The sequence below is a fragment of the Rhizobium sp. 05L429 genome, assembly GCF_056397645.1.
In genome coordinates, this window is record NZ_JBFTNV010000010.1 from 115,344 (window position 1) to 171,994 (window position 56,651).

The 56,651-nt window shown below is 61.6% G+C and carries 57 protein-coding genes and 1 pseudogene (2 of these 58 cut by a window edge); 25 read left to right on the forward strand and 33 right to left on the reverse strand.

Annotated elements, in window-relative coordinates; translation table 11 throughout:
* The 6 genes in view from trbJ to trbI are tightly spaced (at most 16 nt apart) and all read left to right on the forward strand, a layout consistent with a single transcriptional unit that may run on beyond the window.
* Positions 1 to 594, forward strand: the 3' portion of a protein-coding gene (gene trbJ, locus AC1DNW_RS13010) for a P-type conjugative transfer protein TrbJ (RefSeq protein WP_477853148.1). The gene continues 180 nt to the left of window position 1, outside the view; only the last 594 of its 774 coding nucleotides appear in the window; the start codon falls outside the window, past its left edge; the stop codon is at positions 592 to 594.
* On the forward strand, positions 588 to 1,790 hold the full coding sequence (gene trbL, locus AC1DNW_RS13015) for a P-type conjugative transfer protein TrbL (protein WP_477852994.1): 1,203 nt from the start codon (positions 588 to 590) through the stop codon (positions 1,788 to 1,790). The genes trbJ and trbL overlap by 7 nt, the downstream gene beginning before the upstream one ends.
* A 16-nt stretch (positions 1,791 to 1,806) precedes the next feature.
* Positions 1,807 to 2,466, forward strand: a complete 660-nt coding sequence (gene trbF, locus AC1DNW_RS13020) for a conjugal transfer protein TrbF (RefSeq protein ID WP_477852995.1) — start codon at positions 1,807 to 1,809, stop codon at positions 2,464 to 2,466.
* 13 nt (positions 2,467 to 2,479) lie between these two features.
* Positions 2,480 to 3,307 carry a P-type conjugative transfer protein TrbG gene (gene trbG, locus AC1DNW_RS13025; protein ID WP_477852997.1) on the forward strand — a complete coding sequence of 276 codons (828 nt, stop codon included), beginning with the start codon at positions 2,480 to 2,482 and terminating at the stop codon, positions 3,305 to 3,307.
* Between the two features lies 1 nt (position 3,308).
* Entirely contained in the window at positions 3,309 to 3,734 is a 426-nt protein-coding gene (locus AC1DNW_RS13030) for a conjugal transfer protein TrbH (RefSeq protein WP_477852999.1), read from the forward strand.
* A gap of 9 nt (positions 3,735 to 3,743) precedes the next feature.
* Positions 3,744 to 5,033 carry an IncP-type conjugal transfer protein TrbI gene (gene trbI, locus AC1DNW_RS13035; RefSeq protein WP_477853001.1) on the forward strand — a complete coding sequence of 430 codons (1,290 nt, stop codon included), beginning with the start codon at positions 3,744 to 3,746 and terminating at the stop codon, positions 5,031 to 5,033.
* A gap of 273 nt (positions 5,034 to 5,306) precedes the next feature.
* Here trbI and AC1DNW_RS13040 read toward each other — a convergent pair whose 3' ends face one another.
* The 3 genes from AC1DNW_RS13040 to AC1DNW_RS13050 all read right to left on the reverse strand — a co-directional run bounded on the left by AC1DNW_RS13040 (position 5,307) and on the right by AC1DNW_RS13050 (position 7,230).
* The gene (locus AC1DNW_RS13040) at positions 5,307 to 6,011 is read right to left on the reverse strand and encodes an autoinducer binding domain-containing protein (protein ID WP_477853003.1); all 705 of its coding nucleotides are present in this window, start codon (positions 6,009 to 6,011) and stop codon (positions 5,307 to 5,309) included.
* 127 nt (positions 6,012 to 6,138) lie between these two features.
* A complete protein-coding gene (locus tag AC1DNW_RS13045; protein WP_477853004.1) occupies positions 6,139 to 6,846 on the reverse strand; it encodes a winged helix-turn-helix domain-containing protein in 708 nt (235 codons plus the stop codon).
* Positions 6,847 to 6,972: 126 nt separating this feature from the next.
* Positions 6,973 to 7,230, reverse strand: coding sequence for an ATP-dependent DNA ligase (locus AC1DNW_RS13050; RefSeq protein ID WP_477853006.1), 258 nt, complete (start codon positions 7,228 to 7,230; stop codon positions 6,973 to 6,975).
* A 138-nt stretch (positions 7,231 to 7,368) separates the two neighbouring features.
* Here AC1DNW_RS13050 and AC1DNW_RS13055 point away from each other — a divergent pair, with 138 nt between their 5' ends.
* Together AC1DNW_RS13055 and AC1DNW_RS13060 are read left to right on the forward strand one after the other, a co-directional pair.
* A complete protein-coding gene (locus AC1DNW_RS13055; protein ID WP_477853008.1) occupies positions 7,369 to 8,067 on the forward strand; it encodes a winged helix-turn-helix transcriptional regulator in 699 nt (232 codons plus the stop codon).
* 15 nt (positions 8,068 to 8,082) lie between these two features.
* Positions 8,083 to 9,480 carry an amidohydrolase family protein gene (locus tag AC1DNW_RS13060; RefSeq protein ID WP_477853010.1) on the forward strand — a complete coding sequence of 466 codons (1,398 nt, stop codon included), beginning with the start codon at positions 8,083 to 8,085 and terminating at the stop codon, positions 9,478 to 9,480.
* 24 nt (positions 9,481 to 9,504) lie between these two features.
* Here the strand turns inward: AC1DNW_RS13060 and AC1DNW_RS13065 are convergent, their stop codons facing one another.
* The 3 genes from AC1DNW_RS13065 to AC1DNW_RS13075 are packed head-to-tail and all read right to left on the reverse strand — an operon-like array spanning position 9,505 to position 11,917.
* Complete coding sequence (locus AC1DNW_RS13065; RefSeq protein WP_477853011.1) at positions 9,505 to 10,851, reverse strand: MmgE/PrpD family protein; 1,347 nt, start codon at positions 10,849 to 10,851, stop codon at positions 9,505 to 9,507.
* Entirely contained in the window at positions 10,839 to 11,129 is a 291-nt protein-coding gene (locus tag AC1DNW_RS13070) for a hypothetical protein (RefSeq protein ID WP_477853013.1), read from the reverse strand. The genes AC1DNW_RS13065 and AC1DNW_RS13070 overlap by 13 nt, the downstream gene beginning before the upstream one ends.
* On the reverse strand, positions 11,120 to 11,917 hold the full coding sequence (locus AC1DNW_RS13075) for an ornithine cyclodeaminase (RefSeq protein ID WP_477853015.1): 798 nt from the start codon (positions 11,915 to 11,917) through the stop codon (positions 11,120 to 11,122). Before AC1DNW_RS13075 ends, AC1DNW_RS13070 begins: the two co-directional genes overlap by 10 nt.
* Positions 11,918 to 12,277: 360 nt before the next feature.
* On the opposite strand from AC1DNW_RS13075, the gene AC1DNW_RS13080 reads away from it, so the two are divergent.
* Entirely contained in the window at positions 12,278 to 13,822 is a 1,545-nt protein-coding gene (locus AC1DNW_RS13080; protein ID WP_477853016.1) for a right-handed parallel beta-helix repeat-containing protein, read from the forward strand.
* 15 nt (positions 13,823 to 13,837) lie between these two features.
* On the opposite strand, the gene dinB is transcribed toward AC1DNW_RS13080, so the two are convergent.
* From dinB to AC1DNW_RS13095, 3 genes are read right to left on the reverse strand one after another with little or no spacing between them, the layout of a single operon-like run.
* On the reverse strand, positions 13,838 to 14,935 hold the full coding sequence (gene dinB, locus AC1DNW_RS13085) for a DNA polymerase IV (RefSeq protein ID WP_477853018.1): 1,098 nt from the start codon (positions 14,933 to 14,935) through the stop codon (positions 13,838 to 13,840).
* A gap of 14 nt (positions 14,936 to 14,949) precedes the next feature.
* A complete protein-coding gene (locus tag AC1DNW_RS13090; RefSeq protein WP_477853020.1) occupies positions 14,950 to 15,279 on the reverse strand; it encodes a hypothetical protein in 330 nt (109 codons plus the stop codon).
* Positions 15,276 to 15,560 carry a hypothetical protein gene (locus AC1DNW_RS13095; protein ID WP_477853021.1) on the reverse strand — a complete coding sequence of 95 codons (285 nt, stop codon included), beginning with the start codon at positions 15,558 to 15,560 and terminating at the stop codon, positions 15,276 to 15,278. Before AC1DNW_RS13095 ends, AC1DNW_RS13090 begins: the two co-directional genes overlap by 4 nt.
* A gap of 195 nt (positions 15,561 to 15,755) precedes the next feature.
* Between AC1DNW_RS13095 and AC1DNW_RS13100 the strand changes: the two genes are divergently transcribed.
* The 4 genes from AC1DNW_RS13100 (at position 15,756) to AC1DNW_RS13115 (ending at position 21,717) form a co-directional block, all read left to right on the forward strand.
* Positions 15,756 to 16,511 (forward strand): ImuA family protein, encoded by a 756-nt coding sequence (locus AC1DNW_RS13100; protein WP_477853022.1) that lies wholly within the window; start codon positions 15,756 to 15,758, stop codon positions 16,509 to 16,511.
* Positions 16,432 to 17,946 carry a Y-family DNA polymerase gene (locus AC1DNW_RS13105; protein ID WP_477853023.1) on the forward strand — a complete coding sequence of 505 codons (1,515 nt, stop codon included), beginning with the start codon at positions 16,432 to 16,434 and terminating at the stop codon, positions 17,944 to 17,946. The genes AC1DNW_RS13100 and AC1DNW_RS13105 overlap by 80 nt, the downstream gene beginning before the upstream one ends.
* 15 nt (positions 17,947 to 17,961) lie before the next feature.
* Positions 17,962 to 21,225: an error-prone DNA polymerase gene (locus tag AC1DNW_RS13110; protein ID WP_477853025.1), complete on the forward strand. Its 3,264-nt coding sequence runs from the start codon at positions 17,962 to 17,964 to the stop codon at positions 21,223 to 21,225.
* Positions 21,226 to 21,468: 243 nt separating this feature from the next.
* Complete coding sequence (locus tag AC1DNW_RS13115) at positions 21,469 to 21,717, forward strand: CrpP-related protein (RefSeq protein ID WP_477853027.1); 249 nt, start codon at positions 21,469 to 21,471, stop codon at positions 21,715 to 21,717.
* Positions 21,718 to 21,795: 78 nt separating this feature from the next.
* On the opposite strand, the gene AC1DNW_RS13120 is transcribed toward AC1DNW_RS13115, so the two are convergent.
* Positions 21,796 to 22,170 carry a thermonuclease family protein gene (locus AC1DNW_RS13120; protein ID WP_477853149.1) on the reverse strand — a complete coding sequence of 125 codons (375 nt, stop codon included), beginning with the start codon at positions 22,168 to 22,170 and terminating at the stop codon, positions 21,796 to 21,798.
* A gap of 210 nt (positions 22,171 to 22,380) precedes the next feature.
* Complete coding sequence (locus tag AC1DNW_RS13125; RefSeq protein ID WP_477853029.1) at positions 22,381 to 22,833, reverse strand: hypothetical protein; 453 nt, start codon at positions 22,831 to 22,833, stop codon at positions 22,381 to 22,383.
* 240 nt (positions 22,834 to 23,073) lie between these two features.
* On the opposite strand from AC1DNW_RS13125, the gene AC1DNW_RS13130 reads away from it, so the two are divergent.
* On the forward strand, positions 23,074 to 23,484 hold the full coding sequence (locus AC1DNW_RS13130; RefSeq protein WP_477853031.1) for a hypothetical protein: 411 nt from the start codon (positions 23,074 to 23,076) through the stop codon (positions 23,482 to 23,484).
* A 30-nt stretch (positions 23,485 to 23,514) separates the two neighbouring features.
* Here AC1DNW_RS13130 and AC1DNW_RS13135 read toward each other — a convergent pair whose 3' ends face one another.
* From AC1DNW_RS13135 to AC1DNW_RS13180, 10 genes are all read right to left on the reverse strand, one after another.
* Positions 23,515 to 23,811, reverse strand: coding sequence for a hypothetical protein (locus AC1DNW_RS13135; RefSeq protein ID WP_477853033.1), 297 nt, complete (start codon positions 23,809 to 23,811; stop codon positions 23,515 to 23,517).
* Between the two features lie 70 nt (positions 23,812 to 23,881).
* Positions 23,882 to 24,454: a hypothetical protein gene (locus AC1DNW_RS13140; protein ID WP_477853035.1), complete on the reverse strand. Its 573-nt coding sequence runs from the start codon at positions 24,452 to 24,454 to the stop codon at positions 23,882 to 23,884.
* Between the two features lie 18 nt (positions 24,455 to 24,472).
* Positions 24,473 to 25,360, reverse strand: coding sequence for a carbon-nitrogen hydrolase family protein (locus AC1DNW_RS13145; RefSeq protein ID WP_477853037.1), 888 nt, complete (start codon positions 25,358 to 25,360; stop codon positions 24,473 to 24,475).
* The gene (locus AC1DNW_RS13150) at positions 25,357 to 26,010 is read right to left on the reverse strand and encodes an RraA family protein (RefSeq protein ID WP_477853038.1); all 654 of its coding nucleotides are present in this window, start codon (positions 26,008 to 26,010) and stop codon (positions 25,357 to 25,359) included. Before AC1DNW_RS13150 ends, AC1DNW_RS13145 begins: the two co-directional genes overlap by 4 nt.
* A gap of 24 nt (positions 26,011 to 26,034) precedes the next feature.
* Entirely contained in the window at positions 26,035 to 26,898 is an 864-nt protein-coding gene (locus AC1DNW_RS13155) for a TauD/TfdA dioxygenase family protein (protein WP_477853039.1), read from the reverse strand.
* Positions 26,899 to 27,012: 114 nt separating this feature from the next.
* Complete coding sequence (locus AC1DNW_RS13160; RefSeq protein ID WP_477853040.1) at positions 27,013 to 28,095, reverse strand: ABC transporter ATP-binding protein; 1,083 nt, start codon at positions 28,093 to 28,095, stop codon at positions 27,013 to 27,015.
* Complete coding sequence (locus AC1DNW_RS13165; RefSeq protein WP_477853042.1) at positions 28,092 to 28,895, reverse strand: ABC transporter permease; 804 nt, start codon at positions 28,893 to 28,895, stop codon at positions 28,092 to 28,094. The genes AC1DNW_RS13160 and AC1DNW_RS13165 overlap by 4 nt, the downstream gene beginning before the upstream one ends.
* Positions 28,892 to 29,791: an ABC transporter permease gene (locus AC1DNW_RS13170; protein WP_477853044.1), complete on the reverse strand. Its 900-nt coding sequence runs from the start codon at positions 29,789 to 29,791 to the stop codon at positions 28,892 to 28,894. The genes AC1DNW_RS13165 and AC1DNW_RS13170 overlap by 4 nt, the downstream gene beginning before the upstream one ends.
* Positions 29,792 to 29,800: 9 nt before the next feature.
* Positions 29,801 to 30,817 carry an ABC transporter substrate-binding protein gene (locus AC1DNW_RS13175; protein WP_477853150.1) on the reverse strand — a complete coding sequence of 339 codons (1,017 nt, stop codon included), beginning with the start codon at positions 30,815 to 30,817 and terminating at the stop codon, positions 29,801 to 29,803.
* Between the two features lie 265 nt (positions 30,818 to 31,082).
* Entirely contained in the window at positions 31,083 to 32,705 is a 1,623-nt protein-coding gene (locus tag AC1DNW_RS13180) for a KAP family P-loop NTPase fold protein (protein WP_477853046.1), read from the reverse strand.
* A 44-nt stretch (positions 32,706 to 32,749) separates the two neighbouring features.
* Here AC1DNW_RS13180 and AC1DNW_RS13185 point away from each other — a divergent pair, with 44 nt between their 5' ends.
* From AC1DNW_RS13185 to AC1DNW_RS13195, 3 genes are read left to right on the forward strand one after another with little or no spacing between them, the layout of a single operon-like run.
* Positions 32,750 to 33,877 (forward strand): hypothetical protein, encoded by a 1,128-nt coding sequence (locus AC1DNW_RS13185; protein WP_477853047.1) that lies wholly within the window; start codon positions 32,750 to 32,752, stop codon positions 33,875 to 33,877.
* An 8-nt stretch (positions 33,878 to 33,885) separates the two neighbouring features.
* Complete coding sequence (locus AC1DNW_RS13190; RefSeq protein ID WP_477853048.1) at positions 33,886 to 34,809, forward strand: AAA family ATPase; 924 nt, start codon at positions 33,886 to 33,888, stop codon at positions 34,807 to 34,809.
* A gap of 10 nt (positions 34,810 to 34,819) precedes the next feature.
* Positions 34,820 to 39,769, forward strand: a complete 4,950-nt coding sequence (locus AC1DNW_RS13195; protein ID WP_477853050.1) for an ankyrin repeat domain-containing protein — start codon at positions 34,820 to 34,822, stop codon at positions 39,767 to 39,769.
* Positions 39,770 to 39,899: 130 nt separating this feature from the next.
* Here the strand turns inward: AC1DNW_RS13195 and AC1DNW_RS13200 are convergent, their stop codons facing one another.
* Genes AC1DNW_RS13200 through traA form a run of 4 tightly spaced genes read right to left on the reverse strand, consistent with a single transcriptional unit; the run spans position 39,900 to position 45,545 of the window.
* A complete protein-coding gene (locus AC1DNW_RS13200) occupies positions 39,900 to 40,493 on the reverse strand; it encodes a lysozyme family protein (protein WP_477853052.1) in 594 nt (197 codons plus the stop codon).
* Positions 40,494 to 40,511: 18 nt separating this feature from the next.
* Entirely contained in the window at positions 40,512 to 41,678 is a 1,167-nt protein-coding gene (locus AC1DNW_RS13205; RefSeq protein WP_477853053.1) for a conjugal transfer protein TraB, read from the reverse strand.
* Positions 41,668 to 42,192 carry a conjugative transfer signal peptidase TraF gene (traF, locus tag AC1DNW_RS13210; protein ID WP_477853152.1) on the reverse strand — a complete coding sequence of 175 codons (525 nt, stop codon included), beginning with the start codon at positions 42,190 to 42,192 and terminating at the stop codon, positions 41,668 to 41,670. The genes AC1DNW_RS13205 and traF overlap by 11 nt, the downstream gene beginning before the upstream one ends.
* 47 nt (positions 42,193 to 42,239) lie before the next feature.
* Positions 42,240 to 45,545, reverse strand: coding sequence for a Ti-type conjugative transfer relaxase TraA (traA, locus tag AC1DNW_RS13215; protein WP_477853153.1), 3,306 nt, complete (start codon positions 45,543 to 45,545; stop codon positions 42,240 to 42,242).
* Between the two features lie 246 nt (positions 45,546 to 45,791).
* Between traA and traC the strand changes: the two genes are divergently transcribed.
* The 3 genes from traC to traG are packed head-to-tail and all read left to right on the forward strand — an operon-like array spanning position 45,792 to position 48,214.
* Entirely contained in the window at positions 45,792 to 46,085 is a 294-nt protein-coding gene (gene traC, locus AC1DNW_RS13220; RefSeq protein ID WP_477853054.1) for a conjugal transfer protein TraC, read from the forward strand.
* Positions 46,086 to 46,089: 4 nt separating this feature from the next.
* Positions 46,090 to 46,305, forward strand: coding sequence for a conjugal transfer protein TraD (traD, locus tag AC1DNW_RS13225; protein ID WP_477853056.1), 216 nt, complete (start codon positions 46,090 to 46,092; stop codon positions 46,303 to 46,305).
* Positions 46,292 to 48,214 carry a Ti-type conjugative transfer system protein TraG gene (traG, locus tag AC1DNW_RS13230; protein WP_477853058.1) on the forward strand — a complete coding sequence of 641 codons (1,923 nt, stop codon included), beginning with the start codon at positions 46,292 to 46,294 and terminating at the stop codon, positions 48,212 to 48,214. Before traD ends, traG begins: the two co-directional genes overlap by 14 nt.
* A gap of 58 nt (positions 48,215 to 48,272) precedes the next feature.
* Here traG and AC1DNW_RS13235 read toward each other — a convergent pair whose 3' ends face one another.
* Both AC1DNW_RS13235 and AC1DNW_RS13240 read right to left on the reverse strand, forming a co-directional pair.
* Positions 48,273 to 48,443 (reverse strand): hypothetical protein, encoded by a 171-nt coding sequence (locus AC1DNW_RS13235; RefSeq protein ID WP_477853060.1) that lies wholly within the window; start codon positions 48,441 to 48,443, stop codon positions 48,273 to 48,275.
* A 351-nt stretch (positions 48,444 to 48,794) separates the two neighbouring features.
* The gene (locus AC1DNW_RS13240) at positions 48,795 to 49,106 is read right to left on the reverse strand and encodes a DUF736 domain-containing protein (protein ID WP_477853062.1); all 312 of its coding nucleotides are present in this window, start codon (positions 49,104 to 49,106) and stop codon (positions 48,795 to 48,797) included.
* Between the two features lie 445 nt (positions 49,107 to 49,551).
* Between AC1DNW_RS13240 and AC1DNW_RS13245 the strand changes: the two genes are divergently transcribed.
* Positions 49,552 to 49,722, forward strand: coding sequence for a hypothetical protein (locus AC1DNW_RS13245; protein ID WP_477853063.1), 171 nt, complete (start codon positions 49,552 to 49,554; stop codon positions 49,720 to 49,722).
* A gap of 55 nt (positions 49,723 to 49,777) precedes the next feature.
* Here AC1DNW_RS13245 and AC1DNW_RS13250 read toward each other — a convergent pair whose 3' ends face one another.
* From AC1DNW_RS13250 to AC1DNW_RS13260, 3 genes and pseudogenes are all read right to left on the reverse strand, one after another.
* A complete protein-coding gene (locus AC1DNW_RS13250) occupies positions 49,778 to 50,038 on the reverse strand; it encodes a WGR domain-containing protein (protein ID WP_477853065.1) in 261 nt (86 codons plus the stop codon).
* A gap of 103 nt (positions 50,039 to 50,141) precedes the next feature.
* A pseudogene (locus AC1DNW_RS13255) lies at positions 50,142 to 50,670 on the reverse strand (DUF2493 domain-containing protein); the annotation flags it as partial.
* Positions 50,642 to 51,094 (reverse strand): hypothetical protein, encoded by a 453-nt coding sequence (locus AC1DNW_RS13260; protein WP_477853066.1) that lies wholly within the window; start codon positions 51,092 to 51,094, stop codon positions 50,642 to 50,644. The pseudogene AC1DNW_RS13255 and the gene AC1DNW_RS13260, both read right to left, overlap by 29 nt.
* A 262-nt stretch (positions 51,095 to 51,356) precedes the next feature.
* On the opposite strand from AC1DNW_RS13260, the gene AC1DNW_RS13265 reads away from it, so the two are divergent.
* Complete coding sequence (locus AC1DNW_RS13265; RefSeq protein ID WP_477853068.1) at positions 51,357 to 51,785, forward strand: response regulator; 429 nt, start codon at positions 51,357 to 51,359, stop codon at positions 51,783 to 51,785.
* On the opposite strand, the gene AC1DNW_RS13270 is transcribed toward AC1DNW_RS13265, so the two are convergent.
* Positions 51,779 to 52,081 carry a BA14K family protein gene (locus AC1DNW_RS13270; RefSeq protein ID WP_477853069.1) on the reverse strand — a complete coding sequence of 101 codons (303 nt, stop codon included), beginning with the start codon at positions 52,079 to 52,081 and terminating at the stop codon, positions 51,779 to 51,781. The two genes, AC1DNW_RS13265 and AC1DNW_RS13270, sit on opposite strands and share 7 nt — an antisense overlap.
* Positions 52,082 to 52,399: 318 nt before the next feature.
* Between AC1DNW_RS13270 and AC1DNW_RS13275 the strand changes: the two genes are divergently transcribed.
* The 3 genes from AC1DNW_RS13275 (at position 52,400) to AC1DNW_RS13285 (ending at position 54,670) form a co-directional block, all read left to right on the forward strand.
* Complete coding sequence (locus AC1DNW_RS13275; protein WP_477853071.1) at positions 52,400 to 52,717, forward strand: hypothetical protein; 318 nt, start codon at positions 52,400 to 52,402, stop codon at positions 52,715 to 52,717.
* Between the two features lie 287 nt (positions 52,718 to 53,004).
* Positions 53,005 to 53,979, forward strand: a complete 975-nt coding sequence (locus tag AC1DNW_RS13280) for a 3'-5' exonuclease (RefSeq protein ID WP_477853073.1) — start codon at positions 53,005 to 53,007, stop codon at positions 53,977 to 53,979.
* Between the two features lie 208 nt (positions 53,980 to 54,187).
* Positions 54,188 to 54,670 (forward strand): ProQ/FINO family protein, encoded by a 483-nt coding sequence (locus AC1DNW_RS13285; protein WP_477853154.1) that lies wholly within the window; start codon positions 54,188 to 54,190, stop codon positions 54,668 to 54,670.
* A 69-nt stretch (positions 54,671 to 54,739) separates the two neighbouring features.
* Here AC1DNW_RS13285 and AC1DNW_RS13290 read toward each other — a convergent pair whose 3' ends face one another.
* Together AC1DNW_RS13290 and AC1DNW_RS13295 are read right to left on the reverse strand one after the other, a co-directional pair.
* Positions 54,740 to 55,912 (reverse strand): aminotransferase class V-fold PLP-dependent enzyme, encoded by a 1,173-nt coding sequence (locus AC1DNW_RS13290; protein ID WP_477853074.1) that lies wholly within the window; start codon positions 55,910 to 55,912, stop codon positions 54,740 to 54,742.
* Between the two features lie 92 nt (positions 55,913 to 56,004).
* Positions 56,005 to 56,651 carry the 3' portion of an isocitrate lyase/phosphoenolpyruvate mutase family protein gene (locus AC1DNW_RS13295; protein WP_477853076.1) on the reverse strand. 196 nt of this gene lie beyond the right edge of the window, so only the last 647 of its 843 coding nucleotides appear in the window; its start codon lies beyond the right edge, outside the window; it ends in the stop codon at positions 56,005 to 56,007.

Genomic DNA, 56,651 nt, shown 5'->3' on the forward strand with positions numbered 1-56,651 from the left:
GCCGAGCAGATCGACAACCAGCTGAAGATCTATGCAAACATGCTGCAGAACACGGCCCAGCTGCCCGCCCATATCTGGGGAGAGGTCGAAGGCGATCTCAACCGGCTGCGATCGATCGTCTCCGACGGCCAGAGCATTGCCTTTGCCATGGCCAATGCCGACGACGTTCTGCGGCAACGGTTCAAAAGCTATGCCGATCTTCGCACCGACCTGCCGGATGCGGGAAGCTTCTCTGCGACCTACCAGACCTGGTCGGACACCAATCGCGACACGATCGCAGCCACACTGAGCGCGGCCAGTCTGACGGCCCGGCAGTTCGACAGCGAGGAGGCGACGATGGCTTCACTTCGATCGCTCTCTGACGGTGCAGACGGCCAGATGAAGGCGCTCCAGATCGGCCATGAGATCGCAGCCCAACAGGTTGCCCAGATGCAGAAACTGCGCGGCCTCGTCTCCCAGCAGATGACGATGATGGGAACGTGGCTGCAGGCCGACMAGACGGACAAGGACCTCGCACAGGCCCGCCGCGAGCAGTTTTTCAGCGCCACGCTTCCGCCGACATCAGGCGGCCGAACCATGGAGCCGCAATGGTGAGGTATTTTCACGGACCCGGTGCAGCAGCGGCGACACGCACGATCCTGCCGGTGCTTGCCATTCTTTTTCTCGGCGCCGCTCCCGTCCATTCCCAGGAGGGCTCGCTGATCACGTCGCTGCAGGACGAAATCAGCGCCGCTGCGCACGGCTGGGAACAGACCGTATCGAATGCGGCGCGCGCGCTCTTCTGGATCCTCGCCTCGATCGAGATCGGTCTCGCGGCGATCTGGCTTGCCCTGCAGGCGCCATCGCTGCAGGAATGGTTCGCAGAACTCGTGCGCCGCATCATGTTCGTCGGCTTTTTCGCGCTGGTTCTCGATCAGGGGCCGGGTTTTGCAAAAGCGGTGGTCGACAGCCTCTTTCAGATCGGCGCATCGGGCGGCAATGCCTCGCCGGCCGACATTTTCAACGCCGGCCTCGTCGTCGCCGGCAAGATGGCCGAGAAAATCCGCTTCGGCCTGTTCGAGGACAATGCGCTGGCGGTATCGGCTGCTTTCGCAACGATCGTGGTGGTGATCGCCTTTTCGCTCGTTGCCGCGATCTTCGTGGCAATCATGGCGGAGATGTATATCGGTCTTCTTGCCGGCATGATCATGCTCGGGCTCGGTGGCTCGTCCTTCACCAAGGACTTTGCCGTCAGATATCTGGTCTACGCCTTCAGCGTCGGCATGAAGCTGATGGCACTCGTCATGATCGCCCGCATCGGATCGCAGGTGCTGATCGGCCTCGCCAACCGTCCGGAGATCGGTGAACAGTTCCAGACGCTGCTGGCGATCGCCGGAATTGCCGTCGTGGTCTTCGTCATCGCGATCTATGTGCCAACTATCATTCAGGGCGTCGTCCAGGGCGCATCGGTCAGCAGCGGCATGGAGGCCATCCGGCATGGCGGCCAGGCGGCGTCCTTTGCCGCCGGCGCCGGCTTCMTGGTGGCCGGCGGTGGGTCGGCGGGCATGGCAGCGGCACGTTCGGCCCGAGCCGGCGGCGCGTCGATGGCGGATGCTGCCCTGCGCGGGACGGCCGAGGGGATCGGTGCAGCAGGCGTCGCCACCGCATCGGCCCTGAAGGACAAGGCGATCGGAGCGCCCGGCGCACATGCAGGCTCGCTGCTTGGCCTTGCCAACGCCAAGCTCGATCGCGGCGAACGTCAACCGGGCAAGGCATCGTCGAGGACGCCACAGCCAGGCCGGCAGATCTAGAAGAGGGCTTATGATCATGACCGCCAATAATCCGGACAATCCCTACCTTGCCGCCCGTCTCGAATGGAACGAACGCTACGGTTCCTATGTCCGGGCAGCGGCGGCCTGGCGCATCGTTGCCATTCTCGCTTTATCGATCGCAATCATCGGCTTCAGCTACGCCCTCTATCTCAGCACGACGGTCAAACTTGTCCCCTATATCGTCGAGGTCGACAGGCTGGGTACGCCGGCTTCTGCCGGCTTTCCCGAACATATCGAATATGCCGATGCCCGCGTCGTGCGTGCTACACTCGGAGGATTTGTGACCAGCTTCCGCTCAGTGACGCCCGATGCGGTGGTCCAGAAACAATATATCGACCGGACCTACGCCCTGCTCAGGACCGCCGATCCTTCGACGCAGAAGATCAACGCCTGGTTTCGCGGCAATTCTCCCTTCGAAAAGGCGAAGTCGGCGACGGTGGCGGTCGAGGTCAACAATATCGTCGCGCTCTCGAACCAGTCCTATCAGATCGACTGGACCGAGTTCGAGCGCGACCGGCGTGGCAAGGAGACAGGAACGCGGCGTTTCAGGGCAATCGCCACGGTGACGGTGACCACGCCGCAGGACGAGGCAACGATCCGGCTCAATCCAATCGGCCTTTATCTCAAGGATCTCGACTGGACCGCTCAGCTATAAGCGAGGACAAGCCATGCAAAACCGGACATGTCTATCGGTCGCCCTCTGCTGCACGATCGTATCCACACCGATCGGCATCAACCCCGCCGCCGCGCAGGCGATGAGCGCCAATGAGGAGAAAGGGGCAACACTTTCCTCCAAATGGCGGACCGGTGCCGGGATCGTCACGACAGGTCCGGACGGCAAGGTGATCTTCCTTTTCGGGGAGGCCCAGCCGTCGGTCATCTGTTCGCCGCTCCAGGTCTGCGACATCGAGCTCGAAGCCGGAGAAGTGGTTCGCGATGTCCTTGTCGGCGACACGGTCAGATGGAAGATCGAGCCCGCAACATCCGGAGCCGTCGGCGGCCAGGCGATCCACCTGATMGTCAAGCCCGCAGAGCCTGGACTTGTCACATCGATGGTCGTCACCACATCGCGGCGCACCTATCATATCCAGTTGAAGTCGCACCCCAGCCAATACATGGCCCGTGTCGGCTTTTCCTATCCCGAAGATACTTCCGACCGGCTCGCCGATGTGAATGCGCGCCTTGACGTGCGGGCAGCGGCGGGCGCAGGACCTGCGGCAGACCAGTTGAACTTTTCCTATTCGGTCACCGGAAACGCCCCCTGGAAACCGACCCGCGTCTATTCCGACGGCCAGAAGACCTACATCCAGTTTCCGCGCACACTCGTCGGGCAGGACGCTCCTGTGCTCTTCGTCGTTTCCGGCGGAAAGAACCGTATCGTCAACTACCGCCTGGCAAATGGAATGATGGTGGTCGACTACAATGTCGAGCGTGCCGTGCTCGTATCCGGGGTCGGCTGGCGCAGAGAGCAGATCACGATCMGGCGGAGCAGTTGAGATGCGCCGCCTCGTTCTTGTCGTGGGCTACTTTTTGGCTCTCGGTGGCTGCCAGGCTGTGGTGGAGGGCAGCGGATCGGGGACCGTGACCGAGACGGTCACGGCAGGTGTTGCAGCGGCAATTGCCGGCGATATGGCGGACCGGTTGTCCGAACGCCTGTCTCCGGCGGGCCAAGTCAGGCTTCTGGGAGCGGCAACGGAATTCGGCCAGGCGCTTGCAGTGTCACTCAAGGCGTCCGGCTATGCGGTCATCGACGGCGGGAGTGCTGGTGAGAAGGCGACCGAACTGTCCTTCACGCTCGACCGATCGGAGGTCGGCCTGCTGGCGAGCCTGTCGACGAAGGGGCTGCGGCTTGCACGGCTCTACGCGGTGACGGGTTCGGGAGCCGCGCCGGCAAGTCCTTTGTCCGTCATGACGTTCAACTAGGAGAACGCAATGGCCCAGTCGCTCCAGCTCGGCGGCACAAAAACCGGACAAGACCAGACGATGCGCCGTCTCAACCGGCTGCCGCTCTTCGTCGCGATCGCGCTCATCCTCGTCTTCTTTGCCGTCATCATCTTCGGTCTTTCCGCCAGAGGCTTTTACCCACGGCAGACAGAGCAGGAGGACAAAGCAGGCATGCCGGCACTCAGCTACGCCGATCAGCTGAAACGCGGTATTCAGGATGGCATTATCGGCGAGCCCGAACCGGCGCGCCCGGTCGGGCCAGACTCCCCTCCCGATGAAACACGCACGCAAGGGAAACCAGAGCCCTTGCCATCCCCGCCGACGGTCGCCCCCAGTGCGGCCCCGTCGCAGTCCGATGACGATCTCGAGGCACGCCTGGCGCGCGAAGGACGCGAGCGCTATCTGCGCGAGGTTCAGCGCCGGAGAATGGCGCGTCTGCAAGCAGCGGAGGCCGCATTCGATTCACCGCTTGCGGTCGATATCCGCCAGACGAGCGTCGGGGAGGCGCAGGCCGCTCGGTCCGACAAGCCGTTGGAGCAGATGCCAGCTGCGCCCGCCGATCTCTTTCAGGCGGCACTGCAAGGCGGCTTTTCAGCAGAGAACGTCGATGCCAACAAGCAGCTGTCGAAGGAGGATTTCTTCAACCAGGACATCAAGGAGCTCGGCTACCTGCCGAACAGGGTCGTTCCTCAGATGTCGCCCTTCGAGCTCAAGCGCGGCTCGGTCATCCCGGCAACGCTGATATCGGGGATCAATTCGGACCTGCCTGGTCGGATCAGTGCCCAGGTCAGCCAGAACGTCTACGACAGTGCGACAGGATCACGGCTTCTGGTTCCGCAAGGCGCAAAACTGTTCGGGCGCTACGATTCCAAGGTCGCCTTCGGTCAGGCCCGCGTCCTGGTGGTCTGGACCGACCTCATTTTCCCGAATGGCCAGACATTACAGATTGGTGGCATGGCGGGTACCGATGCCGAGGGCTATGGCGGCTTCGGCGACCGCGTCAACAACCACACTGTCAGGACCTTCGCCTCGGCGGCCCTGATCGCCCTGATCGGCACCGGCATCGACGCTTCAATGCCGGAAAGCTCGACGCGGGCGACGCAGGACACAGCCTCGGACGCCGCCAGGCGCAATTTTGCGGAAAGCTTCGGCCGTGTCGCGGAGCGGACAATCGACAAAAACCTCACCGTCCAGCCGACGCTGGAAATCCGGCCCGGCTACAGGTTCAATGTGCTCGTCGACCAGGACATCATCTTTCCCGGTGTCTTCGGCAAGTGAGCACCCGGGAAGGGGACGGCGTGATCCAATAGCGACACTGTCTTGCCGTGGCACCTGCCGTGTCCTGCGGTTCTGAAGCCGCCTGAACCGTTTGCAGTTGGCCTTTCCGATGCCCAATGCCTCATTGGAAAATCATCAGCATCCTTTTCTTGGAGCCGCCGATAGCGCGCTCAAGCCGGCGCAGTTCGCGGGCAGGTGTGACATGACCAAGGCGGCGCATACGGAAGGACATCAGTGCCTGCTCCACTGTGCGTTTCGCAAGCGGGCAGATTGCTAGATCAGCCCGAGGCGGGTCGCCAGATAGATCGCATTCGTCGTGCTGTCGGCACCGAGCTTGCGACGAGCAGCATCGAGATAGTAGCGGACGGTCACTTTCTTGATCCCGAGGATATCTGCCGTCAGCGCCATTGATTTACCAAGTGCGGCCCAGTTCAGGCATTCTTTTTCCCGCACGCTCAGGCTGACATAGGGTTTCGTCATGATCGAGGGGTCACCGACCTTAAGCGTTGCATGCACCAGAGCCGTCGCAGTCGCCGCACGAATGTCATCCATAAGCCCGTCACCCCTGTGATCCGGCAAATGCGAGGCGAGCGTCAGCACCGCTATTCGACCGAATTCGAGGCGGATCGGCATGGAGAGGCCCGACACGATGCCGAACTCACGGGCATGCTCGTAAAACTTCCGCTCCTCGGGCGAAGCAGCCCATCGAAGCGGGGTTGCCGACCAGTAGAATGGCTTCAGCATGCGCTTGGCGTTGGTAATGACGGGATCGACTCTTTGATACCAGTTTGCGAAATAGATCTCCTGCCATTCCTGCGGATAGGTGGTGAAGGCCTCGGTGTCGCCGGCGCGCACGTTCACATAGGCGAACTGCTCGAAGCCGCATTGCTGGGCGAACGACAAGAGGGCCAGGCGTGTCGAGCGTTCATCGTTCGAAAGGCTTAAAACATCGATCAGATTATCCAGTCTCTTCTTCAAGACACATCGCTCCCGTTGGCCGGCCGCGCGACGCTCGAAAACCAGTCGCCGACCGGGGAAAAATCGCAACTGACATATCCTTGCGGGACCGATTAAACACCTATGAGAGGTTTATTTCTATCCGTACTTATTCAGGGTTGATCCGCGCTACGAAGACGTAGCCACCAAGACGGACGGTCTGGATGAGCTCACCTCCCTTACCGGCCTCTTCAAGCTTGCGGCGAAGCCGGCAGATATGGACGTCGACGCTGCGCTCGAGTGGCCGGCCGATCCCGATATGGGTGGCATCCAGGAGCGATCGGCGCGACAGGACGGTTCCAGGATTTCGACAGAAGGCAACCAGGAGCTCGAACTCGGCAGCCAGAAGCGCCACATCCGACCCGTCCGGCGTCGACACCGTCCGGCCATGGGGATCGATACGCCAGCCATCGAATTTGAGGGGGCGCCGTCCTTTGCTCTCGTCCCGATCGAACCTGCGCAACAGCGCGCGCATATGCACCGTCAACTGCCGCGGGCTGATCTCGCTGGTCAGACACTGGTCGGCGCCGGCCTCAAGCCCCTCGATCTGCTTGTCTTCGGGAAGCAGGAGGATGATCGATATCGCGCTAAGCCTTCGGATTGTCCGACAGAGATCGAGAGCGATATCGGCCGCGCCAGCAATCGCGATGATCAGGACAGGCCAGCCATCGCCCGCCAGGAGATGGTCCAGGGCCTGCGCGGGCGCCACCACCGTGCTTGCCAGACCATCGGCTCCGAGCGCTCTGACGATAGGCTCAACTGCCGCAACATCGTCGGTGGCGATCAGAATTCCGGGCTGCTGTCGGTGTGTTTGCATCGGGCGAGGACAGCACAGTCTCCGCCCACTTCAAGTCGCAGATGTGAGGGGATGATTTGCAGCAACCGGCGGGCGAGATCGGCCACCAGGCTTTAAAGACCCGTGCTTGGATTGGAAGTCGTTTCATCACCAGCAGATAATCGACCCGTCCTCCGAAAGGGCAGCGGGTCGATAGGTGCCGTCAAGCTGCCTGGCAATGATATCTTCGAGGCCATGATCGCATGAAGCTCGGAGGATTTCGCCTCCACCTGCCTCGAAGGATTCCGAAAACCCGATCGCGGATTCTGGTCGGCCGGAGATCAGCTCTTCGAGGAGATGGTGGCGCATACGAAGCGCGGTCTTCGTGAGGTTGTGGCCGTCGAGGTAGAGCAGATCGAATGCCATGAACTGCGCGGCCGAAAACCATCTCCGGCCGGAAACAATACTTAATATCTTTGGCTTTGCAGGCCTTTACCGTTCATGCGATCCTTGCACTCCTGAGTTGTCGAATTCGAGTGTAAGTCGATTTCTCGTGGTCGCGTTGTGAAACCCAATGTCGTCATAAGCTCGCTCGACGCCGACTTCTCCCTGTCGGTTCGTCACATCCTGGACGTGGAGGGTTTTGCCACCGATCTCGCCACGGGACCGGTCGAAACGATCGCCGCCGTCAGGGAAAAACGCCATGTCGGGCTTATCGTCGATGGACGAAATGAATTCGCCATAGGCCTGTGCAAAGCGCTGAAGGCAGATGCTGCGACGGACCATGTTCGCATCCTCACGCTTGTTCCGATCGAGGCCGAGCATCGTTTCGAGGCGTTTCTGAAGGCCGGTGTGGACGAAGCCTTCATGCGCCCGATTGAGCCCGATCGGTATCTGCGCGCACTCAAACGACTGCTGGGCGGCGATGGCCGGCAATCGCAGGAGCAGGGCGGGCGGGAGGTCCTATGCCACGGGCTGCTGACCGTCGATGCACGCGCCCATCGCATCACCTATGACGAGCGCGACATCCATCTTGCTCCGATCGAATTTGCGCTGCTGCGCCAGATGTTGACCGAGCCTTCCCGCGTCTTTCGGCGCGACGAACTGGCGGCGGGTGCCTGGCCACACGGAATCTTCGTCGACCCAAAGACGGTCAACGTCCATATCGGCAGGCTCCGCAAGGCGCTCGCCCTGGTCACGAAGACAGACGTCATCCGCACCGTACGCGGTATCGGCTACGGCATCGAACTGAACAGAGATTGAAGAAAGGCTGTCTTCGTGAGCCAGATCCGTCCGATCGCAATCGTCAACGCGCGTATCATCACCGGCGATGGCGCAACAGTTCTTGAGAGAGCAGGCATTCTTCTTGCCGGCGGACGGATCGAGGCCGTCGTCCAGACCGATCGAACGCCGCTGTCGCCTGACCATTTTGTGATCGACGGCACGGGATGTACCGTGCTGCCGGGCATCATCAATGCGCATGCGCATGGCTGCATCTGCGGACCATCGATGCCGAGCGGATCGGCTGCCCTTGGCAGGGACGAGGTCGACTACCAGCGTAACCGCCATCTCCTGTCCGGGACGACGACAGTTCTGAACGTCTGTGGCCTTGCACTGCCCGACGAGATCGACCGGCAGACGGACGACAGTCATCCGCTCGACATCCATATCAGCACGGGCCATACACCGGCCAGCCTCGCGGCCGCCCAGGCAGCCGACGGCAGCGGACTTCAAGCGCGTCATCTGTCAGCAACGGTCGATGATGTGCTTGCCGGCGGCGCCAAGGCGCTTGGCGAGGCCGGCGGCGGGCAGACGCTTGGCGGCGGCGCGCAGGACTACCGTTTCCTTCCGGCCGCGATCGAGAAGGCTTGCGGCCTTGCCGTTCATCCGAATCTCGCACGAAGACTGAAGGACGTAACGCTCGGCCGCAGACTGGATGGGGAGGACGATCCGGACGGCAAATTGCTCGGACAGCTGATCGAAGACAATGGGCTCGGCTCTCATTTCACGACCGGGAGCCTCTCAAGGCTGATCCATGACACCGTCATGCCGCCCGTTGCCCTGGCACGGCAGGGCCTTGGCGAGATCGCCGCCGAAGCTGTACGCACCGGCATGCCGGCGATCTTTCACAATGCCGCACCGACCGCCCGCCAGCTCATCGACCTTGCAAAGATCCACCCGGGAGCCAGGATCGTCGCTGGACACAGCAACCATCCGTCGTTCACCCAGCTCGAAGCCCTGGAAACCGCCGCCGCGCTCCGCGATCTCGGTGCCAGCATCGATATCTCGACCCTCGACTGCATCTCAACCCGCTGGCGCAATGGTCCCGACAATCTCGACGCACTCATCGAGGCGGGTCTTGTCGACACGATTTCGACCGATTTCGCCGGCGGCGATTGGGACAGCATCCTCGAGGCGGCCCACAGGCTGATTCAAAGAGGGCTTCTGTCGCCGGCAGCGGCAATCGCCAAGGCGGCGGGAAACGTCGCGAGGATCTTCCCGGAGCTTGCCGGCGATCGCGGCCTGATCGCAAGCGGCAAACGCGCCGATATCGTCGTCAGCCAGTCCCATAATCTCGCCCGTGTCCGCCACGTCCTATGTGCCGGCAGGATCGCCGTCTTCAACGGGGCGCTCGTGTGCCAGACACCGATTGACGACAGGATGCGACCAGCATAGGCCTGACACAGTCCCGAAAGGCGCTCACGCCGGTTCGCCTGTGGTGTCCAGAGACCGGATGATGGCGGCTGGATCCCCCTCCGGCAGGGCTGCGACCGCATCGATGATCGCTTGCTGCTCCTTTTCCGTAAGCCGGTGGCGTGTCACGGTCTTGAACTTTCGCAGGATCGCTACCCAATCCATCGGTCTCGTCGGCTCGCCAACCGGCGTGTGGACGGCTGAGGACAGTTCGAGCGTTCTGGTGCGCACGATGACACGCGTCAGGGTCTCCTCCGGAAACGCCCGATCGATCTCCTGATCGACAGCCAGCCGGACTTTGCGCGCCAGTCTGGCCAGATCCGCTCGGCCGATCACGCCGCCTCGGATCGGCGCCAGGGCCTGGCCGCCATCGGCAGCGAGGATCGCCAGGCAATAGGGAAGACTGTATTGCACATCAATCAGGCTTTCCGGTTCGAGCCCGTTTGCAAGGCGCAGGGCCCATGCGAAGGTCCGGACCTCCACCTCGACGATATCTTCAGGGCCGATCGTGTCTGCCGCAGCGATTTCGCTATAGGCATCGAGTGCGGGGTGAATGTAGCGGCAACAGCCATAGGGCTTGAAATAGGTGCCGGCGATTTCCCAATTGTGCCCGAGCTCCCTGACGATCCGGCCGCCATCGTAATAATCGGAATGATCGAGAATATCTTCCGGCCCGGTAAAGCCGGCCTCGGCCAGATAGGCAGCGGTCATGCCGAGCACGCTCGCCCAGGCAATACCTTCCTTCACGTCATTGCCGGTCATCTGCGAATAGCCCGAGCTGCCGTTGGCAAGCTGGTTCGGCGCAAGCACGCCGGCGATCGCAAGCGCATGAGCAAGCCTCGCGGGTTCGAGCCGGAGCAGACGACCGGCTGTCGCCGCTGCCGCAAAGCCTGCCCATCGCCCCGACTGACGCGTTCTGATCCCCTCGGCCGTCTGCGCTGCGGCGATCCGCACCCCGACGTCATAACCACAGATGATGGCGCTCACCATCTCCATGCCGGTTGCATGGACGCGGGCCGCCATCATTAACGCTGTCGGAATGATCGCTGCACCCGGATGTCCGCGCGCGGCGCGATGTCCGTCATCGATGTCGAGGACGCTTGCGGCCATCGCATTGCAGAAGAGTGCCCCTGCCGGGGCTCCTTGTCCCGCAAGCCAGATCCGGTCGTCGCCACGCCCGAAAACAGGGCCGGCGGTGGCGCACGCTGCAACGGCACCCGGCATGTCGGCGCCGGCAACTGCCGCACCGATCAGATCGAGGATGCAGCGCCGGGCGGTCTCGACGAGGTCTGCCGGAAAATCGCTCGGCGCGCTGCAGACATGGTCGGCGAGAACTCGGGTCAGGCGACGCATGCCGCGATCCGATCGTGGTCCGCACCGGTCCTGCAGTATTTGTCGTAACTCGCCTGCGCCACGAAAAGATCAAGCACCGGCAGGCCGACGCAGGTGATACAGGTCGGACCGGCTTCGTCTTTGTGCCAGTCTTGAGCATCGGAGAGCGAACGAATGYCGATCAACGGGCCGACCGCTTCGAGTGACAGGCCCTTGCGGGAGAAATGCAGTGCGATGCTCTGCGAATTGCGCCTGGAGACCGTCTGCAGATCGTCGCAGACGACGAGACCTATTCGCAAACACGCTGCAGATAGGCGGACGGGACTTCATCGCCGCCGAGATGAAGTGTCGTTGCATTCTCCGCCAGTTCCTCGTCGCTGAAGATCGGCTCCCGGGCATTGGTTGCGGTGATGACGAGTGCACAGTCGCGCATCGCCTTGTTGTCGGCAACGCAGAGAAGGGGGATCTTCGTCTCCCCGGAGAGTGCGATCGCAAGCGCGCGGGCATTTTCGACGCTGCGGCTGCGGATGAAGATCTGTTCGATCCTGCTTTCGCAGGCATAGGCAAGCGAGCGGATGACGCTGCGGGCGACCGGCCCTGATCCCATGAGGAAGACGGATGCGGTTCGGTTCCCCGCAAGACATTTGTCCGCGGCAATCGAGGCATAGGTACCGGTCCGCTCGGCCGACAGCGCCGTTTCGTCGAGGATGGCAAGGGGGCGCAGTCTGTATTTGTCGAAGAGGATGAAGGTCGAGGTCGATCGCGGCAGGCCGAGGCGGCGGTTGAAGGCATTCGCCCCGATGATCTTCACGCCGGCATGGGTCGAACTGGCACTGTAGAGGCAGGATAGTTTCCAGCCGAGCCGCTCGTCGGCAAAATCGGTCCTGAAGGCGGCGAAATCGACAGCCGACCAGAACTCGTCCTCGGCAAGCGAAAGAACCGCCTTGCCACCGCGTGCGGTGCCCGACCGAATTTCCGCCCAGGCCTGCGAAACCGCGAAATGAATCTCGCCGATCGTCAGTGCTCGCCCAACCTCATCGAGATCGGTTTGCCTCAAAAACCTTGTGTCCGCGAATGCATCCGTCATCGTCTCCTCCCTTGGCGCGATCCGGCGCCTTGCTCCGTCAAGCTTAGGCGTTTCCGCGGCGGCTGCGGGAGAAGCTTCGAACAAGTTTGGAGGCGCCGGGCGCCGGCTCTGTAAAGGTTCAGAAACATTTCGATGACGTCTTGCGGCATGGCCGATCGTCTGTCTCAAACCCCCTTGACCCGCGCCAGCAGTTTGAACCTGCCGATGGTTCTGCGCCGGACAAGTCGAAAGCCATAATCAAATGATGCTACTTTAAACTGTAGTCGTGAAATGGCAGGATGGCGTCCGCTTTCACATGCGCAGGTGCCCTGCGGCAAGTCCTGTTGAACGTCAACACAATCATCACAGTCGAGGGGCCTCATGTCGAACAGCCGGACGATCCTGATCGAGGGCAGACATCGCGAACCGATCACCATCGAGGGCAAGCGCGGCACACAAGGCGAGCCCATCATCATCCGTGGCGTCAACGCGAAGATTGGCAGCGACATGGATTTTAAGGACTACAAGGTTGGCGCCAATACATTGGCCGCAGCTCACCAGGAGGGCGGCTCGTTTCCGGGCGTCTATTTCCTCGCCGACAATGCAGCCCTGCTCGTGCGGAACTGTCAGTGGGTCGTGATCGAAGAACTCACGTTCGAAAACTGCTGGCCAACCGCGATCTATCTGGAAAACTGCCAGCATATCAGGATCCGCAAGATCAGTTTTCGCGGTGGCACGATCGCGATCGGGGCGGTCGGGGCCAATACACGCCATATTCTCATCGAGGGCTGCGACTGGGTTCAGGACGTCAGCGGCAGGGGAGAGAAGGATATTGCCTCAATCCGCAGTGGAAAGGGCGTTCGCCGTGCCGGCACCTTCACGCCGGCCGACCTCTGGCGAAAATATCCCTGGAAGGCGGTGCATGGAGCGGGCGGCGAGGATGGTCTCGTTGACGTCGATGACGATGCCCGCGCCTATGACGGGGATTTCTTCCGGGCCTGGACGATCGCCGGCTATGTGATCATCCGCGACAATATCATCGTCGACGCCTTCAACGGCGTGCATTTCTTCAACCAGGCCGCCGAGTCCATCAAGGAGAACTTTTCCCGCAACGTCCTGATCGAGGACAACTGGTTCGTGCGCATCCGCGACAATGCCGTTGAGCCCGAAAATTTCGCGTGGAACTGGACGGTCCGGGGCAACACCTTCGCCGACTGCTACATGCCCTTCTCCTTCGAATTGGAGAGATCGGGCTATTTCTATGTCTACGGTAATGTCGGCTGGAACGTCGATGTGCCAGGCCCCGACGACGACACGCATGCCAAGGGACAGTTGTTCAAATTCCCGGACGCTCATAGCGCCGACGGCCCCCATTACGTCTTCAACAATACGTGGCTTCTTCGTTGGCCGCTCGTGAAGAAGAAACTCTTTTCAAACCTTGTCCATGCCAACAATCTGATCGGCTATGCGACGGACAGCGCCAAATACAGTCTTGACGGTGCCTCGCCCTTCGGAAAGGGCTGGAACACCGACGCCTATCCGGCCACGGCTGGAAATCAGATCAACGATATTTTCGTTCGCAACTGGCCATGGCGGCAGATCTCCTTCGATGGCGATGTCGTCGATCACCCGCATTTTCCCGACCTCGTCAGACRGGCCGGCTACTGCGTTGGCAAGGCGGCTCTGCGCCAGCCCGTCGTTTTCGCAGATCCCTCGCCTGTCACCCCGAAAAGCCTGATGATCACTTCGCCACCTTCGGCAATCGCCATGCATCTCGAGCTGGCGAATGGCCGCAGTCTGGAGATCGATCGCAAGGACTATGTCGTCGGGGCCTGGCAGGGCGAGGTGAGACTTCGTATCCCCGGACCTGCCTTCAGCGAATGCTGGCCAGGACTTGACGACAAGTCGGCATCCCAAATCTCATGAAGCAGGATCTTTGCCTCAAAACAGCGTGAGCTGCGTGTCGCTTGCCGGGGAGAAACGCTCGAGCGAGGACAGCGTTACGCCGAGCAGCCTGATGCCTTTCTCCGTTGGAAAGATCGCAAGGAGCAGTTGCTCGACCATCTGCTCGAGCTCAGAGAGCGACGAAATCGGCGCTGCCGTCGTGCGGCTGCGGGTGATCTGGTTGAAGTCGGCATATTTGACCTTCAGGGTGACGGTCTTGGCGCCGATCTCATGGGCCTCGCAATAGGCCCAGACCTTTTCGACCAGCGACTGGACGCCTTGCCGCGCCGGTTCATAGGCAAACACGTCCTGACGAAATGTATCTTCGGCACCGATGGATTTGCGTACCCTGTCTGGCTTGACCTGTCGGTTGTCGATGCCGCGGGCAATGCCGTAGAAATAGGGCCCGGATTTTCCAAAATGATCGATCAGGACGTCGAGCGACCTTTCCTTGAGGTCGGCGCCAGTCTCAATACCGAGACGACGCATCTTCTCGGCCGTCGCCGGGCCGACGCCATGGAATTTCTTGACAGGCAGGTTTTCGACGAAGGTGGGGCCGTTCTTCGGCGTTATGACGGCCTGTCCGTTCGGCTTGTTGAGATCGCTTGCCATCTTGGCGAGGAACTTGTTGTAGGAAATTCCAGCCGATGCGTTGAGCCCGGTCGCCTCCTTGATTTTCGCCCGGATTTCGGTGGCGATGTCGGTCGCAATCTCCATGCCCTTGAAGTTTTCGGTGACGTCGAGATAGGCCTCGTCAAGCGACAGGGGTTCGATCATCGGCGTATATTCGGCAAAGATCTCGCGGATCTGCAATGAGACGGCTCTGTAGACATCGAAGCGGGGCGGAACGAAAATCAGGTCAGGACATTTGCGCCTGGCGGTGACCGACGGCATGGCCGAATGGACGCCGAAGGCACGCGCCTCGTAGCTTGCGGCCGCAACCACGCCGCGGGCCTCAGATCCGCCAACGGCAAGCGGCCTGCCGCGAAGCTCGGGATTGTCCCGCTGTTCGACGGACGCGTAGAAGGCATCCATATCGACATGGATGATCTTGCGCAGCCGCTCGCCGGCATCACTCTGGACGTCCTCGATCATGATGCGATCAGGTTTCACGTCCTTTGATAGGGCCCATCAAGCTCCTCCGCCTCACATGCCAGCTCTGCGATCTGCTCGTCGAGGAGCCTGTCATAGTTTGAAAGCAGGTCGGCAAGATGGACGAGGGCCGTCGGCGAGGGCGCGCTGCCGTCGTCCGGCGTAAGGATGACCTCACCGCTGTCGATCTTCCCGATATAGGCTCTCACCAATGTCTGATCGGCCTTGAAGAGCTCCAGGCGGGAAATGACATGGGCAATCGTCCGTTCGCCATCAGTCGAACCGAACAGCGTTCCGCCAAGCCTCTGAAGGCGCTTGTCTTCGAATGAAACAACATTGTCGCTCATAGCTGATTCTCCTGGTTCAAGAACAGGCCGGTCGCGTTCAGACCGGGAAAGTGGGTTTCGCATCGATCGGCTCCGTCTTCACCGACCAGCCAGGAACATCCCATCGCCACCCGACGTCGGAGCTGAACGAAGGTCAGGTCAGCGCCAAGTTGCCTGACGAGGGCTTTTCGATCGAGTTCGCCGCGCCGATTGCAGGCGCCGCACACCACTGCAATGACCGGGCTTTTGAACTCTCGAAGCGTCAACGCCGGCACATAGGTATTTTTTCTTATCGATGACATTTCCGCTTCTGTGGATGAATTCCCGTCATTTATCTGAATTTACTTCGCATTCCTTCATTCCATCGCTGTGGACCAAGGCACCCGCAGGAATATCCACCCGATACATGCGCATTGACTCACATTTGAAACTGGAACAAATAAGGAACATATCCGCTTTTGGGCGGTAGGGAAACTCGAAATTGACGAAGACCGATCATGGCGCAACCCGCCGCAAATCCGCTCATCCAGGACCTGAGGGACCGCATCCAGCATCTCGAAGGTGCGGCGGTCCGCGCAAAGACGGTCCTGCCATTCGGCGTTCCCGAAATGGATGATCGTCTTCCAGGCGGCGGGCTGGCATATGGTGCGATCCATGAATTTTCAGGGGGCGGAACAGGCGCCGTCGACGGTGCGGCGGCAGCCTCCTTCGCCGCCGGCGTGGCGGCCCGCACCAAGGGCATTGTCGTCTGGTGTCACGCGCGTCCGGATCTCTTTGCACCGGCACTGGCACAACTCGGCCTGCATCCCGATCGCGTCGTCTATGTCGAGGCGCTGCGCGAAGAATATGTGCTCGACGCCTTCGAGGAGGCCTTGCGTTTCAAAGGCCTTGGCGCCGTCGTTGCCGAGACGGTCCGGCTGCCGATGACCGTTTCGCGCCGGCTGCAGCTTGCAGCAGAAAGCTCCGGCACGATCGGTCTCATCATCCGCCGTGCGCGCCGCCAGACGGAGGCGCTCGATTTCGGCCATCCGACGGCCGCAGCCAGCCGATGGCGTATTTCCGTTCTGCCGTCGAAGCCGCTTCCGGTTCCAGGCATCGGCCAGGCCCGCTGGCTTGCAGAACTGATCCGGATCAAGGCCGGCGAAAGTGCAGATTTCATCCTAGAGGCATGTGATGGTCAGGGTCGTCTCCGTATTTCTTCCGACGCTACCGACGGATCGGATCAGACGCGCCGATCCGTCCATTCCGCTTGAGGCGCCGCTTGTCGTCATCKCCAAAAGCGGGTCGCAACGATGGCTGTCGGCCGTCGACGCCAATGCCGGCAGGCTCGGCCTCAGCGTCGKCATGCCCACCGCCAAGGCCCAGGCGCTCGTCCAGGGCCTCACGATGGTCGATGCCGATCCGGCAGCCGATCTGGCGGCACTGGAACGCATTACTTTTTGGGTCCTGACGCAATATTCACCCATCGTGGCGATGGATCCGCCTGATGGCATCGTCATGGACACGGAAGGTGCCGACCATCTGCAGGGCGGCGAGGCACCGATGCTGTCGCGCCTCGTCAACAGTTTTCGGGCCAAAAGGCTGGTCGCACGCGCCGCGGTTGCCGATAGCTGGGGTGCTGCCCATGCTCTCGCCCGCTCGATGTCGGGTGAAACGCATATCGTGCACCGGGGAGAGACCGCGCAAGCTGTTTGCCAGCTGCCGATCGGAACACTTCGCCTCGACGCCAAGACCGTGACCAGCCTGCACACGCTCGGTTTTAGGGCCATCGGCGAACTGGCGGCAACGCCGAGGGCGCCGCTCTCCCTACGCTTCGGCCCGCAGATCGGCCGCCGGCTCGAACAGATGTTTGCCCGGCTGCCCGAGCCGATCAACCCGATCCGGGCAAGCGATGTCGTCGAGGTCAGCAGGTCCTTTGGCGAGCCGATCGGCGCGCCGGAGACGATTGCCCGCTACGTGGCTCAACTCGTGCAGGCGCTCTGTCAGAGACTGCAGGAGAAGGGGCTCGGCGTTCGCCGTACTGACCTGATCGTTCACAGGGTCGACAACACGATCCAGGCGCTGCGGGCGGGGACGGCCAAACCCGTGCGCGACATCGTCTGGCTGACGAAACTGCTGCATGACCGGATCGAACGCATCGATCCCGGCTTCGGCATCGAAAAACTCTGCCTTGCCGCCACCATGGCCGAGCCGCTGGAGGACCGGCAGATTGCCACGAATCTGGTCGAGGAGCAGGGCGTCGATCTCGGCGCCTTCGTCGATATCATCGGCAATCGCGGCACCTACCGCATCTACCGCGCAGCCCCTGTTGCAAGCGACGTTCCGGAGCGCTCGGTCGAACGCATATCGCCGGTCGCAGACCATCTCGAAAAAACTTGGCCGCTGACCTGGCCACGACCTTTCCGGCTGATGGTCCATCCCGAACCGATCGACGTCATGGCATTGCTGCCCGACCATCCGCCGGTCTGGTTCACTTGGCGTGGCAAACGGCGGCGCGTTGCACGTGCCGACGGACCGGAACGCATCTTCGGGGAATGGTGGCAGCGCTCGTCCGAATGGGCGGCGGTGCGCGACTATTTCGCGGTCGAAGACGATAGCGGCGAACGCTCCTGGATCTTCCGCTCCGGCGACGGCGTCGATCCCGACACCGGCTCGCACCGCTGGTTCATCCACGGGACCTTCAAGTAAGAAAGGACCCTTCAAATGAACTATGCCGAACTGCAGGTCACGACGCATTTTTCCTTTCTGCGTGGCGCCAGCAGCGCCGACGAACTGTTTTCAACGGCCAAGGCACTCGGCATTGCGGCCGTCGGCATCGTCGACCGCAATTCTCTCGCCGGCATTGTTCGTGCGCTCGAGGCATCACGGGCGACGGGACTGCGCATGATTGTCGGCTGTCGTCTCGATCTTCAGGACGGCATGTCGATCCTCGTCTATCCGACCGATCGGGCTGCCTATGCACGACTGACGCGGCTGCTGACGCTTGGAAAGAGCAGGGGCGGCAAGGGAAAGTGCATCCTGGCAAGTGACGATGTGGCACTTTACGCGGACGGCCTGATCGGGATCCTCGTTCCGGATCAGGCCGACGAGACCTGCGCGATCCAGCTGCGCAGGGTCGCAACATTGTTTGGCGAGCGCGCCTATGTCTCGCTCTGCCTGCGACGGCGGCCCAACGATCAGCTGCGTCTGCATGAGATTTCCAACATGGCAGCGCGCGTGAAGGTCAAGACCGTCGTTACCAACGACGTGCTCTTTCATGAGCCGGCGCGCCGCCAGCTCCAGGACGTCGTGACCTGCATCCGGACGCGCACCACGATCGACGATGTCGGCTTCGAACGTGAACGGCACGCCGACCGCTATCTGAAACCACCCGAGGAGATGGCGCGGCTTTTTTCCCGCTATCCCGAAGCGCTCGCCCGCACGATGGAGATCGCCCGGCGCTGCAGTTTTTCGATGGAGGAACTGACCTATCAATATCCACAGGAGGCGATCGTGCCCGGCAAGAGCGCGCAGGCCTCACTCGAGCAGTTTGTCTTTGAATGCGTGCCGGATCGATACCCCGACGGCCTGCCTGACCACGTCGAAAAGACGATCCGCCACGAGTTGGGGCTGATCGCCAAGATGCGCTACGCGCCCTATTTTTTGACGGTTTTTTCGATCGTTCGCTTTGCCCGGTCGCAAGGCATTCTCTGCCAGGGACGGGGGTCGGCTGCCAATTCGGCCGTCTGCTTCGTCCTCGGCATCACCTCCATCGACCCTCAAAACAATGATCTCCTGTTCGAGCGTTTCGTGTCCGAAGAGCGGGATGAACCGCCCGATATCGATGTCGACTTCGAGCATAAGCGGCGCGAGGAGGTGATCCAATGGATCTACAGAACCTACGGCCATGACAAGGCCGCCCTGTGCGCGACCGTCACACGCTACCGCACAAAAGGTGCGATCCGTGATGTCGGCAAGGCGCTCAGCCTGCCAGAAGACCTGATCACGGCATTGTCGTCGGGTGTCTGGGCATGGACGGAAGAAGTGAGCGAAAAGCAGGTGAGGGATCTCAACCTCACTCCCGCCGACCGCCGCCTGGCGCTCACCCTGAAACTCGCCCAACAGCTGATGGGTGCGCCGCGCCATCTCGGCCAGCATCCCGGCGGCTTCGTGCTCACCCACGACCGGCTCGACGATCTGGTGCCGATCGAACCGGCCTCGATGGTCGACCGGCAAGTGATTGAGTGGGACAAGGACGATGTGGAGGCCCTGAAATTCATGAAGGTGGATGTGCTCGCACTCGGCATGCTCACCTGCATGGCCAAGAGTTTCGCCTTCCTGAAGGAAGACAAGGGCATCGACCTCGATCTTGCAACGATTCCGCAGGAGGATCCGGCGACCTATGCCATGATCCGCAAGGCCGACACACTCGGAACATTTCAGATCGAAAGCCGGGCGCAGATGTCGATGCTGCCGCGCCTGAGGCCGGAAACCTTCTACGATCTCGTCATCCAGGTGGCGATCGTCCGGCCCGGCCCGATCCAGGGCGACATGGTCCATCCCTACCTGCGCCGCCGCCAGGGCAAGGAGCAGGTCGAATACCCCACGCCCGAACTGGAGGCCGTCCTTCACAAGACGCTTGGCGTACCTCTGTTTCAGGAAAGCGCCATGAAGGTGGCGATGGTCTGCGCGGGCTTTACCGGCGGCGAAGCTGACCAACTGAGGAAAAGCATGGCGACTTTCAAGTTCACGGGCGGTGTCAGCCGCTTCAAGGACAAGCTCGTCAACGGCATGATCCGCAACGGCTACACGCCGGAATTTGCCGAAAAGACCTTCAGCCAGCTGGAAGGCTTCGGCTCCTATGGTTTTCCCGAAAGCCATGCGGCATCCTTTGCGCTGATCGCCTATGCGTCAAACTGGATGAAGTGCCATCATCCCGACGTGTTTTGTGCTGCGCTCTTGAATTCGCAGCCGATGGGCTTCTATGCCCCGGCGCAGATCGTCCGCGATGCCCGCGAACATGGCGTCGAGATAAGACCCGTCTGCGTCAACCGATCCCGCTTCGACTGCACGCTCGAACCGATCGAGGGTTCGAGCCGGCATGCAGTGCGGCTCGGCATGCGCATGGTACGCGGGCTTGCGATGAACGATGTCGCGCACATCGTGGCAGCGCGCGCCGACCTGCCGTTCGACAGCGTCGACGACATGTGGCGCCGTTCAGGCACCCCGGCGGCGTCCCTGGTGGAGCTCGCAGAGGCCGACGCGTTCCGGCCGTCTCTGCGACTGGAAAGACGGGATGCGCTCTGGGCGATCAAGGCGTTGAGAGACGAGCCTCTTCCGCTGTTTGCGGCTGCAGCCGAGCGTGAAGCCCGAACGGTCGCCGAGCAACAGGAGCCGGCGGTCGAACTGAGACGGATGACCGAAGGACACAATGTCGTCCTCGACTATGGACATACCGGCCTGACGCTGCGCCAGCATCCCGTCAGCTTCCTGCGCGGGGCATTGACGAAGCGCAGCATCGTCCCCTGTGCCGAGGCCATGTCGGCGCGCGACGGTCGCTGGCTGATGGCGGCTGGCCTGGTGCTGGTGCGCCAGCGCCCGGGTTCGGCCAAGGGCGTCATCTTCCTGACGATTGAAGACGAGACAGGAGTTGCCAATGTCGTCATCTGGCCGAAGCTCTTCGAGCGCTCACGGCGGGTGGCGCTCGGCGCATCGATGATGGCGATCCATGGCCGCATCCAGCGGGAAGGCGATGTCGTGCATCTCGTCGCCCAGCAGCTCTTCGACTTCTCCGCAAGCCTCACAGGTCTTGCCGATCATGATCTGGAATTCCGCCTGCCGACGGGCAGGGGCGACGAGTTTTCCCATGGCACGCCCGGCAGACCGGATACGCGCGAGCCCTCACAGCACGGGATCAAAGCACGCGATATTTTTATTCCTGATCTGCATATCGATACGTTGAAGGTAAAGAGCCGAAATTTTCACTGACTGACGCAACTGAAGGAAGCATTCAAGTATCGATATATTTCCAGAGATAGAACCAGATAAATCCGGACAGTCGGCCAAGCTAAATAATAATACTTTTACACAGAACGTATCTGTTACGAAACTTTCCAAATACACCTCAAGGCATACTGAGAGAAATTAACTCCATTTCTGTCGCAACTCCGATTCCTGTTCAAAATATATGATCGATCTGCTAGGGCATACTCATTGAGGGAGTATTAATCTATGACGATCGAAGAGTTGATGGATCTTCAGGAGGCCGGGGCAAGGGCCTGCGTTCTCGGATTGAAGGCATATGAAAATCCCTATCCCGGCACACCCAGAACCCTATCGATCGATGAGGCCGACGGAGAAGAGCATTTGGCAAAACACGATGCATGGAGGTTTGGATGGGAGGTAGAACACGCCAGCCAACAGAGCCTGATCGACAATCATTTGGCAACGCACGTGCCACGTCGAAGCGCAGCCCGCTGAACGTCTGACAGAAACGGTGCGACAGGGCCGGCAAACCATTGCCGGGTTAGACGCGGCGCCAGGCGATCCATCGGTGTTTTAATTGCTGCACCAGTCGTTCCTGCGATGGGGCTTCCAATCCCGGGCAAAGCCTTCCCGGCGGAGGATGGCACCCACCTCCTGCCGGTCCTCCCGGTAGATATTGATCAGAGGCCGATGCTTGGGCGTGTTGTCGTAACCCTTGATCTCGATCTGCAGTCCGCGCGCATCCAAAAGCTCACGCAGTCTCGCCTTGGCAATGAGCGCAAGCTTCCTTTCCTTGATGCATTTTGCATGAGATCCGATCTCCGGCGCATCGATACCCGAAACGAACGGAACGCCTCCGCCCAACAGGCGCATCAGCTGCCCGTCGCAGCGCACCGTATCGCCGTCTACAGCCGTGAGCGCGACACACATGATCATTGCTGCAATCATTGCTGCCGCACCGGCGTGTTTAGGGGCGTCTTGTAGGGATAGTGAGGCCAGCACCACCAGCATGTCATTGACGCTATTCCATGAGAAAGACCAAACCCGCCCCACTTTCCGCATTCCTGGACGCAGCAATAGTGCTCTACGATGACATTTGCGCCTGGCGCAGAAGAGTGGCTCTCAATACTCACCGACTGTCACTCCGCCCTCCGTCGGTCAATGAACCTGCCGACCGACCTTTTCTTCGTATTTGCGGACTGCTTTTTCTACATAGTTGTAGAGATTTTCGAAGAATTTAAGCCCGTCCAGATGCTTATGGATCTTGACGACGATGTCCTCGGCCTTCTCGTACTGATACCAGAATGCCGGCGTGGCCGCGTCATGCGGCTCGTTGCGACCAGCCTCGATGACCACCATGCGATAGATGCCGCAACCGTCGCCGGAGCTGGCATCGACGGCAATATCGAAGCAGCCGCAAGGCGTATCGGAGGCACGGTTGAACGCCGTCGCCGTCAGAAGTTCGATATTGCTTCGTCCGGCGATGGCGGACAGCAGGCTTTTATGGGTCATCTCGCGCTTCGAGGGAACCAGCGGCCCCCAATAGACACCGGTCAGCGGGGATACTTTCACATCAAGCACGGCTTCGCTATCGTTCGAATGCGTCTGCATCGACGTTCTCCAGTCTCACTTTTCAGATTGGCGCTCAGCACGCCAGCGATGTTCTCATTATGTTCTCTCAATCCGCGAGAGTCAATCAGGAGCTCTGGGGGGCAGATCCTAGCCCGAGCGATGGCAACGAATGTCACGCCAGCCCGAGGCGCGGATCACTCACGCCGTTAACAACCTTTGCCTTTTCATCATGGCGAAGAAGAGCGACTCCCATTACTGATTGTCCAAAAGAGGAGCGTCATGAAAAACCTATCATTGATCGTCGCAGCTGCCCTGCTTGTCGGCACACCGGTCCTTGCCCAATCAAGCGTCACCGCCACGCATACGAACCGGCTTATCGACCATTACCGTGCCTATATCGGCCAGGCCGATCTTTTCAATTCGAGTGGAACGCGGCTCACCCAACCCTGGCAGATCATTCGTCAGGATCGTGCGAATTTCCATCAATACGGCATTCGCGACCAGGACGACCAATCGGATTCCTTCTTTGCCGATCCCGCCAATCGTCAGGCGCTCGAAGCCATGTTGCGCAATGGCACGATGACGCGGGAAGCTGCGACCATGATCGTTCACGGCAATGTCTGGGTTGACGTCAACATCTACGGTCGCGAGGGGACCGGACGCTGGATCGATGTGACGGTCTCCGACTGAGCATCCGGTTCTCCCGTTGAGCGCTGTGGGCTAGGATTCGGACCTGAAGGCGTTGCCTGCAGCCGGCCTGATCCTGACCAGTTGTTCACCAGTGTCGGGATCGTAGACCGCAAGGTCGACAACGAGATCGCCGGACCTCGAAACGAGGTCGAGGAAAGCCACTGCAAGCCTGGTGGCGCAGACCGTGTTGGTTGAGAGGTCGAGCGTCTCGTTGCTTGTCAGGGCGAGGCGAGCGCTGACATTGCCATCGGCTGAAAGAGCGAAGGGCTGGACGCTCTCGAATTCGAGAAAGTCGTCCGCCTCACCGTCCGCGGATGGTTTTTTCACTTCGAAAATATGCCCGAAAGTCCGTATCTTTTGCCGTCGGTCCATATCCCCCGTGCCTCGGCGTCGATTGTCAGTGCAAGGATGTTCGCATCGGCCGCCGCCCTGCGACAAGCCTCAACATACCGATAAGGCGTGCGCAAGTGGTGATAATCTCGAAGGCCACGTCGGGATCGCCTTCACCAAGATCACTTGCCAGTTGCCGCAATTTCCGTGACACGTCCGTGATGGGCTGCATGAATTCCCGCCGGTCATCCTCCACCAGATTGTTTAGGAGCGCATCGAGCCTATCGGCAAAGGAAATTACAATCGCTTCCCTTTGCGACGAGGTAAATTGAGCTTTGCCAGGATCGATTTGCATGGTGCCTCCCCGCCATCTGTGAGTTGTAGCGCGGTCCAGCAGGATCAAGACCCCTGAGCAGAGTTGCGCCGAATATCGAAGGCCCTGAACGTCAATATGCAGGACGTTCCCTAGGCAACGCCATCCCGCTTGAAACTTGCCGCAAGAAGAAATGGTTGTTTTCTCGTGCCGATCGACTGGCCAGAAGGCCCCGGCCGGCTTGTGAGACGATCGCGCGGGCTTGACGCCATGGTCGACCATCAACGCGACCTGCCATTCGACAATCATCAGGTCAGCTGCTGGCATGATCCGCTCGGGGCTGGTCTAAGAGCGATCAGCGCCGACAGCGGTCCGGCTCGCCTCGACCTTAACAGTTTTAACCGGCATGACACTGACATCGACCCGGTGATGATCCATCGGGATCCACGATCGCACCAACCGCAACCTGTCATGTTCGATCCTGGCGCTGAACACGCCGGGCTCGTCACCGGCGCGGGTCAGGATCTGTCCCCATGGGTCACAGATCATCGAATTTCCGAACATGTGACGCTCCTCGCCGTCAGGCGCCGTATAGGAACCGCATTGCCCGCATGCGACCAGGAAGGCCTGGAACTCGATCGCACGCGCCCGGCACAGGACCTCCCAGTGATACTGTCCCGTCTGTGCCGTAAAGGCGGCCGGCAGGATGAAGACGTCCGCATTATGGGCGGCCAGACGGTCGAAGAGCCGTGAGAAGCGGAGATCATAGCAGATGCAGCAGGCGATCCTGAACCCGCCGAGCTCATAGATCAGCAGCTGATTGCCGGGCGCGACCGTATCGGACTCCGCGTAGCGCTGGCCATCGGGCGTCAGGATATCGAAGAGATGCACCTTCCTGTAAAGACCGATCTGCTGTCCCGACGCATCGAACACCACGCTCGTATTGAAGATGCGGTTATGACCCGGGACACTCTCGAGGATGCTGCCGGCATGGATCGCGACCCCATGCTCAGCCGCGAAGCGCTGCACCATTCTGTAGGCCCTGCCGCCGGGGACGAGATCGGCAGCTGCGCTCTTCTCGGCCGTGGTTCCACCGGTCCAGTCGAAATGTTCCGGCAGCACGATGAGATCGGGCCGCTCATTGTGCACCGCCTTCAGCATCAGGCGGCTTGCCTTAGAGAGGTTGTGGGCGCGATCCGGTCTGGCATTCATCTGGATAAGCGAGATTTTCATGCGAGGTCCTGCTGGTCGAAGGTGAAAATGGAATATCCGGCGGCCAGATGCCGGCGGAGCGCCGCTGACCGCTGCTGGCGGGCGATCGCAACATGGGCCAGCGCGCGCATACGCTCGACGTCGGCGACGAAGACGCCCTCGCTGTCGGCAAGCACCGCATAGCCTGAGAGCACCGCGGCGGCACCGCAGGCGACCGGAACATTGATCGATCCGCCGATCGCGAATATGCGATTTGTCGTGCGCGACGAGACACCCCGACACCAGACGGGGAGACCGATCCCGTTGATCTCCTCGACGTCGGTGCAAGGTCCGTCGATCACGATACCACTCGCGCCCCTGGCCTTGGCCGCGGTCGCAACACCTCCGCCGACACAGGCGATGTCGTCGCGGTCGACGCGGGAGATAACCAGCATGTCGCCGGGCTGCAGCATGTCGATCGCTTTGTAGATGATGACGCCGTCGCKGCTTGGCGCCGCGACGGTCAAGGCTKGACCAAAGGTCCGGCAGGGAAAGACCGGACGGATATTGTCGCCAACAAAGCCCAGATGTTCGACATGTCCGATCGTTGCGGTTTCGACCGCCGGAAGCATGTCGACGAGATCCGGGGGTAGGCTCAGTTGGTTTTCATTGACCCGGTAGAAGGGCATCATGTCACGGTCTTTCCTGAAGAGAGATCAGATCGGGCGCTCGCCGGACGTCGTCGTCCGATGCATAATGCGGATCGAGGCCGGATCGAAGGAATCGCGCCTGTGCATCGTGCATCGGTTGTCCCACATCATGATATCGCCCTCGTCCCACGTCTGGACGAAGACCTCCTGGTCACTGATGGTGTGATTCCAGAGTTCGGCAAGAAGGGCATTGCTTTCGTCGAGCGGCATGCCGACAATCCACGCGCCCTCGGCCGTGCCGCCGAGATAGAGCGCCTTGCGGCCCGTCTCGCCATGTATCCGCACAAGCGGATGGACCATGCCGCTCCACTCGCGGAAGTCCTTGCTTGCCGGTTCCGATTTGCCAAGCCGCAGCTTGCCGGTCTTGTCGTAGACGTTCTGAAAGAAGATCTGACGGCCATCGACAAGCGCCCTCAGCGCCGCCGGTAAAGTCTCATAGGCCCCATAGGTGGACAGAAAGTAGGTGTCGCCGCCCGAAGGCGGGACCGTGACGGCGCGCAGGATCGCGCCAGCCGGCGGCTTTTCGTAGAACCAGGTATCCGTATGCCAGGTCGCTTCACTATTGCCCATGGCGCCCGTCGGCTTGCCATCCTGCGTCGCATTGCTGATGACGAGGATTTCCGGATGGGTCGGGTGGCCGCCCTCCTGCAGCTGCTTCGGGTGAATGACAAACTCCCCGAAATGGCGCGAGAACGCCACCTGATCGGCATCCGTGATCCGGGTTCTCCTGAAGCGAAGGACACCGTATTTCAGCCAGTATTGACGCAGTTCCTCGATATCACGAGCATCGTAGTCGTTGAAATCGAACCCCTCGATGTCAGCGCAGACATTGCTCTCCGCCTGCACGGCGTTCAGTCTTTTTTTCAGCATGTACATTCTCCTTCTGTTGCCCTCTTGTGAGGCCGAGGTGATTTTACGTCCGCCGGGGGAGCGCGCTCCAATGCCAATCACCGCACATTGATAGCGACGGTCGATAAGTGCCTCTCAGACAACCAGAGGGCTGACATCTGCTGGATCGATGGCAAGCGTCACCGCCTGGCCGGGTGCCAGCGCGTGTTCTACGGCGATCGGGGAATKTTGCAGGACGAGCCGGTGTCCGCCGCTGATCGCGACCTCCAGTTCCGCATGGGCGCCGAGATCCGTCACCCTGCGCAACGTCGCTTCGAGCCTGTTCATTCCGGGCGGCACATCATCCACCCCCACAAGCTTCACCTTCTGAGGCCTCAGTGAGCAGAAGCTGACTGAGGCTGGGATGTCTGCGCCGGCGGCGGAGAGGATCGCGGGACCGCCCTCGATCKACAATTTCATGCCCGCAGCCGAGCGCGAACATGCCGACACGGGAAGGATGTTCGATTGCCCGATGAATTCGGCCACGAAACGGGAGGCGGGATTGCGATAGATGTCACCCGGCACGCCCTGCTGGGCGATGGCCCCTCCCTCCATGACGACAATCCGGTCCGACATGGCCATGGCCTCTTCCTGATCGTGCGTGACGTACACAAACGTCATCCCGAGCGTCTCGTGGATCTCCTTGAGTTCGGCGCGCATCGCCTCTCTCAGCTTGAGGTCGAGATTGGAGAGCGGCTCGTCGAGAAGCAGGACCGAAGGTCGCGGGGCGATCGCCCGGGCAAGCGCGACACGCTGCTGCTGGCCGCCGGAGAGCTCTTTCGGATAACGTCGCCCGAAACCGTCGAGATGGACGCTGCGCAGCGCATTCTCGACGGTGACCTTGATGTCGGGGCGCGAGGCGCCTCGCATGCGAAGTCCGAATCCGACATTTTCGGCGACCGTCATGTGGGGGAACAGCGCATAGTTCTGGAACACGAGACCGATATTGCGCCTCTCGGGCGGCACCTTCACCTGACTGCGGCCGCGTATGCGGATATCGCCCTGGCTCGGTGCACTGAAACCGGCAATCATGTTCAGCGTCGTCGTCTTGCCGCAGCCGGAGGGTCCGAGAATGCTGACGAATTCGCCGGCAGGGATCTGCAGGCTGATGTCTCTGACCACCGAGAGTTGGCCGAAGGATTTTCCAACCGACAGGAGTTCGATATCGAATTCGCTCATTTGCTTCCTCCATGAAGCTGTGCCGAAAAGCCGCCAAATTTCTCGAACGCCAGGATCACCAAGAGGATGAAGATCATCGAGGCGACGTTGACCGCCGCCAGGATCGGATCGAGGCTGTATTCGAGGTGATTGATGACGGCGATCGGCAGCGTCGTGTCTCCAGGACGAACCAGAAAGACCGACAGCGGAATGTTGTTGAATGAAATGATGAAGGCGAAGATCACGCCGGACAGAAAGCCCGGCTTGATCAATGGCAGCACGACATAGACCAGGCGCTGGCGCTTGCTGGCGCCAAGGATCTGTGCTGCCCGATCGAGGTTGTCGTCGAAATTCGCGAGCGCACCTGCCGCCATCCGCATCACGAAGGGCAGGGCGAGCACGACATGGGCGGCAATCAGCGCCGGCGTGCCGAGCATGGTCTGTAGGCCGATGATCGACAGGAAAAGCACGATTGCAACACCCTTGACGATCTGCGGGACAGCCAGCGGCGACAGGAGCGCCGCCATGATGGCGCTCGAACCCGGGACGCGCTCATAGACGAGGGCAAGGGCGGCAAGGGTGCCGAGAACGCCGCTGATGGCCGCAACGAACACGGCGATCTGGACGCTCAACAGAAAAGGCTGGACCCATCGCTCCTCGAAGAGGCCGCCATACCAGACGAGGGTCCATTCCCAGGGCCGGAATGTCACGGCCGACGTCGGGCTGATCGACGCCGCAATGACGACGAGGAGCGGCAGCGTGATGAATGTCAGGACCAGCACGAGCGCCGACCAGAAGCCAAGGGCAATTACCCTGGTCATTGCACCTCTCCCTTCCGGGACGATCTGCGTGCCTTGAGGCGTGCCTCCCACCGGATGCCGGCCAGCGAGGCGGTGAGCATCATCGCGAGCAGGGCGATTGCCATGACGCTGGCAAACGGCCAGTCGATGTAGAAGAGCACCTGTTCGGAAATCATGGTCGCCAGAACCTTGAAGCGCGCGCCGCCAAGCAGGGCCGGCGTCGCATAGGCGCTGGCCGCCATGGTAAAGCTGATCAGCAATGAGCTGACGATGCCTGGCACCGACAGCGGCAGGACGATGTGACGGATGACGGAGGCTCTGGAGGCGCCGAGCATCTGCGCGGCCCGTTCGAGGTTGACGTCGATGCCCTGGATGCTGGTCATCAGGGACAATATGCCGAAGGGCAGAACGACATGCGTCAGCCCGACGACGACGGCAAAGAGGCTCTTGGAGAGCGGAAGAGGTGTCGAGACGAGGCCGAGATGGATCAGGGCATCATTGATGAAGCCTCGGTCCTCGAGAATGATCAGCCAGCCATAGGTGCGCAGCACGACGCCCGCGAGTTCGGGCGCCAGCGCCAGGGCAAAAACCACGGTCCGCCAGCGCGAGCGTGAACGGGCGAGAAAATAGGCGACGGGATAGCCGAGCAGCGTCACGGCGACGGCAACCAGGGCCGACATCACCGCCGTGCGCCCAAACCCGGCCAGCGACAAGCCGTCCAGAAAGAAGCGTTCGTAATTTGCAAGCGTCGGGGTGAGCGTACGGCTGTCGAGAAAGCTCATGCCGGTCATCACGCCCATCGGAAGCGCGAAAAAGACCGTTAGCAGGAGACAGGAGGGAGCCAGCAGCATCGGCGCCGAGGCTCGTACGGAAATGCGACCGGACACAGCCGGGGCGATGGCGACAAGCGTTGTCATGGCGCCTCCTCAACGGGCCTGCGAGACAACGTCCCGGTCCCAGCGTTCTCCCCATTCGGAGAGCTTGTCGCCGAGTACCGTCAGATTGGGCAGCTTGAGCGATTTCAGATCCTTTGAGGAGGTGACCTGCCGGCTGCGCAGGGCGTCCGGAATGTCGATATCAGTGCGCGCGCTGCCGACCTTATAGCCTGCGACCCACGCTTCCTGGCTGGTCTTTTCGAGGAAGAAGTCGATGAAGGATCTTGCTGCCGCCTTGTGTTCGGAGCCGGCGGGAATGTTCAGGGTCGCAATCAGCGGAATCGTCCCCTCCTTCGGCCGCACGTAATCGACAGGCAAGCCCTCGTCGACCAGCAGCTGCGCGCGACCGTTCCAGAAGGGCATGGCCCAGACGGTCCCGTCCTTGATGTAGCTTTCGAGAATGGCGGAGGACTGTTCGAAACCGATCGATTGTCTGGCAAGACGCGCCATCGCTGCGAAACCCGGATCGATATTGTCGATCAGCCCGCCGCCCTCGGTGACGGACATCATCTCCAGCAGATAGACCGCCATGATGTTCTGGAACGTCGGCAGCACGACCCTGCCCTTCAGGTCAGTCGCGAGCAGATCGGCCCAGGAGGTCGGTGCGGAAGCAAGCTTGTCGGTCCGGTAGAGCAGCGACATGTACTGGACTTCATGCACGGCGCCACAGGGGCCGGCGGAATTCCTGAGGCTCGGTGTGAGCGTGGCAAGGTTTGGGATCGCCGAGGCCTCCAGCCTGTCCAGCACGCCGTCACGGCAGCCCTGCAGCGACTGGGACGCCGTCATGACGACGACGTCGAAACCCGGATGCCCGTTGGTCGCCTTGATCTTGGCATAGTCCTGAGAGGCGGAGCCGACAGCGTCATAGACCACATCGATGCCCGTCTTGCGTTCGAACGGCTCGATGATCGCCTGGCGGATAATCGCTTCATAAGGCCCGCCATAGCTGTTGACCACCAGCGTCTCAGCATGCGCGAGTCCAGGCAGACAGGCGGCGAAGGCGATCAGAAAAAGAGGCGGCGACTTGGATTTTCTCACGTCGAATTCTCCCAATGGAATGTTCCCAGGGAAAGGGTGGCGACGCGGGCTCACAAGGTCCAATAGCAATTGAAGTTGATTGGTGCGTGAACCTTATGAATCCGATGGTCCCGCATTGTTGCGGGCACGACGATGCCGATGCAACAGACGCCCATGCCGCGCCATGGGCTGCATTGCTCCCAGGCGAGCCGATCAATTGCCGATGAGATCCATCCGGTAGACGGATCCTTGCATTTCATCTGCCAGACGGGGCAGAATTTCGGGGGCGAAGAAACTTGGCAGCTCGTGCAATGTCCTTGGCTGCCGTCCCCTCCAGATTCTCCGACAATTTATCGATGATCCCGGCGAGTGTCAGTTTCTGCTCTTCGTCGAGGCCTTCTGCAATCCTGACGAGAAGCTTCAGGATATCTCTGGCCGATGCGGCGATAATGAGGTTCTGGAAGACCGGATCATCGGACGATTTTCCGGAAATGATCGCCTGACGCAGCCCGAAAATATCGTAGCTCGCATCAAAGTTTGCGCCGGGAACGCTGAGCAGATAATGGTCGAAGAGGGCCGGTTCGCCGAAGCCGGCCCGCGCCCGTACCTGACCCGGCGGCTCACAGAGATCCCCGCCATCAGCGGCAAGGAAGTGTGCAGGCAGGAGAATTGCAAGGATGCGCTCCTTGTCTTCGAAGGGCGCCGGCGGGAGCGCGGTTCCGTTGCGGATGGCACGCGCGCGCTTCGAAAGCTCGTCGAACAGATCAGGCGAAAAGAGCCGGAGCGCCTCGACTGCGACAAGGTCGCGGCCGTCTGTGCGGTAGAACTGCTTCATGCTCCACACGAAGCGGATGCTTGTCGCCAGCCGTATGACGGCACGCGGCGTCGTCATATGGGGTTCGAGCACGAAACGGCGGATAGCCTCCCAGCGCGACAGACCATCAAAGGCACCGCCCCCGTCCCTGAAAACATCGGGTGCCGCCATTTTGAGTTCTATTTCGAACTGCTCCAGCAACTTATCGGCGGCCGGACCGGGAAGAGGGAATGAGAACTGGATGATCTTTTCGAGAAACGCGTTTGCGGAATTGCGTGCCTCGTCCGGATGGAGGCCCGCGAACATGGTGCGCGCCAGGCCGGCGGTCACCTGATCGTGGTCATAGAGCAGAAGGAAGGTTATGCGGGTACCGTCGAACATCTGCCGCACCCAGCGCAGGGCAAGGATCAAATCCTCCAGCCGGTTGGGCGACATTCGGTCGACATCGTCGATGACGATGATCAGGTGCTCGTCCGCTCTGAGCGCCGCGACCGCCGTCTCGAATTCCGCCTTGACCTGTAACATGTCCTTCTCGCTGAATTTCGCGTCGAAGGCAGCGAACGGCGTGAAGGCCTTGGCCGTGCCAATGGCGGCATTCGCATAGGCGAATTTATTGCGACGCACCTGGCGGAAAAAGCGGCCCGTCCAAGTGCTCAGCCAGCCCGCCGACCGGTCATTGATGGCATCGACGATGGTGTCACAGATCGCGACGGGCATGCTGACTGCGGACTCCTCCATCCAGGCATTGAAGTCCACGAAGCGATAGTTGCGCTCGCGGATCTCTTTCAGTTTGGACTTGAAGCTTTTTGGTTCTAGGCGGGGCGGGCGAACCCGTTCCTCGTCCTCCACGGTCAGATGTCCCTCTAACAGGTCGCGAAGAATTTTCACAAGCGAAGTCTTGCCTGCCCCCCAGCGCGCGTTGATTGCAATGACCTGGCCGCCATCGGCCATGTCATAGACAATTCCGGCGAGATGGAAGGCAGCCTTGGCCAGATCGTAGCGATCGGCGGCCACCCGGTCGATTGGTTCGTGCATGGCGGAATTGCTGTTGCGTTCCCCAGACATAGGTGTATCCTCACGCGAAATCCACAACCGATCATTGCAACCCGATGCTCTTCGCTGTCAAGGCCCTGCGTAAGCTGGATTCCTATCTTAGAGCCTCTGCGGGGCTCGATTTCGAATTCTTCAAGCCACGCGAGAGGGATTTCGCCCTTCTGCGGCTTAAGCCGAGCTATCGGCTTACCGTAGAGCGGGACGACTTCAATGGTGCCGTTGCGCAGATCAGCGAATGCTTGGCCGCACTCAAGCGTCTCAGGTCGCACGATTCCCGTGCCGGGCGGCAGGACGTAGCCGAGCAGCCGAGGGCGCGTGCGCTCGATAAGCAGGGCGGAACCGTCTGCGCGATATGCGATGAGGCGCGGCGGAAGGATCTGATCTTCAGTGAGGAAGACGACTATTTCGACTATCTACCGAACGAAGCCACCGTCACGGTGGAGCCGAACGACAAGGCAGCGCCACCCGAGGCGAGAGTGATCCTTGCGGCAGCACTTGCCCGTGGCTGGCGAACACCGGAGGAAGATGGTCTTCGCGGCGGCTTCGAACCGGACATCGCCAGAAACAGGATCGAGGACTGGATCACGGCGCATCCGCGGCTGGCGGCAGCCGCACTGGAGGACGCGCTCGGCTGGCTTCTGGCGCTTCGGGCGCGCGGTAAGGCGGACGAACTCCAGACCAGGACCGACTCGATCGACTGGGCTCGATTGCGGCATACGGCAAGGGCCTGGCTTCTGGAGCAGATCGGCGTGCTCGCACCCGAGGATAGGTTGACGCTTTACGGCAGCGACAGCCGGCCCGTTCTGGTGGAGGGCAGCGAGGACGAACTGCGTGCCGTGATGACGGCTATTTTTCTCGACGAACCTTCAGTGGAGGTGACGACAGCGGAACGCGATCAGTTCGGGTTTACGGACACCCAGATCGGGGATACCCGCGACGTGCCGGTTTTTTCGGGCTCCCCGCCGTCGCCGCACGCTCCTCGGGGACGTTTTTTCCGGGCGACGAGCGCCGCCAGGGACGCACTCAAGGGTACTGGCAATATCACCGTCATCGGCGTGCCGGACCATATGAGCGAAAGTCTTCTGTCGGATGATGAGGTAGTGCCGATCACTCCTGTCGTCATCAAGGCCGCGGCACTGCGAACGCATTTTGCGGCGATCAACAGGTTTACTCAAGCCGGATAGGACAGGCCATGACTGACAATATGCGCCCCTTCTTCAACCCGCCGCGCAAACCGGAAGACGGGCAGACCCACCATTTTTTCGACCCGGATCTGATAGACGCCGTCAACGTCGCAATCGCAATATCACGCCCGCTTCTTTTGGAGGGACCGGCCGGCGTGGGCAAGTCGTCGCTTGCGCCCGGAATTGCCGCTTTCCAGCGCTGGGCGCTCATGAAGGAGACGGTCACCTCGCGCGCTGAGGCCGCCGATTTCAAGGGGGAGTTCGACGCGGTCGGGCGGTTGAGCGACGCTACGGACACCCAGAAGAACGCGCAGGCACCGGCCCATTACGTCACCCCCGGGATTCTGTGGCAGGCCTTCGACCCCTGGCACGCCGCTGCATTTCTGGCGGAGAACGGCGGGCGGCGGCTCGCGGTACTGGAGAACGAGGCACTCGAGCGGGGCAGGGTTGTTCTGATCGACGAGATCGACAAAGGCGACCTCGATTTCGCCAACGATCTGCTTGACGTATTCGATGAGGGACGATTCGTGCCGCCGGTGGCAAGGATGGAGATCAAGCGGAAACGCGAGCATCAGCTTCTGGTCGTGATCACGTCGAACGGTGACCGTGACCTGTCCGACGCGTTTCGCCGCCGGTGCATCCCCGTGCGCATAGAGCCTCCCGGCAAGGAGCAGGCCGTCCCGATTGCGCGGGCACATATCGCCGCCCGGCCTGATCAGACCGCGGACATCGATCTGACGGATGAGCAGCTTACAGATCTCGCAAGCCTCGAAACAACCCAGGGCGGCGTCGGGATCAATGTGGCCGGCTTTGTGGACCTGGTCGATTCGGCGATTGAATACGGACAGGCGGCAAAGGACTGGCCGCGGTTCCTCGAGCTGATGGGACGCTTTGCCGCGATGCGCCGCCGGCACGACACGCGGGCGCGATAGGAGGCGCGCGATGGCGCAGAGCTTTCCTCCAAACATCTCGTATCGGGAGTTGATGGGCCTCGGCTCCGCATTCGCGGAAGCGGGTGACGTTCTGGCCGCCATCGACCAGATCATCGGAGCGCCGCCGGTCGATGAGCCGTTCGGGAAGGCCCCAGAGGCAGGGCCGGAGCTCCCGCCTTTTAAAGAGCCCGAAAACGAGGGGGATGTTCGCATTCCCCGCGATTTGCGCTTTTGGCCGCAGCGTTCGAGTAGAACCGTCGGCGCCGGTCCAGAAATTGTGAGTGCGGCCGAGAAGCCGTTCAAAACACGCCTCAGCGATGTGCTGGGTGAACGCCTGCAGCATCGCGGTGACGAAGGACGCTGGGGGGCGGACGGTCGTTCCGACCTGCCCGCGCACGTGCCATTGATCAGGCCCGGACAGCTGCGCGCAGTGATCGGAGCGTTGGGCACGCACCTCGTAGCGACCCGTCGCGTCGACGTTCCTGCCCTGGTGAAGGACGTGGCGCAGCTGCGGCCGATCCTGCGCCTGCCGCGGCGACGGYGGCGGGGCTTCGGCGACAAGATCCTGCTGGTCGCAGATTACGGTGTCGGCATGGTGCCGTTCCAGCCGGACATGGTGCGCCTGGAGGCACGGCTGAAACGGCTGATCGGCMCCGACAGGCTGAGCGTGGCAAAGATCACGCGAGAGGGCCAGCTGCCGTCGGCGACGGAGATTCCGGCAGCGGGAACGGTTCTGATCCTCAGCGACCTGCAGGGCTATGCACGAAGGCATGGTCATCCGCATACGGGTTTCGACGCCTGGACGGCTTTCGCAGCCGAACTGACGAGCAGGCGCGCCAAGGCTGTGGTCCTGTCCCCGGGCGACGGCGGGGACCAGGTGCCGCCACCGGCTTTTCCAAGGCTGGTTACCGGCCCGAAACCAATACTTGGCCGGCTTGTGCCCTGGGACGACACTTTGACCCCGCGACGTATGGCGGGCTTTGCCTCAGGCCGATGGGCTCCACATCTGCGTTTCCGGGCCGCCCCGCCGATCGGTGAAACGCTTGACTGGGGTCTGGACCTGATGTGTCGCCTCCTGTCAACGGTCTATGACGTGGATAAATTCACGCTCAGATCAATCCGGTTGGCACTGCAGGACCCGCCACGCCTTTATAAGGTGCTGCGCGCAGCGGCGGTGGACGAGAAGGAGACCCCGGAGTTTCGAATGGGGGCGCGGCTCGTTCCTGTCGCCCCCTGGCTTGGAGCGTGGCACGAATACGCCATCTGGACTTCGGACATCATGATGACAAGAGGAACGATCGGCGCGCTATCAGGCCGGGTCGCGCAGTTCGACCGGTTCAGAAGCGGCCGGCTGCCACCCGACTGGTATGACACCGCGGCCTTCGCCCACGCGGCACTGTTGCGCGTGCGTGCCGGACGGGGCCTTGACCAGCTTGTCGGCGATACCGTTCGGTGGCTTCGCTCACAGCATCGGCCAAACCCTCCTGACCAGACGGAACTGGCCGAGGTCCAGGCGCTGCTGGCAGAGATCGCGCAGCAGGACGGAACCGAGGAGCGCGCCCGCGAGCTTGCCCCGGGTTTCCGTTCAAGGCCGCGCATCGAGACTGAAGAGGCGCTGTCGCCAAACTATCTGACGCTAACGGTCTCGGATCAGCGGCTGAAGATAGGATTGAACGATGTAGGGGCCGATATTCGCATCCTGCTGCAGCCTGGCGAAGATCTCTCACTCGGCGAACTTGAGATCTGGCGAAAGCAGCCGGAGGCTGACGGGAGGAATAGCCCGGTGACAAACGTTGGGCTCTGGCCGCCTGGGCAGGTGGTGTCGCTAGCGGACCCTGCAACCGACGGCGGGCTGCTCGACACGGTTGTCTTGCGCTTACCGGACCGCGCGGTCGTGCTGGGTCTTACCGGCAACATACGGGAGCTTGCTCCCTGTTTTATTCGCAACGTGCCCGCGGACACACCCGTGGATGCAGCGCTGTGGTTCGACGATGAAATTCTTGTACTCGGCGAACGGCTTTACGATCCGATCGGGCTGAATGAGATCGGCAGAGCGGACGCCGCAGCCGAGCCGGAACTGGAGCCGGAGAAGCCGGCAGAAAAACTGAGCGACGCAGATCAGCCGGCCTGGCAGGACGACGGCCGCATCTTCTTCTTTCAGCCAGACCGGCGATCGGTCCGGATGGCAGCGGTCGGCCTGCCCAATTCGGACACGGACGACGCGTTGCTGCGGATTGCCGTACAGGCGGGGCATTTTGCGGTGTCCACCTCCAAGGGCCTTTGGACTGCGCATCCGGTCGGAGAAGGCGAGGCGCTGTCGGTGCATCGCTGGAGGATATCTTCGCACTGGCCGAGGGCGAACGCCCTGGCGGTGTCTGCCGCCGGCGCGGCTGTTGGTAGTTGGTACAATAGCGCTGATGACGTATCCACAGACAGGATTCATTTCTTTCCAAACCCCGGGGCGGACGGTAAGGGACCGGCAAAGCCTGTCACCCTTGGACTCGAACTTGCCGCCAAGGAAAGGTACAGCCGGCGTATCGCAATGAGCGATAGCGGGCTGATTGCGGTCCGTTTCGGCAAAAAGCTCGCCATCTTCGAGCCGCCAGCCTCTCTTGCCGACGGCAACGATGAGTCGGCCGGCATCTCCTCGCAGCAGCGTCAGTCGAGCAAAGGCCAAGCGCCGGGCGCCGTCATTAGGGGCGGCATCGGGCGCACCTACGGGCTGCGACTCCTGCCGCTAGGAGATGCGCGCGCGTCCGTGATGCTGGAGGCGCTGCGCGATCGGGAAAACCGCCTCGTCAACACGATTCATCACGCCATCCACTCCTGGAACCTTCAAATCACGCCTGCCGAGATCCGCGCCGGCCTGCAAGTCGACCCGGCAGCCGCACGTCTCTTCAGCGCGGTTCTCAGTGGACAGCTCGACACGCTAGACAGAAGCGAAATCGCTGGATCGGTCAACATACCTCTGCCGGCGACGGGCATGACTGCACTTCATCTGGCCGGTTACCGGCCTGACGCTGCCTCCCTGGTCGAACGGCTTGTTGAGGCGGGGGCCGACGTGAATGTGCGCGACGTCAGGGGCGCCAGCCCCCTGGACAATACGGTATGGGCGTCCGACGGGGGTGCAGCATTCCGCAAGCTGCTGGATCTCGGCGCCGATCCGGCTGTTCACTACATCGAGAACGGCGAGGAAGAGGGATTGCTGGCGGGGATCATCTGGTTTGCCGACTTCGACAAAATCCTGAGCGTTGCTCGGCTTGAAGAGCTGGTGGCCCGCGGGGCGAACCCCAAGGCCCTGAGCGGACGCGAGCGCAATTCGCTCCTGCACGGCGCCGCATACCGGGGTGATCCGGCGCTCGTTCGTTTCGCCCTGAAGCATGATGATCGGGTGGATTTTCGAAACGAGAACGGATGGACTCCCTTGCTGATGGCCGCGTCGTCAGGAAATGGAGAGTGCATGCGGCTGCTGCTTGGGCAGGATCCGGCAACAGCAAATGCGAAACTGGAAAATGGCACGAGTGCATTGGAAATCGCTGTCGCCGGAGGACATCGGGCGGCCGTTGCGGCGCTGCTGGAACACGGTGCTGACCCGAACCCGCCCGACCCTCGGGAGGGAGGGGAACGGTCCGCCGCCGTGGTGGCCGCGCTGGTTCGAAACGCCGATGAGATCGCCACGGCGGAGCTGCATGGCATCGCAGAGCTTCTGGCGAAGGCAGGGGCAGATGCGGATCTGACGCCTTTCCCGTTGTTTCCCCTGCTGCGAGGCAACCGGCAGAAGCCGCTACATGACATCCTGCAGGGTCTTGATGACGGCGGAGAGCGTGCAGGCGTTGTCAGGATGATCATGGAAAACATGAAAATCGGTGCAAGCGTCGATCTAGGTCCACTCATCGAACTACCGATCGACCTCAACCGGGCCGCGGAGAACGGCATAAGGTTGGTCCATGTCGTTGCGGCGGGAAAGGATCTGGAAGATCGTGACAGGCTCCTGGAGAAGATGGCTCAACGCGGCGCAGACTTTGGGCTGGCAGATGATGCAGGGAATACTGCCCTGCATTATGCGGCTGCCTGCGGTCACGCCGACGCGGTCGAAAAGATCCTGTCCATCGAGCCGCATCTTGCGGCAAAGCAGCGACGGGATGGGCGGACTGCGGGCGAACTCGCAACGCTTGTCGGCACTGCGGCTGTGCTTCACACCACAAGGCTGTTCGGCGAAGAAATGGAAGGGCCGGCCGCCGGGCTGAAGGTCAAGCAATGGCTGGCAGACCCGCCCAGCGCGATCGATCTGGCTCGCCTTTCCATGCTGCCGCTGGGAGCGGAGTGGCGGGAACTGACGGAACCGCCGGTCGTTCGCACGGCAGGAATGAACGACGCGCTGCCGGTGCCCCTGCCCGCACGGGTTGGGACATGGCACACGGCGGCCTCCCGCCAGACGACGCTCCCCTACGACTCCAGGCGGATTCTCATCGAGTACTGGTGGCAGCGGAACGACCGCATCTGCGGCATTTCTGCAGTCGTAAGGGACGCACAAGGCGCCGAAATCTTCGCCGTCGACGGTCACTCGGCCGCGATCCACGAGATGAATCGAGTCGAACCGCCAAAACTTGAGCGCGAGGCGGACGCCATCGCATACCTGAAATTCTTCTGCCATGCGGTTCATGGCGAGGAAGGCATGTTTGCGATTATCGACAACGAGGCGGCGCTGCGTGCGCATGTTCCAGAATCTGCTTTCGACCCGCAGCAGATTCGCCGCGCATCAGCCTCGATGACCCGCGGCGAGAACGGTCTCTGGACAGGGCGGGCATTCGTTCGGTATGGAAAGGCGCTGTTCGATGCCGCGTTCCAGATCACTCCGAGCGGCATGGTCGAAATGTTGAGCGATACGCTGCTTTTAAAATGGCAGAAGCAGCCAGCTCCGGCCTTCGGCCGCGACGGCACTATCTTCTATTACGCGTGAATACGCATCCGATGTCCTGCGGATTGCTGTCCGCAGGCGACCGCGATCGCTGAATTCGAGCCTGATCTGAAAACGGCCGCCCCACATGGTTGTCGCTAGACAAAAGCGTTTCAGCAGGCGGAACCATGCACTAGCTCTTTCCGCTGATGCGCGACAAATCAATCCGTATCCCGGCTCGGCCAATATCATGATCATCGCTTGGAGAAGGCGACGCCTCCTCAGGCTTGGGATCCTCTGCCGATGGAGGGTCGGGTGCCGGAAGATCGCGGCCGGGATCGGCAGTGACAAAGACGTTCGTACCTTCGAAAAAGCCCGTTTTCCAAGCCTGGCTCGCGTCCTCGAAGATCATTGTGGCGCCCTCATCATTTTGTGGATTTCCATACCATCGCGCGACGATCCGCATCACCTTGGCAAACAGCGCCGAGCCGCGCCTCACGTTCGTACAATCGTCGAAAAGATTGGGATCGATATCGTCGACTTGCCTCGCTCCGAGTCCTGCCGGCATCTGCGTCAAACCGACCCTGACGACGGCGTGACCGGCATAGCGTCGGACGAGGGAGATCGCCTCGGCTGTATCGGCTGGTTTGGGCAGCAACATCAATCGTCCTCCCGACACCACCGTCACAGCCAGCGGATCCGGGGATCCAACAGACGCGAGAAATGTCTCGACGACGGCAGGTTTCAAAGACGGGTCTGCACATCTTGCAATCAGGGCTGGGTCCATGCTGGCATCCTCCTTGGATCAGGTGTTGAAGGAAAAGACGACCGGCTTGCCGAAGAGCCTCGCCCAGGCAAGCATTGCGGCGCGTTGCGCGTCCACGATCGAGGTGCCCGAAGTCCACCAGCCATTGCCGACCGCAACCACGACGTCGGGATCATCCCACATCGATTGAAGAATCGGCCAGATCAGCAGCTGCTCGTAGCAGATCAGGATGGCGACATGCTGTCCTCGAACCATCCGCCCGGCCGGCGCCAAGACATGCGCATGCGCGCCGCCGGTCTGCCCCATCCAGCTTTGCCAGGGCTGCCACATCGCGATCGGCACCGGCATGCGTTGACGGTAGAGGATACGGCTTTCCGTCCTGCTGATGCTGACAAGAACATTGTCGTAGCCTGACGCGTCCGCGACCGACGCGCCGGCAAGGACGGTAAGCGCGTCATCGGCGAGTTCCCTGCGCCACAGGCGCTCGGCGGTCGGCGTCCAGAAGCCCAGTGCGCTTTCCGGCAGCACGATGATGCTGCCTCCGCTCGCCTGCGCCTTGCGCACCGTTGCAAGGAGATCACGCTGCGCGTTCAAACCGGTATCGCGACCCAGAGCCGACCCCGATGCGAGATTGACGCCCTGCCAGCCACTCGGTATCAAATGGTCCGTCCAGGTCGCGGCGGAYCAGAGCCAGAATCCCGTAAGGATGATGGCGCCAACCGGTCGAAGGCGTGTCGTCATGACCGCCAGGCCGGCTGCGCTCGCGGCCAGTCCCGCCCAGCCCCAGCCTGCAAACAGAACCCCCGCGCCTGTCAGCGGACTGGCCCATCCRGTGATCCCGAAGGGTGGGATCGCCATGAGGAGGCAGGCCGCGAGGTAGCGGGACGCTTTTCTCCACCCCGCCGTTTTCGTCCAGCAGAGCGAATGAACGACGACAAAACCAATTGAAGCGGCGAGCCATAGAAAAAGACCGGGCCAGACATCAGTGACATAGAAGGTCGCCACACCCTGCGGCAGGCCGCGTGACGCCGAGAGGAAATAGGCAGCCGATACGGCGCCGGCTTGCCGCCGACTACGGCAGACCGACCAGATCCCCGGAAAAGCCATCGCAGCAGGAAGCAGGCTGACCGCGCCGCTCCAGCCGATACAGCCTGCCGCGACAGAGCTGCAAACAAGCACCGGCAAGCACGGGCAGTCATGGCGCATAGGTCGCCACCTCTTTTGCCAGGCCGAGAATGCCGCAGGCGGGAACCGGCCCGAAATAACGCGAATCGAAGGATGCCCGAACGGGCGAGTGAAGGAACACTTCTCCGGCGGCAACCACGCCTCCTCCGTAGGATGTCAGGGGCCGTCCGCGCCCGTCGACCGCCAGGAGCCTGGAGTGTGGAAGAAAGACGCCGTCGATGCCGACGGCAGCGCCGATCTCGATCCGTTGACCGGCGATTGCGGCGACCGACTTGATCAGCGGCGCAAACCCGCCCGGACACCGACCCGATCGCAGATATCCGCGCTCTCTGGCTCGCCGCATGTCTGATCGCTGCGGCGGACAGACGAAGACGAGGTTGCCGACCGCCACAGGCCGGTCGAGACGGGCAATGCGCCAGATGCCGATCGGCTCGCTGGGCGTCAGATTGAGCCTGATGCCGAGCTGATCGGCAACGGCAACGGCAAGGCCTGCCGGAACGCCGACGAGCAGACAGGCGATACCAATGCCGCGCATGGACGCGAAGGCGCGAAGCCGGCCGGTTCGAGATGCTGGCTGGCGGGTCACAGGGATTGTCTCGCGGTTTTCGCCTGGCGCTCGGATTGGACCTGATTGCGGGCAAATGCGGTGCGCTCGGCCGCCTCAAGCTGCTGGGCGGTTCGCATCGCGCGCCAGGCGGAGCGGATCTCCGCCTTTTGTGTCGAATTCATCTCGGCCGTCATTGTCCTGAACGTTTCTCCGTCAGGATCCTGTGCCGCATTGCCGAGGAAGGTGCGGCCACCAAACCGTTCGCCGACCGCCTTCGCAAACCCATCGAGTTCCGCCTTCACCATCGTGTCGGCGAGCGCAAGCTGGATGACGGAGGACAGATCCTTCCTGTCGAGCGCGTCCCCGATCCGGTCCAGCATCTGCCTGGCACCGGCAGACAGGGTCGGTATTTCGACTGCGGCCTTGCGACGGCCGATCGCAACCTCCGCATGGGCGTGCCTTTCTGCGGCATGATACTGGCGCAGATAGTCGCCAAGGCTGCCGGCGAGGGCAGGGAGGCTCCTGAGAGCGCGGTCACGGTCTGCCTTGTCTGAGCCCTTCGCAAACAGGCCCGTCTTTCCTTTCAGTGCGCCGAACGCTTCCGGTTCGGCAGCCATTTTCGCAAGCGTGGCCCTCGCTGCCGACGCGTCCTTCAGCATCGCCTCGAAGCCGATCCTTAGGAACGMGGCCTCCGGCTCGCTGTAGACGGTGGTGAAGCGTCGCAAGATCTCCTGCCACTGGCTCTTCAGGCCGAGATCGGCCGCGAGCCTGTCGTCGACGACGCCGTCCGCCGATCGCGCGAATGCGGTCATTCCAGCCACCATCGGCCCTACCTCCGTTGCCGTTTCCGGATTTTTCAGATTGGCGCGCTTGCGCAGCGCGATCGTCGCAGTCAGCGCTGCAAGGCGATGGCCAAGATCGATCAGCCTGGCGCGCTGGCTGACGATCCATACGAGCCGCTCGGCAATCAGCGTGCGCGCAACGTGGACAAGCTCCATGCCACGCGCCTGGGCAAAGCGGAGCGCCTGTCGGTAGAAGGGGCCGCCCTCGTAGTCGAGGGTGGTTTCCTTCGCATTCCGGCGCGACAGGATGGCCTCGAGCCCACCCGCCTTTGCGAAGGATCGGCGGCCAAAATAGAGGTTGAGATCCTCGCGATGGCGAGTCATCGCCACGTAGGTCAGGTGCCGGTCGAGCGAGAGCGAGGCAAGCACCTTGACCCTGTCGACCGTGGCACCCTGGCTCTTGTGGATGGTCGTGGCATAACCGTGATCGACATGGCGATAGAAGCGCTGCTCCACCACGAGCTGCCGGCGATCGTCACCAGCCCCGATCTCGACACAGATGCGGCCGACCGCCGCCTCGACCACCTTGCCCAGCGTGCCGTTCTTCACACCGAGGGAGGTCTCGTTCTTCAGGAAGACGACCTGGTCGCCTGCCGCGAATCTGCGCTTGCCCTCGTCCGTCTCAAAGACGTAGCCCTCCTCGAGGATGCCGCGCGCGACCAGCCGCGCACGTGCCCTGTCGTTCAGGCCGCGAACATCGGCGCGCAGGTGAGCAAGGATCAGCGACGTCTTGTTCGGATCGTAGTCACGCTCCCAGTCCTCGATCAGACGGGTGACTGCGTCCTCCTTCAGCTTCGCGCCGATGATCCTGCCGTGGCTGCGGTAGGCGCCGAGCGCACTTGCGACATTGCCGCGGGCGAGATCGAGTGAAGCGTCACGCATCCACTGCGGGCGCTGCCGGTAGATCGTGTCGAGTTCGCCATAGCCGATGCGATCGGTGATCGCGCGGAAGGCGGCACCGGCTTCAATCGGCTGAAGCTGCTCGGGATCACCGATCAGGACGAGTTTGGCGCCGGCCTTCGTGATCATCTCCACAAAGAAGGCCATCTGCCGCGACGACACCATCCCGGCCTCGTCGAGAACAAAAACGGTCTTGTCGTCGATCCGGTCCCGCCCGCCATTCCAGCGCAGTTCCCAGGACGACAGGGTCCGCGACGCAATGCCCGCTTCCCTCTCCAGTCCTTCGGCCGCCTTGCCGGCTAGAGCCGCGCCGATCACGCKATAGCCGGCTGCCTCGAAGGCCTCCCGGGCTGCTTTCATCATCGTCGTCTTGCCGGCACCGGCGCGGCCGATCACCGCTGCGATCCGCGCGCCGCCGGCTACATGCTCGATGGCCGTCGTCTGCTCGTCCGACAGCTGCACGTGACGCGAGACCGTCGCTTGCAGGATCGTTTCCGGGACGCCATGCGAGGAGCGTTGAGACAGCCAGATCGCCCGGTTCGCCATCTGAGCTTCCAGCCGGATCATCTCGCGCGTCGTATAGCGCGCCGGCGCACGCAGGCCGGTGGAATAAGCGGTCCGCTCCCGTTCCAGCTTGAGGACGCGCGGGCTGCGCAGGATGACCGCCATCAGGCTTTGAAACAGGTTTGCGTCGTCGATATAGCGATGGAGGACCTTGGCGACATCGCGCTCGTCGAAGACGCTCTTCTCCCGCGTGACGAGATCGAGCACGAGATCGGGCGTGACCTGAATCCGCCGGACATTCTGGGTCCGGCGCTCGTCCTGAAGCTCGATCCGTTCCAGCACGATCTTTTGGCGCGCATCGGCGGCTTTGCGCTCGATGGCCTTCGTTCCGACGCCGAGATGGATCGTCGGGACAAGATCGATCCCCTGCTTCTCGAAGGATCGGCCATCGACGCGGATATCGAGACCGGCAAGCGCCAGATGCCGGTTCTGGCAGGCGAACCAGCCGTCGCGCAGGGCGTTGAAGGCATCGATGCCACCCGCCCAGAGCTCGTACACGATCTTGCCGACATCATTGCGGTCCGGATGGCCATCCGCTCCGAGCATGGCGACCTTCTTCGCCCCGAAACCGTCCTCCGTCAGCGGCCGCAACGTCGTCATCAGATGCACATGCGGATTGCCGGGGGCAGCATGATAGACCCAGTCTGCCACCATGCCTTTGGCGGTGATCTCGCTTAGAACGAAGTCGCGGACCAACGCGATGTTCTGTTCGGCTGAGAGCTCGATCGGGAGCGCGATGGTGATATCCTTGGCAAGCTGCGCATCGACGCGCTTCTCGAAGGCCTCCACGGCGTTCCAGAACAGTTCCGAGGCGACGGAAACCGGGCGATCGGCGATCATCGCGCTCAGCCATTGCGGCGCATCGGCTGGGATCTCGAACGCCTCATAAAGCAGCCCCGTCTTGCGCGTATAGTCAATAGCGCGGGCCTCGCGCTCGAATTCCATCTTCGCGCAGTGACGATAGGCCGCCGACAGCACGACGCTGCGGCCGGCGCCGCGGGTGATGATGCTGACGGAAAAATGCGGTACGGCCACGGCATGGCTCCCGGTGATCGGCGACATCAAGGCGTCCGTGAAAGGCGGTACGGTCCGGGACATTCAGCAAGGACGTCGCGCCAGCGACGTATAATTGCGCCCTTCAGAACCGCTCCTTCGGAACGGTCGGGATGATGATCAAAGGCGTTGGCTGCGCCAACTCGCATTTGTGAGAGTGGATCGGCGCGCCGATCTGACGGACTTTCATGAGGTCGACATTGAGACCGCATGAAAGGAGATCCGAAAGTGAAGAAGCCCTCCTCGAAGATCCGCGCCGAAATCACTCGGTTGCAGGAAGAACTGAAGCAGGCCGAGACACGCGAAGCCGAGCGCATCGGCCGGCTTGCCCTGAAGGCCGGGCTCGGCGAGATCGACTTCGACGAGGCCGAACTTCAGGCAGCCTTCGACCGGCTTGCCCGGCGCTTTCGAGCAGGAAAGCCCGTATTGCCCTGGCCAGGGCGCGACACGGCTGCCACGAGCCAATCGCAGACGGCCGCTCTCACGCCTGGCGCGACTACGGGCGCACTATCTGAGGCTTGAACGGATGGCGCGCGCGACGACGACAGAAGCCCGCAAGAAGGATACGCGCGAGAAAATCGAGCTCGGCGGATTGATCGTCAAGGCAGGGTTGCGCATGGAAAAGCGTGCAGTGCTTCTCGGCGCGCTGACCGAACTTGCCAATCGGCTTGCTTGCGATGCAAGCGAGCGAAGCAGGTTGGCTGCAATCGGCGAGGAGCGGTTTGCCCATGATCGGAAATAGGATTGCGCCGCCTGCCCTCGCTGTCATATTGATGCTGTCCGTCACCGTCATGGCACAGGGTCACGAACATCTGCTCGCGGGCCTGGGGCGGAGCCAGGCGAACAGGATCATCCTCCTTCGCATTGGCATCGTGTTTCCCTTTCTTCTCGCCGCCGCGATCGGGGTAACCGTACTTTTCTCCAGTGCGGGTTCCCCAGACATTCGACGAACGGGCGCTGGCGTCGTCGTCGGCGCAATCGCAAGCCTGCTTGTTGCGTGCCTGCGGGAAGCTGCGCGCCTGGGTGTGTCCATCGCGACACTTTCCGCCGCCCAGTCCCAGCTGTCTCGCCTCGACCCTGGCGCGATGATCGGCGCCGGCGCGCTGCTCTTGACGATATGTTTCGCCTTGCGCGTCGCCATCTTGGGCAACGGCGCCTTTGCCGGCACAAGTCCGAAACGGACACGCGGCAGGAAGGCAATTTATGGCGAGGCCGACTGGATGTCCCTCTCCGACGCGCAAGCACTCTTTCCGCAAAGCGGTGGCATCGTCGTCGGAGAGTGCTATCGTGTGGATCGCACAAGCGTTGCCGATCAGGCGTTTCGGGCGGGCGACAAGGCAAGCTGGGGAGCCGGCGGCAGGTCGCCTCTCCTCTGCTTCGACTGTTCGTTCGGCTCGACCCACGGGATCGTTTTTGCCGGTTCCGGCGGCTTCAAGACGACATCCGTAACGATCCCGACGGCGCTGAAGTGGGGCGGCACGCTCGTCCTGCTCGATCCCTCGAACGAAGTGGCGCCGATGGTCGCAGCCCATCGCGAGGACGCTGGCCGGCGGATCAAGATCCTCGACCCGCATCATTCCGAGATCGGCTTCAACGCACTCGACTGGATCGGAAGGTTCGGCGCGTCCAAGGAAGAAGACATCGCCGCGATCGCCTCCTGGATCATGAGCGACAGCGGACGGCTCGCAGGTTTGCGCGATGATTTCTTTCGGGCTTCGGGACAGCAGCTTTTGACGGCAATGATTGCCGATGTCTGCCTGTCGGGTCGCACGGAAACCGATCGGCAGACGCTTCGCCAGGTCCGCGCCAATCTGTCGGAACCGGAGCCGAAGCTGCGCCAGCGGCTGGAAGAAATCTACGAGACGTCGGAGTCGGACTTCGTGCGGGGAAATGTCGCCGTTTTCGTCAATATGACGCCGGAGACCTTCTCCGGCGTCTATGCCAATGCCGTCAAGGAAACGCATTGGCTCTCCTACCCGAATTATGCGGCGCTGGTGTCGGGCTCGAGTTTTTCGACCGACGACCTTGCGTCGGGGGAGATCGACGTTTTCATCAATATCGACCTGAAGACGCTTGAGACGCATGCGGGCCTTGCCCGCCTCATCATCGGCTCATTCTTGAATGCGATCTACAATCGGGATGGGGCGATGAACGGGAATGCGCTTTTCCTCCTCGATGAGGCCGCCCGCCTCGGCTACATGCGGATCCTCGAGACCGCGAGAGACGCCGGGCGCAAATACGGCATCGCGCTGGCGATGATCTACCAGTCGATCGGCCAGATGCGCGAAACCTATGGGGGGCGGGATGCTGCCAGCAAATGGTTCGAGAGCGCCAGCTGGATCTCGTTTGCCGCGATCAACGATCCGGAGACGGCGGAATATATCTCGCATCGCTGCGGCCCGACGACGGTCGAGATCGATCAGGAAAGCCACAGTGTCCAGTCCAGAGGCTCGTCGCGAACGCGTTCCAAGCAACACGCATCGCGCCCGCTGATCCTACCGCATGAAGTCCTGCAGATGCGGGCCGACGAACAGATCGTTTTCACGGCCGGTAACGCACCGCTGCGATGCGGCCGGGCCATTTGGTTTCGCAGGCGAGACATGCGCGCATGCGTCAACGAGAACCGCTTCCATGCAAGCGCACGGCCATAGCTCCACAAGACGTCCTTGGGATGGAATTGCCGATCGCGCCGGCGATGCGGGACCGATCTCAAAAGGGCGGTTCAGTGTCCATTGCGCCGGCCAGTTCAGCAAGGGCAACATTCAGCTCGGCCCGCGCCAGGTCGAGCTCCGCAATGATCTGACGGCGCTCCAGGGGGTCGATCGCATTCGACAGTTCGGCCCGCAATTCCTCGATCTGTGCTTCAATGAAAAACGTCATCGTCCTATCTCCTTGAATGGGTGAAAGATGACGTACGGCGGTGCGGGAAAGGGACGGGGTCAAGGATCGCGAAGCGACCGCGGCGCGGGGCGCGGGGGAACCGATTTTGTGGGGCGGACACCGTCCGACCGCGCAAAATTGGCGGGACCGCGCATCCTTGGGGCCGTCCGTTTTCCGCGCCACAATAGGCGGATCTGAGCAGACATCCCGCCCTCCGTAGGGCACCAACAAGACACAATCGAGCTCGATGCTCGCTTGTGTCTTTCGAGCCTTGCACAGCGGGCTCGACGCCGGCGCCAGGTTCGACGAGCGAAAAAACAGGCCCCGCCGTTCGGCGGGGCCTGTTTTCTGTCAGTCCTGGCTGACGCGGCGCGACCAGATCATCTGGTATCCGTCTTCACCCTCGACCTCCGAGAGCGTTGCGTAGATCGGGGCGGAAAAGCTCGGATCGTCGAGCTTGACCGAGAGATAGTCGCGGCCTTGCTCGGAGGTCTTCTGCCAGGCGGCGCCCAGTTCGACGGAACCTGCGAAGATGCGGTAGTGCGGGCCCTTGTCGGAGGGATTGTCGATCCGGGCGATGCGCGCCTTGACATTGAGGGCGAGGGTGCGGATCGAGCCGGAAAAGCCGTTCTCGGTAGAGKTGAAAGTGCCGATGCTTGCCATTGTCCTGTTCCTTTCGCTGTTTCGGGCCGCGCCCATCGCGGCCTCGATGGCTGTCACAAAGACCGGGGACGATCGGACCGCACCCATAGGGCCGAAATGCAATGGAGGACGGCAAGTCGCAATTTTGTTAGTTGGCGCGGAATGGCGGCACAGCCGCCAGGGGTAAGAAAATTGCGGCTGCCGTTGCGGCAGTACGATCGAGGCGAAGCCGCTCCACGGTCAGACATGCCTCATCGAGCCCGCAGATGGGGGCGCCGGCAACAGGGGCTCGACGGAACGAGCATTGGAACGCGTGCTTTCACCAAGGGGCGGCCCGCGCGATCCGCTCAGCCCGGTCTGCCGATGACATGGCCGTCGCCCGATCGGAACATTCTCGCCCGGGGCCTGTTGCCAAGGCCGGCGCAACGGATATCGTTGCCGAGAGATTCGCCTGCGCGGAGGATATATGCGCCAGACCAAGCCGTTCATCGTCGAGATCAAGCCGACCCGGAAGTCGAAGACCTCTGCGCGCAAGCCGTCGATCTGGGGCGACCTGGATCTGAGCCAGGATCAGGACGCTGCGGCTGCGGCACCGACGAACGAACTGGCCGCGGTTCCAGACGGGGCGAGCGACTGATCAAGATCGAGGCAGGCCAGACCAGCGACGGCCGGTTGCACGTATCGCCTCAATCTCATCGCTCCGGCCCATCCCCAACCGGGCCATATCCGCGCTTGCACTTCCTGCGGGCGATGTCCTGAAATCGAGAAATCGCCTGTTCCTCATTGGAAAAGGTCTCGCTCTTTTCTCCGCCGGCCTTGCCGATACGACCCCAGCTGCGCATGACGGCGATCTCTCCGAACAGGGTCGGCTGGACCGACACGGCATAATAGCGCGACATGTTGCGGCTCGCGTCAATACGCTGCCAATAGAGCTGATGGGACTGCGTTGTCATGCGCGCAGGATCGCCCGCTTTATCCGGCGCGTCCAACGACAAGTCTGAATCGATCCGGTTGCACCGATTCATGATGATGATGGATGGCCGGTGACGGCAGCTCTCAAGCGCTCCCTGACATCCAAACCGGGATGCCGAGCCGTCTCGCCTTATCGGCAAGATTGTCACTGATGCCGGTGCCGGGGAAATGCATCACACCCTTCGGCACGATCTCCAGCATCGGGCGCGAAGCCGATCTGCGGTACGTTGCGGTTCTTCGCCCAGAGCGAGGCGATCTTCTCGGCGCCCTTCGGCGACTTGCCGTGGATCAGCACCATGTCGGGATGCTTCTCGTGGACCTGGTCGAGCTTGGCCCAGATCAGCCGATGGTCGTTATAATCGAGCCCGCCGGTGACGACGATCTTCGGGCCTGGTGGAAGGAGCGCCTCCTGGTCGGCGCGCTTCTTCGCCATCAGGAAATCACTGCTGTCGATCATCGCCGAGGTCAGATTGCGATGGTTGACCTTCGATCCGCTGCGTGGGAGCCAAGCCTTGCCGACGTGGCGCTCGTAGTGTTCGGCGGCCTGGTCGCGCATCAGCTCGAAGGCGTCCTGAATGTCTTCCTCAGTGGACCCGGCGGCTGCGCTCTTCTTCGATCAGATCGACCGCCGCCTCGACATAGGAATAGAAGTTTTCGAAGAACTTCAGATCCTCAAGATGCTTGTGGACCTTTACGACGACGTCCTCGGGCTTGTCGAATTGATACCAGAGTGCCGGCGTCGCGATATCGTGAGGTTCGTGACCGCCGGCCTMGACGATGATCGTGCGAAAGATGCCGCAACCGTCACCCGAGGTCTCGTCGACAGCAATGTCGAAACAGGCGCAGGGCGTATCCGATGCGCGATTGAAGGCCGTTGACGTAAACAGCTTGACGTCCTTTCTGCCGGCGATTGCGGTCAGCAGGGCTTCATGAGCGCTTTTGGTCGGCAGCGCCACGAGGGGCCCAAAATAGACACCGGTCACGGGAGATATGGTCACTTCAACTACGGTTTCGCCATCGCGCGAATGCGTCTGCATCGTCGTTCTCCAGGTTTTTTGTCAGATTGGCGTGCTCAACGCCCTCGATGTTCTTATTATGTTCTCACGCACCGGAAGAGTCAATCCATGACAGCGCGGCCTTAAGGATGGAAGATCACGGCATCGGGCAGGAGGATTTGAAACTCGGCCGGGCGCAATCATTAGCCATTCATTAAGCCTGTTGGAAAAGACAGCCTTCTTGACCTGTGCCGTTTTGGGGCGACGCCACGTTTTGCCCCTATCCATCAACGGAGGTCCAGGAATGGTAAAAGTCATGGTCGTGGAAGACGAAACCTTGATCCGCTTTGCCCTCGCTGACGAACTCGTCGCCGCAGGCCATGTTGTCATCGAATGCGCCAATGTGCTGGAGGCGGTCGCAGCCCTTTCCAGGCACGACGACATCCACGCCGTTGTCACCGACGTCGATATGCCAGGCGGCCTGACGGGGCTCGATCTGGCCCGTTTGATTGCGCAGACCCGGCGCCAGGTGCCGGTCTKGATAACGTCGGGACGCAAGATCGAGACCTCCGGCGTGGACAAAGGGGTATCCTACCGCGCAAAGCCATATGATATGACGGCACTTGTCCGGGAGATTTCGCGCCGCACGGAGCTGGGATCAATCCCGCCTTGCCGAACGAGTGTCGCAGGGCAGTCGGGTCGGGTCCTCGCAGGGCGACGCCGCGGTCAGTGAGGCGCCCGGCACTGCGTTCTCGAACCACCGGCGCCCGCATAGCTGTTGTCGCTTGCGTGGTAGGATCGATATCGCTCAGCGCACCACTTGATACGGGCGATCTCCTCGACCGAAAGAAGCGAGGCATTTGCCGCGTTCCCGTTGCTGGTCGCCTCTGCAAAGGCAGCCACCGCACCCGGTGCCTGCTCGCCGGATACCGGGGTGATGATGCTGAGCGCCTGGGCCGGCATGAGCGATGCCGCAAAGGTGCCGCCGCAGGTGACGGCCATGACAGCGATCTTCTTGAGTTGCGACATTGTCGCCTCCGACTTGAAATTCCTGAAAGCAACGGAAATGGCAAAGCTTTGTTCCCTTTGTGCTGGAAGCGCACGCTCGGCGTGCCGGCAGGCTGAACGAAACGCTTTGCCGTCGTGACGTGGAATGGTAGACCTGCGCCGTCGACATACCGCTCCGGCGATTATGGGTGTCGATCGCCCGAAGACACGCGGTGAGCCGACGAGAGATTGGAGAGGATCCTGGCTGCGACCGGCATCGCCGGACTTAGGTCCGTGTCGCTTGATCACTGTCTGTGGTATGCGCCCCTCAGGAGCGGTTGAAGAAGCCTGGGGGAGTTGATGCAGCTCGAAATCATCGCTGAATTGCGGACGGCTCGAAGCAACCTCGCGGCGCTCGGGGCAGCAGATCGCCTTGCACTTGTCGCACGGGTTCAGCGTTACCTGCTTGACTATCGTGCCGATATTCTCGGTCATATGCCCGGCGAACGGTGCGTCTGGATCGAACGGCTGATCGGCTCACTCTCCCAAAAGGCACAGCAGATCTCCTCCGTCAGCAATGAGGAGTTCCACTCGGTGCTATCGGAGTTCGAAAAACTCCTCGTCCTGCTGGAGGATCTGACGACGTCCTGGAGCGAACTGCCCTACACCCTTCATTGAACGTCCTTCAAGGTCTGGACGGAACAGGGCTGCGAGATGATCGGGAAGGGCGCGACGGGCGGCCGACCCGCCTCCACGGAGAGCACCATGCCCTGCCTGCCCAAACGCCGTAGCGTCGGCTCCTTCCGGGCAGACGACTGACGCTGCGAATGCCGCCTGACCTTGTTGACGAGGTCGTTTAGATCCGAAAGACATCAAGCGTGCTGAATTTGGTCAGCGAAGCGACTATAGACACTTGGTCGAGATCGCGGTCACAACGGCTGCCTCTGAAGTCTCCAAGAGAGCAAATGACACAGCAGTTCGATCTATTTGAACCCGAAAGGGCCGAGCCCGTAAAGATGCCGGCGGAGGCAAAGCAGAGGCGCCGGACTTCGGAGGCGCCAAGCGACGAAGAGATGGTTCGCCACCTTCAGGCGACAGGCCGCTATCGTGTGCTGAAGAAGATCGAGCCGCAGGCGGTTGCCATCAGCTTGCGTCCCGAGTTTCTCTTGCGCGGGGTGGTCCTCGATGTCGAAACGACGGGGCTCGACCATCGCGTCGACGAGATCATCGAAATCGGCGCCATAGCCTTCACATTCGATGCGCTCGGCACAATCGGCGACGTCACCGGCATCTACAACGGCCTACAGCAGCCGATGAAGCCGATACCGCCCGACATTACAAGGTTGACCGGTATCACCGACGCGATGGTCGACGCAGAGATGATCGATGCAGCCGCGCTGCGTCAACTCGTGGAGCCCGCCGATCTCGTCGTCGCTCACAATGCCGGCTTCGATCGGCCGTTCTGCGAAGCCTTCTCTCCGCTGTTTTGCGGCAAGGCCTGGGCCTGTTCGGCCTCCGAGATCGACTGGATGGCGCGTGGCATGGAAGGGACCAAGCTTGGTTATCTGATCGGCCAGTCGGGATATTTCCACGGCGCACACCGGGCGCTCGATGACTGTTTTGCCTTGCTTGCGGTGCTGACCGAGCCTGGAGATGAGGTAAAGGAGGCAGCGCCCTTTGCCGAACTCTACGCGGCAAGCCAACGTACGCTCGCGCGCATCTTCGCCGAGAACAGCCCCTTCGATAGGAAGGATCAGCTCAAGGCGCGCGGCTACCGGTGGTCCGACGGCAGCGACGGTCAGCCGAAGTCCTGGTGGATCGATGTTGCCGAGGAAGGCCTCGAAGAGGAAGTGAAATATCTGCGCTCCGAGATCTATTGCTGGGACGAGGCCGATCCGCTTGTGAGCCGGCTGACCGCATTCGAACGCTTCCGCGCGTAGCGATCACTGCCTGTCGCATAAGCGTCGCGCGTTGGCGGATCGTCCGCCTTGGACGCCCTGCAGCAGCAAGAAAATATTATCCGGCTCGGCGCAGTTGACTGTGGCTTTGGCGTTCACACTGAATATATCCGGATGCAACGAGGATTATCCATCCGATCGTCCAGTTGATGCGACGGTCGAACGGCGAAAATGCTATTTCGGAGGTATGATGGAAAAGCGCTGGACAGAGAGCTGCGGCCCGGTCATTGCGACCGAACGCGATATTCAGAAGGCCGGCGCGATCAACGCGCTCCTCGTTCGTCCCATCGGGATATTGCCGCAAAAGGCGGGCGATCCGATCCGCCCCTTCGCGCTCGGGCTCTTCAATGAGATCCGACCGCTCTTGAAGCCGGATGTAGGACTGACCAAATTGAGACGCGCGACCGCCGTCTATGTGCGTCTGAAGCGTTATTATTTCGCGAGCGCCCAGCCGGGTTCCATGCGCCACGATATTGCCGGTGCGCCCATCGAACCTGTTTCCGATGAAGACAGACTGGAAGCGCAACGCAGGTTTCTGGAAATGAAGCGGACGCGCAGCGAGCCCGAACCACCCGCGACGGTGCTCGAGGCGCCGGCACCCATCCCCGAACCGACGAAGAACGAGCTGATCCGTGCAGCGCTCCTCAAGCGGCGATCATCAGGGACGGTATGATCCTTGCCCGGGGCAAACCCTCGATTCGATCGAGCCGTCCGCCGGGATCCCTGTTCACGTTTCCCACCATCAGACCTTGATCGAAGTTAGGATCAGCTCGGCGAGCCTTTCAAAATCCTCGATGTCATTATAGGGTGCAGCCGACAGGCGCAGCCAGATCGCGCCACCGATCAGGGTGACCGATGCATCGCACTGCCGGTCGAGCAATCTGGAGCGCAGGCGCAATACGGTCTCCAGGCTGACATCGCCGACGGTCGGAATTCGGACCAGGCTCATCGCGCCATGCCATTCGCCATCCGCCGCAACGTCGGTCTCGAACCGGTCCGCCAGGTATGCGGCGGCTCGCAATGCAAGATCGCGGCTCCGTGCCATCAGGACTTGCCCACCGAGGCGGTCGTGAAACGCAATTGCTGCCGGCACGGAAAGGCATGCGGTCCAGTCGCGCGTGCCAACCCAGTCGAACTCTGCCGTCAGGCCTTCGCCGAACCCATGGGAGATCGTTGTCGGATGGATATCAGCGCTTTCCGGGCTGGCGCAGATGAACGCTGCGCCCTTCGGGGCCATCAGCCATTTATGACAGTTCCCGACGTACCAGTCTGCGCCAAGGCGATCGACATGGAGCGGCAGCTGGCCCGGCGCATGCGCGCCGTCGACAATCACGGGAATATCCTTGTTGCGGCACGCCGCGATCATCTCGGCGATCGGCAGGATCAAGGCGCTCGGCGAGGTGACGTGGTCGAGGATCGCAAGCTTTGTCCGCGGACCGATCGCTGCGTCCAGACCTGATAGAAGCACGTCGCGCTGTGGAAAGGGGAAGGGGACTGCCACCTCGACCGTTCGGGCCCCGCTGCGGGCGGCGATGTAATCGACAGTTTTCTTCACCGCTGCATATGTGTGGGACAGGATGAGGATTTCGTCGTCACCATTCAGGGTCAGCGAGCGCAGGACGGCATTGACGCCGGCGGTCGTGTTTTCGACGAAGACAAGCCGCTCCGCTTTGCCGCCCACAAAGTCGGCGAGGATGGCTGCGGACTGTCTGAGTGCATCGGGCAGGGCACGCTGCATGAAATAGGTGGGATGCGCTTCCATCATCGCCCGAAACTTGCCCTGCGCCTGCAGAACCTCGATTGGTGTCGCACCATAGGCGCCGTGGTTGACGATGAGGTCGTTATCCGAAAGGCCCCAGAGATGGCGGATGGACGAGCCGTAGGGCTGGCTCTCCGGCGCTGGCAGTAGAGACAAACCGATCCTCCCCAGAGTTCACCCTGGCTCCTGCGCCCACGCACGGGAAGCCTTGCGGACCGAGCCTAACAGTTCCGKGGACATAGGCAACGCTACCGTAGATAGCGCTCTTCATTCGCCTTCGTCGTTTCCATTTCCTGGAGGCGGAAAATTTCCTCGACCGGAACGATATCCCTGTGGACGTTCTGAACGCCGCCTTCGGCAATGATGCGGGCAAAGACGTGCTGCATGGCGGTCGTTGCTGCACGGATCCCGTAGTTGCCATAGATCATCATGGCAATGTTGCCGAGCGCCTTGACCCTTTTTGCATCGAGCTCGGGATAGGCGTTCGGAACGATCACCAGCGGCACGGATCCGTTCCATCGGCGGGAGAAATTCTCGATCTCGGCAGGATCCCTCTTCTTGGAGTGGATAAGGATCATGTCCGCACCGGCCTCGACATAGGCTCTGGCGCGTGTGAGCGCCTCGACTTCACCAAGCCCGGCGATCAGTGCCTCGGTCCGGGCGATGACGAGGAAATCCGGATCCTGCCGTGTAGAGACCGCAGCCTCGATCTTGCCCTGGAATTCCTCCGTCCTCGACAATTCCTGCCGGCCTCCGATGGCAAGGCTCGTCACCTTTGGAAAGGTCTTGTCCTCGATGACAACAGCGCTGGCGCCCGCCCGCTCGTACTCCTGGACGGCATGAATGACGTTGACCGCATTCCCGTATCCGGTGTCGATATCGGCGACGATCGGCA

Coding starts and splice junctions, on each gene's coding strand:
- trbF (WP_477852995.1), top strand. CDS start 1,807: ATGACCGCCAATAATCCGGACAATCCCTACCTTGCCGCCCGTCTCGAA.
- AC1DNW_RS13030 (WP_477852999.1), top strand. CDS start 3,309: ATGCGCCGCCTCGTTCTTGTCGTGGGCTACTTTTTGGCTCTCGGTGGC.
- trbI (WP_477853001.1), top strand. CDS start 3,744: ATGGCCCAGTCGCTCCAGCTCGGCGGCACAAAAACCGGACAAGACCAG.
- AC1DNW_RS13045 (WP_477853004.1), bottom strand. CDS start 6,846: ATGCAAACACACCGACAGCAGCCCGGAATTCTGATCGCCACCGACGAT.
- AC1DNW_RS13050 (WP_477853006.1), bottom strand. CDS start 7,230: ATGGCATTCGATCTGCTCTACCTCGACGGCCACAACCTCACGAAGACC.
- AC1DNW_RS13065 (WP_477853011.1), bottom strand. CDS start 10,851: ATGCGTCGCCTGACCCGAGTTCTCGCCGACCATGTCTGCAGCGCGCCG.
- AC1DNW_RS13075 (WP_477853015.1), bottom strand. CDS start 11,917: ATGACGGATGCATTCGCGGACACAAGGTTTTTGAGGCAAACCGATCTC.
- dinB (WP_477853018.1), bottom strand. CDS start 14,935: ATGATCGAGGACGTCCAGAGTGATGCCGGCGAGCGGCTGCGCAAGATC.
- AC1DNW_RS13090 (WP_477853020.1), bottom strand. CDS start 15,279: ATGAGCGACAATGTTGTTTCATTCGAAGACAAGCGCCTTCAGAGGCTT.
- AC1DNW_RS13095 (WP_477853021.1), bottom strand. CDS start 15,560: ATGTCATCGATAAGAAAAAATACCTATGTGCCGGCGTTGACGCTTCGA.
- AC1DNW_RS13100 (WP_477853022.1), top strand. CDS start 15,756: ATGGCGCAACCCGCCGCAAATCCGCTCATCCAGGACCTGAGGGACCGC.
- AC1DNW_RS13110 (WP_477853025.1), top strand. CDS start 17,962: ATGAACTATGCCGAACTGCAGGTCACGACGCATTTTTCCTTTCTGCGT.
- AC1DNW_RS13115 (WP_477853027.1), top strand. CDS start 21,469: ATGACGATCGAAGAGTTGATGGATCTTCAGGAGGCCGGGGCAAGGGCC.
- AC1DNW_RS13120 (WP_477853149.1), bottom strand. CDS start 22,170: ATGATTGCAGCAATGATCATGTGTGTCGCGCTCACGGCTGTAGACGGC.
- AC1DNW_RS13125 (WP_477853029.1), bottom strand. CDS start 22,833: ATGCAGACGCATTCGAACGATAGCGAAGCCGTGCTTGATGTGAAAGTA.
- AC1DNW_RS13130 (WP_477853031.1), top strand. CDS start 23,074: ATGAAAAACCTATCATTGATCGTCGCAGCTGCCCTGCTTGTCGGCACA.
- AC1DNW_RS13140 (WP_477853035.1), bottom strand. CDS start 24,454: ATGCCAGCAGCTGACCTGATGATTGTCGAATGGCAGGTCGCGTTGATG.
- AC1DNW_RS13145 (WP_477853037.1), bottom strand. CDS start 25,360: ATGAAAATCTCGCTTATCCAGATGAATGCCAGACCGGATCGCGCCCAC.
- AC1DNW_RS13155 (WP_477853039.1), bottom strand. CDS start 26,898: ATGCTGAAAAAAAGACTGAACGCCGTGCAGGCGGAGAGCAATGTCTGC.
- AC1DNW_RS13165 (WP_477853042.1), bottom strand. CDS start 28,895: ATGACCAGGGTAATTGCCCTTGGCTTCTGGTCGGCGCTCGTGCTGGTC.
- AC1DNW_RS13170 (WP_477853044.1), bottom strand. CDS start 29,791: ATGACAACGCTTGTCGCCATCGCCCCGGCTGTGTCCGGTCGCATTTCC.
- AC1DNW_RS13180 (WP_477853046.1), bottom strand. CDS start 32,705: ATGTCTGGGGAACGCAACAGCAATTCCGCCATGCACGAACCAATCGAC.
- AC1DNW_RS13185 (WP_477853047.1), top strand. CDS start 32,750: ATGCTCTTCGCTGTCAAGGCCCTGCGTAAGCTGGATTCCTATCTTAGA.
- AC1DNW_RS13190 (WP_477853048.1), top strand. CDS start 33,886: ATGACTGACAATATGCGCCCCTTCTTCAACCCGCCGCGCAAACCGGAA.
- AC1DNW_RS13200 (WP_477853052.1), bottom strand. CDS start 40,493: ATGGACCCAGCCCTGATTGCAAGATGTGCAGACCCGTCTTTGAAACCT.
- traF (WP_477853152.1), bottom strand. CDS start 42,192: ATGCGCGGCATTGGTATCGCCTGTCTGCTCGTCGGCGTTCCGGCAGGC.
- traD (WP_477853056.1), top strand. CDS start 46,090: ATGGCGCGCGCGACGACGACAGAAGCCCGCAAGAAGGATACGCGCGAG.
- traG (WP_477853058.1), top strand. CDS start 46,292: ATGATCGGAAATAGGATTGCGCCGCCTGCCCTCGCTGTCATATTGATG.
- AC1DNW_RS13235 (WP_477853060.1), bottom strand. CDS start 48,443: ATGACGTTTTTCATTGAAGCACAGATCGAGGAATTGCGGGCCGAACTG.
- AC1DNW_RS13245 (WP_477853063.1), top strand. CDS start 49,552: ATGCGCCAGACCAAGCCGTTCATCGTCGAGATCAAGCCGACCCGGAAG.
- AC1DNW_RS13250 (WP_477853065.1), bottom strand. CDS start 50,038: ATGACAACGCAGTCCCATCAGCTCTATTGGCAGCGTATTGACGCGAGC.
- AC1DNW_RS13270 (WP_477853069.1), bottom strand. CDS start 52,081: ATGTCGCAACTCAAGAAGATCGCTGTCATGGCCGTCACCTGCGGCGGC.
- AC1DNW_RS13275 (WP_477853071.1), top strand. CDS start 52,400: ATGCAGCTCGAAATCATCGCTGAATTGCGGACGGCTCGAAGCAACCTC.
- AC1DNW_RS13280 (WP_477853073.1), top strand. CDS start 53,005: ATGACACAGCAGTTCGATCTATTTGAACCCGAAAGGGCCGAGCCCGTA.
- AC1DNW_RS13285 (WP_477853154.1), top strand. CDS start 54,188: ATGGAAAAGCGCTGGACAGAGAGCTGCGGCCCGGTCATTGCGACCGAA.